Genomic DNA, 57671 nt, shown 5'->3' on the forward strand with positions numbered 1-57671 from the left:
AGACTACCCCGCCCGCTACCCGGCGCTCGCACCGGCTGACCAGCGAGGATGCCGGGCGCCCAGACCGGGTGCGCCCGGGCTGCCCGGCGAGCCGGATGTCCGCCGCCGGACGCGGACGGGACACCCGGCAGCGCGCTCAGTAGCGGTAGTGGTCCGGCTTGTACGGGCCCTCGACGTCGACGCCGATGTACTCGGCCTGGTCCTTGGTGAGCTTGGTGAGCTCGCCGCCGAGCGCTTCGACGTGGATGCGGGCGACCTTCTCGTCCAGGTGCTTCGGCAGCCGGTAGACCTCGTTGTCGTACTGCTCGGGCTTGGTCCACAGCTCGATCTGGGCGATCACCTGGTTGGAGAAGCTGTTGGACATCACGAACGACGGATGGCCGGTCGCGTTGCCGAGGTTGAGCAGACGCCCCTCCGACAGCACCAGAATCGAGCGGCCGGTCTCCTTGAACGTCCACAGGTCGACCTGCGGCTTGATGGTCAACTTCGTTGCGCCGGAACGCTCCAGCGCCGCCATGTCGATCTCGTTGTCGAAGTGGCCGATGTTGCCCAGGATGGCCTGGTCCTTCATCGCCTTCATGTGCTCGAGGGTGATGATGTCCTTGTTGCCGGTCGCGGTGATGACGATGTCGGCCTGGCCGATCGCGTTCTCCACGGTCACCACGTCGTAGCCGTCCATCAGCGCCTGCAGCGCGTTGATCGGGTCGATCTCGGTGACCTGCACCCGGGCGCCCTGTCCGGCAAGCGATTCCGCGCAACCCTTGCCGACATCGCCGTAGCCGCAGATCAATATCTTCTTGCCGCCGATGAGCACGTCGGTGCCGCGGTTGATGCCGTCGATCAGCGAGTGGCGGGTGCCGTACTTGTTGTCGAACTTGCTCTTGGTGACCGAGTCGTTGACGTTGATCGCGGGGAACACCAGCTCACCCGCCGCCGCGAACTGGTAGAGCCGCAGCACGCCGGTGGTGGTCTCCTCGGTGACGCCGCGCACCGACTCGGCGATCTTGCTCCACTTGCCCCGGTCGGTCTCGAACCGCTCGCGCAGCAGGTTCAGGAAGACCCTGTACTCGGCCGAGTGGTCCTCGTCCTCGGGCGGCACCACGCCGGCCTTCTCGAACTGCGCGCCGCGCAGCACGAGCATGGTGGCGTCGCCGCCGTCGTCGAGGATCATGTTGGCCGGTTCCCCCGGCCAGGTAAGCATCTGCTCGGCGGCCCACCAGTACTCCTCCAGCGTCTCGCCCTTCCAGGCGAACACCGGGGTGCCCTTGGGCTCCTCGACGGTGCCGTTCGGGCCGACGACGACGGCGGCCGCCGCGTGGTCCTGGGTGGAGAAGATGTTGCAGGAGGCCCAGCGGACCTCGGCGCCGAGGCTGGTCAGGGTCTCGATCAGCACCGCGGTCTGCACGGTCATGTGCAGCGAGCCGGAGATGCGCGCGCCCTGCAGCGGCCGCACCTCGGCGTATTCACGGCGCAGCGCCATCAGACCGGGCATCTCGTGTTCGGCCAGGCGGATCTCTTTGCGGCCGAAATCGGCCAGCGACAGATCCGCCACCTTGTAGTCGATGCCGTTGCGGACATCGGCGGTCAACGACGTGCGTGCGGGAAGTTCTGAGGTGGTCATCAGCCTCTCCTGGTTCGGCAAGTACCGAGGCAAGGCTAGTCGCTCACGGCCGGACACGGACTACGCGGCCGTCCTCTTCGTCCGGCCCGGCGCGGAGCGGGGCACCGATGCGCCCGTTACGCGGTGGCCCCGCGAGCCGCCAGGATGCGGCGGCGCTTGCGCGGCTGGATGTTCGCCAGTGTGATGTCGCCGCCGTAGTGGGCGAGGACGCGGTCGTCCATCATCCAGCGCCACAGCGGCGGGATGGCGGCCAGCACGATCATGGCGGCATAACCCGCGGGCAGTTGCGGGGCCTGTTCGGAGGTGCGCAGCGTCTGGTAGCGACGGCCGGGATTGGCGTGGTGATCGCTGTGGCGCTGCAGGTGGAACAGGAAGATGTTGGTGACCAGGTGGTCGCTGTTCCAGCTGTCGCGCGGTGAGCAGCGGGCGTACCTGCCGTTCGGGCGGCGCGCCCGCAGCAGGCCGTAGTGCTCGACATAGTTCACCGTCTCCAGCAGGCCGAAGCCGATCACGGCCTGCAACAGCAGCCAGGGCAGCACGTGGTAGCCGAACGCCGCGATCAGGGAGCCGAACAGCACCAGCGTCATCGACCAGGCTTGCAGGATGTGGTTGTGCACGCTCCACCAGCCCTTGCCCCTGCGCGCGAGCCGTTCGCGCTCGAGGGCGATCGCGGAGCGGAAACTGCCGGATACGCTGCGGGGCAGGAACTCCCACAGCGACTCGCCCAGCCGGGCGCTGGCCGGATCCTCCGGGGTGGCCACGCGCACGTGGTGGCCGCGGTTGTGCTCGACGAAGAAGTGCCCGTAACCGGACTGCGCGAGCGCGATCTTGGCCAGCCAGCGCTCCATGTGCTCGACCCGGTGCCCGAGTTCGTGGGCGGCGTTGATGCCGATGCCACTGACGAATCCGAGGGTGGTGGCCAGACCGAACTTGTCGACCGTGCTCAGCTCGTCACCGGCCCACATATAGCTCGCGATGACCAAGCCGATCAGCTGGACCGGGAGCATCAGATAGGTGCACCACCGGTAGTACCGGTCGTTGGACAGCAGCTCGTAGTCCTCGTCCCTGGGGTTGCTCCCGTCCACGCCGACCGCCCAGTCCAGCACCGGGATGACGATCAGCACGATGATCGGGCCGATCCACCAGAAGACCGCGGAGCCGGTGTGCAGCACCAGTTGTGACGGCAGCAATGCCGACGAGGGCGCGAGCAAGCCGAGAACCCACAGATGGCGTTTGGGATCGACCGATCCCATAGGTTTGCCAACCGTTTGCACTTTTGCTCCACTCAGAGAAGACCCGAACACCGTCGCCTGAGAATACTTCTTGAGTTGTGGTCCGTTACAACGATGCCGTCGGTTGAAACGTGATCGCTATTACAAGCCGGGCAGTCTGTTTTCAATGTGCTGCATATGCGCCAGGTCGCGAGCCGGTTGCCCGTCAGGGCTCAGCTCTGCACCCGCGCGGCGAGGATCGCTTCGACATAAGGGCTCAGCAGCGCGCTCAGCTCCTCGGGCGCGTCACGCCCGGGACCAGGCGGAGTGGGGATGTAGCTGAGGGCGATTCGCACCAGCGCGTGCGCGATGACGTTCGATTCGGCCTCCGTCGACGCCACCCAGCTGTGCTGGAAGGCACCCGACAGCCGCTCCGTCGCGTGCTCCAGCAACGGCCCCGCGTCGAGCGTGATCAGGCGCAGCAGATCCAGCTTGACCTCGCCCGCCACCAGCGACTGCACCAATGGATCGGACGCCGCGTCGAACAGGAAATTCGTTATTCCGTCGCGGAATGCCGCGCGGACGTCACCGACGTTGCCGTTGATGGCGGCGTCGACGTGATCGACCAGGAAGTCGGCCAAGCGCAGCGCGTAGGCCTGGGAGAGTCCGCTGCGCGAGCCGAATTCGTTGTACAGCGTCTGCCTGCTCACGCCGGCCCTGGTCGCGACGTCACCGAGCGTGATCTTGGACCAATCCCGCTCGGTGAGCAGCTCGCGCATCGCGTCCAGGACCGACGTCCGCAGCAGATCCCGCGCGGCCTCCTGGTAAGGAATCCTGGTTCCGTTCCGCGGCATACCCGCGACACTGTCACGGGCGCCTGCCGCAGTCAAAATCTCACGACCGTTCGATTTCGACCATGAAGAAGTCCGCTTTGGCGGCGCCGCAGTCCGGACAGGTCCAGTCGTCGGGGATGTCGTCCCAGCGGGTCCCCGGGGCGATGCCGTCCTCCGGCCAGCCCTCGGCTTCGTCGTACTCGAAGCCGCACTGGATGCACTGATAGAGCTTGTACTCGGTCATTTCATACTCCCCATCGGCTCGAAGTCGATCTTCTCCCGCACGCCGCAGTCCGGACAGCACCAGTCGTCCGGCACCGTCTCCCACCGGGTACCCGGCGGAAAGCCCTCGTGCGGAGCGCCTTTCGCTTCATCGAAGACGTAGTCGCAGACGGGGCAGCGATACGCGCTCACGCCGTCTCCTTTCGGACACAGGCGCAGCCCTCCGCGGTGGTCACTCGCCGCCACCTCCGGCCTCGGGCGCTCATGCCGTGGCCTTTCCCGCTGGAGCGGCGCCGTAACGCGCCAGCACCTTCTCCCGCTTGCCCGGATCTATGTTGGCGCGGGTGATGTCGCCGTCATAGTGCGCGAGCACCCGCTTGTCCATGACGCGACGCCACAGCGGCGGGAAGTAGGCGAGCAGGATCATGCTGGCGTAGCCGCTCGGCAAGTTCGGCGCGCCGTCCCAGCTGCGCAACGTTTGGTAGCGCCGGGTGGGGTAGGCGTGATGGTCGCTGTGCCGCTGGAGGTGGTACAGGAAGATGTTGGTGACGATGTGGTCGCTGTTCCAGCTGTGCACCGGGGCGGGCCGCTCGTACCGGCCGCTCGCCGTGCGCTGCCGCACCAGGCCGTAGTGCTCCAAGTAGTTGACCGCCTCCAGCAGGCTGAAGCCCACCACCGCCTGCAGGATCAGGTAGGGCAGCAGCTCTACGCCGAACACCGCGACCAGGACCGCGAACAACGCCGCCGACATCAGCCAGGCGCTGAGTACTTCGTTGCGCGGGCTCCACGGCTTCTTGCCGAGCCGTTCCAGCCGGGCCTTCTCCAGATGCCAGGACGACTTCAGGCTGCCCCACACGGTGCGCGGCCAGAAGGCCCAGAACGTCTCGCCCACCCGGGAGCTCGCGGGATCCTCGGGGGTGGCGACGCGCACGTGGTGGCCGCGATTGTGCTCGATGTAGAAGTGCCCGTAGCAGGACTGGGCCAGCGCGATGCGCGACAGCCAGCGCTCCAGGTCGACCTTCTTGTGGCCGAGTTCGTGCGCGGTGTTGATGCCGATGCCGCCGATCATGCCGACGGTGATCGCCAGGCCGATTTTGTCCACCACGTGCAGCCCGCCGTCGATGCCGAGCCAGCTCACCTGGTCGGCGGTGATCAGATAGGCCGCCATCACCAGCGCGGCGTACTGGAACGGCAGGTACAGGTAGGTGAGGTAGCGGTAGTACTTGTCGTTCTCCAGGTACTCCATCACCTCGTCGGGCGGATTGTCGCCGTCCGGGCCGAAGAAGACGTCCGCGATCGGGATCAGCACGTAGATCAGAATCGGCCCGAGCCAGAACGGCACCTGCGCGAGGCGATGCCAGCCGAGCTCGTTCAATGCCCAGATCAGCGGCAGGCCGATGGTGAACAGGCCGGTCGGGGCGAACAACCCCCACAGCCACATATAACGCTTGCGGTCCCGCCAGGCCGGCACCTCGACCGGCTGCGCGGACATGTCGGCGTGCGTCGACATCGTCGTCTCCATTCCGAACGGCGCGTCGGCTGTGACGCGCATTACCTCACTTATGGACGATAGAGGCATATTTGTCGCATGTCTATACAAATTCGACAATTTGTAAACCCGCTTGAGTGCCGAAAGCCCCGGCCGGATGTCATCCGGCCGGGGCTCTCGTCTGGACGTAACGCGGCTAGGTCACCGCAGCAGGACGTCGGCGTCGGCGGGCAGGGCGTCTACCGGCCACCAGCGCAGGTCGGTGGATTCGTGGCTGCGCACCGGGATCGCGCCCGCGGGGGCGGTGATGCGGAACAGGAGGTCCAAGTGTCTGGTGGGCGTACCGAGCGAACAGGTGATGGGATGCGCCTGCGCGCCGTAGAGGCCCGGATGCAGGCGCAGGTCCGCGATGCCGGACTCCTCGGTCGCTTCGCGCAGCGCGGCACCGGCGACCGTCTCGTCCCGCTCCTCACAGTGGCCGCCGAGCTGGATCCAGCGCCCGACCCGCGGATGCAGGGTGAGCAGCACCTCGCGACCGTCGTGGGAGAACACCACCGCGGAGGCGGTGATGTGCCCGGGTGCGTGCTCGCGCAGGCAGCCACGCGGTGCGGAGCCGAGGAAGGCCAGCATCGCCTCGCGCAGCGAGCGCTCCGGATCTGTCGCGGGACCCCAGGTCGCGAGCAGTTCGGTCGCCGAGGCGTGCAGCGATTCCGCGCTCACCGGTGACCCGCCGTGGCGCGGGAGGCGACCCGTCCGATCACAGCTCGACCAGCCCGGAGCCCGCGCCGGGCGCCTGGCGCGGGGTCAGGTCCTCGAGTGGATGACCGATGGCGACGGCGCCCAGCGGACTCCAGTCCTCGGCCAGGCCCAGCACCTCACGGGTGACCTCGGGCGCGAAGATCGTGGACCCGATCCAGCAGCTGCCGATTCCCTCGGTGGCCAAGGCGACCAGCAGCCCCTGCACCGCGGCGCCCACCGCGACGGTGAACATGGTGCGCTCGTCGGCCCGCCTGCGCTCGTCCGGGTAATCGTGCGCACCGTCCGGCACGCAGAACGGAATGATCACCTCGGGTGCGTCGAACAGGATGCGCCCGCGCGCGACCCGGCGCTCGATCCGCTCCGGCGGCAGGCCGTCCGCGGTCAGGTCCGCGCGCCACTTCCGCGCCATCGCCTCGAGCAGTCGGGTGCGCAGCTCCGGCGTGCGCAGCCACACGAACCGCACGGGCCGCGTGTGGTGCGGAGCGGGCGCGGTCAGCGCGATCGACACCGCCGAGCGGATCCGCTCCGGATCGACGGGCGCGTCGGAGAACTGACGGATCGAGCGACGCAGCAGGATCGCCTCCCTGCGACCGCGTTCGATCGCCTCCGCGGTGCCCAGCCAGAACAGATCGTCGGTGCCGCCGCGGACCAGATCCGTGGCGGCGGAGCCGTCGTCGACGATCGGCAGCCCGCGCACCACGGCCACCGGGACACCGCCGAGCTTGCCCTTGACCAGGTCCGCTGCCGCGGCCAGCTCGTCGGCCACGGCCACTTGGGTGACGAACAGCTCGTTGCCCTGGCCGTCGACCGCGCCCGCGTAGTCGTGCAGCACCCGCAGTCCCGCGGCGCCGATGGCCGCGTCGGTCTGCCCGTTGCGCCAGGCGCGGCCCATCGTGTCGGTGACGACCACCGCGACCGTCACGCCCAGCCGTTCGGCGAGCGCGGCGCGCAGCGCCTTGGCGCTGGCGTCCGGGTCGGTGGGCAGCAGCACGAGCTCGCCCTGTTCGACGTTCGAGCCGTCGACACCGGAGGCCGCCTGCACGATCCCCAGCTTGTTCTCGGTGATCAGCGTGCGCCCCCGGCGCGCGAGCACCCGCACCGCCTCCTGGTCGACGAGCCCGCGCCGCACGGCGTCGCGCTCCTCGGGGTCCAACGGCGCTTCCACGATGCGGCCCTCGACCTTGGCGACGATCTTGCTGGTGACCACCAGCACGTCACCGTGGGCGAGCCAAGGCGCGCAGCGGGCGATCTGCTCGGCGAGGTCGTCGCCGGGGCGGAATTCGGGCAGGCCGGTGACGGGCAGGATGCGCAGTTCTCCGGCCGCGTGGTCGATCGATGTGCTCACAGGGCGACTCCAGCGAGATCCAGCGCCTGACGCACCATTTCGGCGGTGGTGGGCGGGTCGGTCATCAACAAGGGCACGCTGCGTACCTCCACTCCCGGCACCTCGGCGGTGTCGGTGCTGTGGATCAGCCAGCCGTCCAGGATTCCGGTGGCCGAGCGGGCGCCGTAGTACCGGCCGATCGCCTCGGCCGTGGTTTCCACGCCGATCACCGACAGGCACTCGTCGGCCATGCCGCGCAACGGCTTCCCGTCGATCACGCCGGACACGCCGATCACCTTGGCCGGGATGGTGCGCAGCGCGCCGCGAATACCCGGCACGGCGAGGATGGCGCCGATGCTCACGACGGGGTTCGACGGAGCGAGGAGAACCACGTCGGCGGATTCTATGATATCGATCACATTTGGGGCAGGTTTGGCTTCATCGGCACCAATTGTGGCGAATCCATGGGTGTCGATGTTCGCGCGGTAGCGAACCCACCACTCTTGAAAATGGATCGCGCGCCGTTCGCCAGGGTTGTCCGGATCGGTCACCACGACATGCGTTTCGCAGCGATCGTCGGTTGCCGGGATCAGTTTCACGCCGGGCTGCCACCTGTTGCACAGCGCCTCGGTCACCGTCGAGAGCCGGTATCCGGCGCGCAACATTTCGGTACGGATCAGATGCGTGGCGATATCGCGGTCCCCCAAGCCGAACCAGTCCGGCTGGGCCCGATACTTCGCGAGCTCCTCCTTGGCGTGCCACGTTTCGCCGACGCGACCCCAGCCGCGCTCGGTATCGATGCCTCCGCCGAGGGTATACATGCAGGTGTCGAGGTCGGGGCAGATCCGAAGGCCGTGCATCCAGACGTCGTCGCCGACGTTCACGATCGCGGAGACGTCCGCCTCGGGCAGCAGCTCCCGGACGCCCTGAAGGAAACGCGCGCCACCGACGCCGCCGACCAGCACGGCGACCCGGGGTCCGTTCGCGGGTGTGGCGTCCGCTTGTTGTCCAGTCACATCCGCACAGCCTATGCGCTGGCGTGGCGGCTCCCGTTCGCGGCAAATTTGCTGTTTATTTGCTATTGCAGATCACAAGATCGTCTCGGAATGCGGGTGCGGATAGTAACGGAATAGCGACGGCGGCTTGACCATCGACGCGTCCGGCGTGTCTAATCACAGTCATGTCATTCCGGGTTCGCGCGAGAGATCAACGCGCGAACGGTATTTCGAACACCTGTTCGCATCGGTGTGACAAGCTCGGGGACGTCCGCGGGACAACGTCGCGGGGTATGGCCGTCGGTGCATGTGTTGGTCCGACGGAAAGAATCATTCTGCGCTAACACACAGTGAGGAGGCGGAGCGATGGCCAACGAGATGGTCTCGCCGACCGATTCCACAGCAGGCGCAGCACGTGGCGTCTGCGCAGACAACGGCGGCTGGAAGGACCAAGAGGGGGGTGACGGAGTCACGACGCCCCGGCTCAGCCTGGTCGTGACCGGCTTCGACGAGATGTTCGAATCCATCGAGGAGCAGTGGCAGGAGCGCGCCCTGTGCGCGCAGACCGATCCGGAGGCGTTCTTCCCCGAGAAGGGCGGCTCCACCCGTGAGGCCAAACGGATCTGCATGGGCTGCGAGGTACGCGACGAGTGCCTGGAGTACGCGCTCGCGCACGATGAGCGCTTCGGCATCTGGGGCGGCCTCTCCGAGCGGGAGCGCCGCCGCCTCAAGCGCGGCATCGGCTGACAGACGTACGCGGCGCCCGGAGCCGCCCGCCCACCTGGGCGCTCCGGGCGCGCGCGACACGACCGAAGTTCTCCCACCGCCTCGGTGCGGACGGCCGCGGCCCGCTGGCCTAGATTTTGTCTCATGGCACGTTCCCGTAAGCGTCGACCGCCCACCGCGCGGTCGGTGATCCGCCGTGGCCGCGGAGTACGCGGGCCGATGCTGCCACCCACCGTTCCCGCTTGGCGGACCCGCGGCCAGAAGTTCGACCGGCTGGTGCTGGAGGCGTTCGCCCCCTTGGACTCCCGCTGGCACGACCGGCTCACCAAACTCGACATCGCGGTCGACGACGTTCCGAAAATTCGTCCGCTGCACCCCGATTCGGTCACCTGGCCGGACGAGGTGGTCGCCGACGGCCCGGTCCCGCTCTCCCGGCTCATCCCGGCAGGCGTCGATCGGCACGGCGCGGCGACCAGGGCGCGGGTGGTGCTGTTCCGCAAGCCGCTCGAACTACGCGCCAGCGACCCCGACGATCTGGTGGATCTGCTGCGCGAAGTGCTGGTCCAGCAGGTCGCGACCTACCTGGGCGTCGACCCGGACGTGATCGATCCGGAAGCCGAGTGAGTCGCACCCATCCACGCGGCGGCGGTCCTCGAATGCCGTTGCGGGGCAAGCGCGGGCACATGTAGGCCGGCCGGTCGCTGGGTACCCCGGCACTTCCACTCCGCGACCGACCACTCGCGCGCGTCCGGGGGACGTCGTCCACAACGCCGCAGAGCGCGTCACGCGCACTGCGGAACGCCGTGCTGCCCTCGTTTCGTGGCATGCGGACCGAGATTCCTCGAGCGTGTCTGTCCCCATCGACGCGCCAGGGGGGTTACTCTCATCGGCGTGATTCCCATGCGTCGTTGCTGCCGTCCAGGCTGCAAGAATCCGGCCGTCGCGACGCTCACCTATGTGTACTCGGACTCGACGGCAGTGGTCGGACCACTCGCGACGGTCGCCGAACCGCACTCCTGGGATCTCTGCGAAACGCACGGCTCACGCATCACCGCTCCGAAAGGCTGGGAACTGGTTCGCCACGAAGGCGGATTCTCCTCCAGCACACCGGACGACGACGATCTGACCGCGCTCGCCGAGGCGGTGCGGGAGGCCGGGCTGCGCCGCCGCCCGCCGGAGCGCGAGCAGCGCGGCTACCACGACTACTCTCCCCCGCCGCCGCGTACCACGCGAACGGGTCGCCGCGGCCATCTGCGCGTCCTGCCCGACCCGCCGTCCTGATCGACGAGGACGGTGTCGGACCGGTCCGGTGCAACCACTAGGGTGTTGGGCATGACAGTCGCCCGCTCTGCCGAATTCGTGAACGCGGTGATCAAGGCCTACGACGTTCGCGGTGTGGTCGGTGAACAGATCGACGCGGAATTCGTCAGGGACGTCGGCGCGTCCTTCGCCCGGCTGATGCGCGCCGAGGGCGCGCACCGGATCGTCATCGGTCACGACATGCGCGACTCCTCACCCGAGCTGTCTGCCGCCTTCGCCGATGGCGCGCTCGGCCAGGGCCTGGATGTGGTGCACATCGGCCTCGCGTCCACCGACCAGCTGTACTTCGCTTCCGGCCGCCTGGACTGCCCGGGCGCCATGTTCACCGCCAGTCACAACCCGGCCCGGTACAACGGCATCAAGCTGTGTCGCGCCAAAGCCCTTCCGGTCGGGCAGGACACCGGTCTGGCCACCATCAAGAACGAGCTGATCGAGGGCGTGCCCGCGTACGCGGGCGAGCGCGGCGCCGCGACGGAACTGGACCTGCTGGCCGAATACGCGGAGTTCCTGCGCGGTCTGGTCGAGCTCGGCGGCATCCGGCCCCTCACCATCGCGGTGGACGCGGGCAACGGCATGGGCGGGCACACGGTGCCCGCGGTGCTGGGCGCGCTGCCCCAGGTGAAGATCGTGCCGCTGTACTTCGAGCTGGACGGCAACTTCCCGAACCACGAGGCCAACCCGCTCGACCCGGCCAACCTGGTGGACCTGCAGAAGCTGGTCCGCGAATCCGGCGCGGACATCGGCTTGGCCTTCGACGGCGACGCCGACCGCTGCTTCGTGGTCGACGAGAACGGCGAGCCGGTGTCACCGTCGGCGATCACCGCCCTGGTCGCCGAGCGCGAGCTGGGCAAGGAGCCCGGCGCGGTGATCATCCACAATCTGATCACCTCCCGCGCGGTGCCGGAGCTGGTGCACGAGCTGGGCGGGACGCCGGTGCGCACCCGGGTCGGCCACTCGTTCATCAAGCAGGAGATGGCCGCCACCGGAGCGGTGTTCGGCGGCGAGCACTCCGCGCACTACTACTTCCGCGACTTCTGGGGCGCCGACTCCGGGATGCTCGCCGCGCTGCACGTGCTGACCGCGCTCGGCGAGAAGGACCGGCCGGTGTCGGATCTGATGGCGTCCTACGCGACCTACGCGGCCTCCGGCGAGATCAACTCCACGGTGGCCGACGCCGCGGCGCGGACATCGGCCGTGGTGGACGCCTTCGCGGACCGGGCGCACTCGGTGGACCGCCTCGACGGGGTGACCGTGCAGCTGGCCGACAACGCCTGGTTCAACCTGCGCGCGTCGAACACCGAGCCGTTGCTCCGGCTGAATGTCGAGGCCCGATCGGCGGAGGAAGTAGACGCACTCGTGACCGAGATCCTGAGCATCGTGCGCTCCTGACTGGAATAGTGGAATCACAGGCCTTGGATTCGCCCGGCTCGGTCTCGGTGTGGCAGCTGGACCGGGTGGGCGCGGGGGCGGAAAAGATACAGCGCGATGAGGGGAGGTGGGACGCCCGATGATCGCTGGAACACCGGTGCTCGACCTCGACGATGCCGCTTCACTCGAGGCCGCCGACGCAGGCGGCGCCCTTCGCTCGGCCGCCTCGGGCGGCGCCCAGGTGCGCGCTACCGCGGCCGCCGTGGGTGAGCACGCACTCGCCCGATTGGCCGATCTGCGGCCGCGCAGCGTGGTGCTGGTCTCCGGTTCCGGACGTGCCGCGCGTGCCGCCGGACTGCTCGTGGCCGCACTCGGGGACCGCGCGGGCCTGCCCGTCGTGCCCGCCACCGCCCTCCCGCCGTGGGTGGGGCCGCTCGACGTGGTCCTGGTCTCCGGCGACGACGCGGGTGATCCCCGCCTGATCGATGCCGTCGACCGGGCGCTGCGTCGCGGCGCCGAGGTGGTCGTCGCCGCGCCGCACGAGGGGCCGCTGCGCGCCGCCGCGGCCGGTCGCGCCGCCGTTCTGGAACCCAGGGTGCAGGTCCTCGGGCACAACCGCCTGCTGCGCTTCCTGGCCGCCGGAATCGCGGTCCTGCGCGCGGTCGACCCCCAGCGCACCGGAGCCGCCGTGCCCGAACTCGCCGAACTGGCCGACGTGCTGGACGCGGAGGCGCTGCGCGACGGCCCGCACAACGAGGTCTTCCACAACCCCGCCAAGACGCTGGCGGCCCGCATGCAGCAGCGGGGCATCGTGCTCGCGGGCGATTCGCCCGCCGCCGCCGAACTGGCCGAGCACGGCGCCGAGGTGCTGCTGCAGACGGCGGGCAAGGTGGCCACCGCGGTGGATCTGGCCGAGGCCGTGTCGGCGCGGACCCGGATCGCCGAGGCGGCGGGCGAACCCGCGCCCGGCTTCGACCCGATGTTCCACGACGAGGAGCTGGACGGCCCCGCGCCCGTGGAGCGCATCAGGGTGTTCGTGCTCAGCGCCGATCGCGATCGCGCGGCCGCGCGCCGCCGAGTCGCGATCTTCGGCGGTGGTGGACCGAATCTGGTGGACGCCGACCTGGTGAACGCCGATGTCGATCTGCTGCACACCGAGATGACCGACCCCGCCGCTCCCGCGCAGGCCCACGCCGAAGAGCCCGCGCAGGCGAACGGCACCGAACTCGAACAGCTCGCGGTGCTCGCGCTGCGACTGGAGATGGCCGCCGCCTACCTGCGGCTGATCGGCGCGCGCACCGCCGCGACCGACGGCCAGGGGCAGTACGGGGGCAGCTACTAGTGCACGAACTCGTTGGTGCGCTGCGCTCGTATGCCTGGGGCTCGCGCACCGCGCTCGCTCAGCTGTGCGGCAGGCCGGTGCCATCGGCGCATCCGGAAGCGGAATTGTGGTTCGGCGCCCACCCGGCCGACCCGGCGTACGTCAAGATCGGGGACAGCCCCACCTCGCTGCTGGAACTGATCGCCGCCGACCCGGACCGGGAGCTGGGCTCGGCCGCAACCAGGTTCGGCGAGAAGCTGCCGTTCCTGCTCAAGGTCCTGGCCGCGGAGGAGCCGCTGTCGCTGCAGGCGCACCCGAGCACCGAGCAGGCGCGGGCCGGTTTCGACCGGGAGAATCGGGCGAAGGTGCCGTTGGATTCACCCCTGCGCAACTACCGCGACGACAATCACAAGCCGGAGCTGGTCGTCGCGCTGGAGCGGTTCGAGGCGCTGGCCGGTTTCCGCGAACCGCACCGCACCGTCGCATTGCTGCGCGCGCTGGCGGTGGACGGGTTGCGCTCCTACTGCGAACTCCTCGCCGCGCAGCCGGATTCCGCGGGCCTGCGCACGCTGTTCACCACCTGGATCACGCTGCCGCAGCACGTGCACGCCACGCTGCTGCCCGAAGTGCTGGACGGCTGCGTGCGATATCTGTCCGGCAAGGGCACGCGCGAGTTCACGGCCGAGGCGCGCACGACGCTAGAACTGGCCGAGGCCTACCCCGGCGACGCCGGTGTGCTGGCGGCGCTGCTGCTGAACCGGGTGACGCTGGAGCCGGGCCAGGGCTTGTTCCTCGCGGCCGGGAATCTGCACGCCTACCTGCGCGGGGTGGGGGTGGAGATCATGGCCAATTCCGACAACGTGCTGCGCGGCGGCCTCACCCCCAAGCACGTCGACGTGCCGGAACTGTTGCGGGTGCTGGATTTCGAGCCGATCGGCCTGCCGGTGGTGCTGCCCGAGCCGGCCGGTGACGGATCGGTGCGCTACCGGACGCCCGCCCCCGAGTTCGCGCTGCGCCGCTTCGACCTGGTCGCCGGGTCCGCGCGGGTGCCGCTGACCGCGGCGGGGCCTGGCATCGTGCTGTGCACGGCGGGAACCGTGCGCCTGTTCCGGGACGGCTCGTCGCTGGAACTCACCCGCGGCGGCGCGGCGTGGATCTCCGCCGCCGACACCGATATCCGCGCGCAGGCGGTGGACGGTCGCGTCCAGCTGTTCTGCGCGTGCGTCGGTGCGGCCGGCTGACCGATCCGGAACGCCCATCCCCAGGTGCCCTAGTCTGTTCGCGGGTATCTCGAAAACAGAGAGGACATGCTTCCATGTCGGCTGGCGGTGGCAAGAAGGCGATCATCGCGGCGTTGACCGCGAACGCGGGGATCGCCGCGGCGAAATTCGTCGGTGCGGCGATCACGGGTTCGGGGTCGATGCTCGCCGAGGCCGTGCACTCCGTGGCCGACACGGGCAACCAGGGACTGCTGCTGCTGGGGCAGCAGCGTGCCGCGAAGGAAGCCGACGAGCTGCATCCGTTCGGGTACGCGCGCAATCGCTACTTCTATTCGTTCATCGTGGCGCTCGTGCTGTTCACCCTCGGCTCCGGTTACGCCGTCTACGAGGGCATCCACAAGATCCAGCATCCCGAGGAGCTGAGTTCGCCGATCGTGGCGGTCGTCATCCTGGTGCTCGCGATCGCGTTGGAGTCCTACAGCTTCACCACGGCGGTGCGCGAGTCCGCGCCGCTCAAAGGCAACGCGAGCTGGTGGCGGTTCATCCGCAATTCGCGCAGTCCGGAGCTTCCGGTGGTGCTGCTGGAGGACACCGGCGCGCTGATCGGTCTGGTCTTCGCGTTCGCGGGCGTCGGCCTGACCATGCTCACCGACGACCCGGTCTGGGACGGCGTCGGCACCCTGGCCATCGGCGGCCTGCTCGGCGTTATCGCGGTGGTGCTCATCGTGGAGATGCAGAGCTTGCTGATCGGTGAGGGCGCAACGCCGGAGGAGAACCGGCGGATCCGGACGAGCCTGGTCGACGAGACCCGCATCGATCGGGTGATCCACCTCAAGACGCAGTATCTCGGCCCGGACGAATTGCTCGTGGCCGCGAAGATCGGCGTGGTGCCCGGTCTCGACGTCGCCGCGATCGCCGACGCCATCGATGACGCCGAGTCCCGCGTCCGTGCGGCGGTCCCCGCGGCGCGCGTCATCTACCTCGAACCCGATCTCTACCGCACCGAACTCGCCAAGGGATAGGTCCGCCTGGAGCGGAGACGGTGCCTCGCACGGCGCGCGAGTCCGTGCGGGGACCGGCGCGAACGGGCGGTTTCAGCGGTGCTGGAAAGCGGGAGTGCGTAAGAGGTCGAGCGGATCGGTGCGGATGGTGAAGCGTTCGCGCAGGGCGTGGCGGGCGGCGTGCAGCCCGCTCATGCCGTGCACCCCGGGGCCGGGTGGCGTCGCGGACGAGCACAGATAGACACCGGGGATCGGTGTGGCATAGGGATTCCAGCGCGGGGCGGGGCGGAACGCGAACTGACGCAACGTCATCGCGCCCGCGGAGATGTCGCCGCCGATGTAGTTGGCGTTGTGCGAGGGCATTTCCGCGGCGGTGATCACGTTCCTGGCGACGATCAGGTCGCGGAAGCCCGGCGCGAACCGCTCGACCTGAGCGATCACGTCCTCGCTGACATCGCGGGTGGAGCCGTTGGGCACATGGGCGTAGGTGTAGAAGGTGTGGCCGCCGGCGGGCGCGCGCGTGGAATCGACCACACCGGGCTGGATGGACAGCACATAGGGGCGTTCGGCGTGCCGTCCCATGGCCACGGCGTGCTCGGCGGCCATAGCCTCGGCGCGGGTGCCGATGACGTGTACCGTTCCGGCCAGCGCACAGCCCTCGGCCTGCCACGGCACCGGCCCGGAGAGCGCGAAGTCGATCTTGCACGCGGCGCCGCCGTACCGGAAACGCCGCAACCGCTTCGCATACCGCGCGGGCAACCGGTGCTCGGCGATCCGCAGTAGTTCGGCAGGGGCGAGATCGAGCAGAACCGCGCGGGCATCGGCGAACTCGTCGATCGAGTCGACCCGGTGCCCGGTGTGCACCCGGCCGCCGAGGCGTTCGAGTTCGGCGATGAGCGCGTCGGGAATGGCCTGACTGCCGCCGCGCGGTATCACCCAGCCTCCGGCATGCGCCAGCGTGCCGAGCAGCAGTGCGGCGCCTGCGGCCGTGATCGCGCGCGGCGGGATGATCGCGTGGGTGGCGATACCGGTCAGCAGGGCGGGTGCGACCTGCTCGCGGAACCTGATGTCCCACAGCGGCGAGCCCTGCTCCACGGTGCGCAGGCCGAAACGGATCGCGGTGGCGAGCCCGGAGGGGACGCGGCGCAGATCCGACATCGCGATGTCGACCACGTCGGGCCAGTGCCGCACCAGCGGCGCGAACAGTTTGCGCCAGGTCGGGCCGTCGGGACCGAGAGCCTCGACCGTCCGTTCCAGGTCCCGCCAGGCCAGCCCGGCCACGCCCCCGTCGAGCGGATGGGCGTAGGAGACCTCCGGCGCGAGCAGCTCGACGCCGTGCGCGGGCAGATCGAACGCCCGGAAGAACGGGGAGGCCGCCGCCATCGGATGCGCGCCGGCACAGACGTCGTGCCGGTAGCCGGGCAGGGTCAGTTCCGCTGTGCGGGAACCACCCCCGGCCGTATCCTCGGCCTCGTAAACCTCCACGGCGAGCCCCGCCCGGGCCAGGATCACCGCGGCGGCGAGGCCGTTCGGTCCGGAACCGACCACCACCACATCAGCCATACCCCCACGCTACCGGCCGACCGGCCTTCGACGTGCTCGCCGACACCACCCCCTGCGCGACCGGCACGCCGACCGGGTCCGGGCATGGGGCTCCCGACTCCGGGCACGGGTCCCCGTACGTGTGTGGCCGGTCACCGTGCACGCTCCACGGTTATCGCGGCGAGCCACTCCGCCACCAAGAGTTCACATCGCTGGCTTCGCAGCCCCGGTCGGAGACGACCGCCGCGTTCCAGGGTGGCCAGGCCGTGCAGGGCGCTCCAGGCGACCTCGATGCGGGCGCCGAGGTCGGGGTCGCCGACCACGGGGCGGAACAAGGCTTCCAGGTCATCGAACGCCTCACGCAGCGGCAGGGGCGCTTCCGGTCCGAAGGTGAGATCGGTGTTCATCAGCAACATCGCGTCGTAGAGCGCCGGGTTGACCGCGGCGAATTCCAGGTACGCCCGCGACACCGCGCGCAGTCGGCCTGCATCGTCGGAATCCTCGGGTCGCGCCCGTCGCAAGACCTCGGTGAGTTCGGCGAAACCTTGCTCCGCGACCGCGGAGACGATCGCCGACTTCCCCGCGAAGTGGCTGTACAGCACGGGTTGGCTGCGTTCGATCCGTTCGGCGAGGCGTCGCACGGTGACCGCCTCCCACCCTTGTGCTTCGGCGAGTTCGCGTGCGGTGTCGATGATGCGCTGCCTGCGTTCGGCCCGCTCGCGTTCCTTACGCGTGTGAGTGGTCATCCTTCGATTCTAGCGACGCTAGACAAACTATCGAAGCTCTGTTAGTTTCACTATTAGTTCTAGCGACGCTAGGTTTCACAGTAAGACTTTCAGCCAGGAGCACCGCCATGACCCTCTCCCGCATCGCCACCGCCCTGTCCGTGATCGGCGCCGCGTTCATCCTCTACATCGGCATCAGCTACCTGTTCGCGCCGGACACCATCGCTCCCGGCTTCGGCCTGCCCGCCTGGCCGGACGGTGACGCGGCGGCGTTCATGAACCTCAAAGGCGTGCGGGACACCGTCTTCGGCGTGTTGATCCTGGTCCTGCTCGGCCTGCGACAGCGGTACGCGCTCGGCATCGTGACCTCGGTGGTCGCACTCGTGCCGGTCGGCGACATGCTCACCGTGCTCAGCTGGAACGGTTCGGCCGCCGCGGCATTCGGCATCCACGGCCTGACCGCCGCCCTGGTGGCGCTGACCGGTGGGCTGCTGATCCGGGAGCACAGTCTGGACAAGCGCCGCGCCGCCGATCCGGTCGCCGTGGCCGCCTGAGGCGACGTAGCGGGAGCGCGTGATCCAGAACACTTTCGCGCGACCGCCGATGACTTTCCGAAGCCCGCTCCGTCCACACGATCGAACGCACGACGAGCAAGGAGATCGACATGGCGACCAAGCCGCACGGGCCCGCGTCCTACTTTCCCTCCATCGAGGCCAAATACGGCCGCGCCATCGAGGAGTGGAAGGCCGCCATGCGCGACACCGGACTGACCTCGCACAAAGAACTCGTCGAATGGCTGAAGACCGAGCACGGATTCGGGCACGGCCACGCCACCGCGCTCACCCAGCACCACCTGAATCCGGAGAAATGGGCGGCCTGACCCCGGACGCGACGAAGGGCCCGCGGATCAGCGAATCCGCGGGCCCTTCGTCATTCACCCAGCGGCCGGGCGGCTGCCACACCTCAGCCCGGTGCTACGGATGACCTCTCCCCCACCGCCGTCAAGCCTTGACCAGATCTACGGCCTCGGCCTCTTGCGTGCGGGTCGCCTCCGGCGTCCCGTGGCCGTCGTCGACCATGGTCCGCTCGTCGAAGGGCACCTTGCGGTCGAGCACCTCGCGCACCCGGTCGACGTCGACGGTCTTGGTCCAGGTGCCGATCAGCACCGTGGCCACCGCGTTGCCGGAGAAGTTGGTCAGCGCCCGTGCCTCGGACATGAAGCGGTCGATGCCGACGATCAAGCCGACGCCGTCGAGGAGTTCGGGCCGATGGCTCTGCAATCCGCCCGCCAGCGTGGCCAGGCCCGCGCCGGTGACACCCGCCGCGCCCTTGGACGCGACGATCATGAACAGCAGCAGCCCGACTTGCTCGCCGATGGACAGCGGCTTACCCATCGCCTCGGCGATGAACAGCGACGCCATGGTCAGGTAGATGGCGGTGCCGTCCAGATTGAACGAATAGCCGGTCGGCACCACGACGCCCACGGTGGTGCGCTCCACGCCCATGTGGTCCATCTTCGCGATCAGCCGCGGCAGCGCCGATTCCGACGACGAGGTCGCGAGGATCAGCAGGTACTCCCGCGCGAGGTAGCGGACCAGCTTGAAGATCGACACCCGCGAGACGCTCCACAGCAGCACACCGAGCACGCCGAAGACGAAAACCAGGCAGGTGAGATAGAAGGCGACCATCAGCGTGCCCAGCTTCACCACGGCGTCCAGGCCGGTCTTGCCGACCACGTTGGCGATCGCGCCGAACGCACCGATCGGCGCCAGCCACAGGATCATCACCAGGATCCGGAACACGAGTTTCTGCAGCAGCGCCACGCCGCGCAGGATCGGCTCGCCCGCCGTGCCCATCGCCTGCACCGCGAAACCGACCAGCAGCGCGACGAACAGCGCCTGCAGGACATTGCCCGTGGTGAGCGACGACAACAGGGTGGAGGGGACGATGTTCTGGATGAACTCCCAGGTGCCGCCCGCGCTGTGCGCGGTGTTGGCCAGGTCGTGACCGGCCTTGGTCGACTTGGCGATATTCAGTCCCGCGCCGGGTTGCAGCAGATTGCCGACGACGAGCCCGATCCCGAGTGCGATGGTCGACATGACCAGGAAGTAGCCGATGGCCAGGCCGCCGACCTTGCCGACGGTGGCCGCCGCGCGCACCGAGCCGATTCCGAGCACGATGGTGCAGAAGATGACGGGAGCGATCATCATCTTGATGAGGTTGACGAAGATGGTCCCCAGCGGGGCGAACGACTGCGCGGTGCCGGGCGCCTGCCAGCCGACGAGGACGCCCGCCACCACCGCCACGATGACGGCCAGATACAGCCAATGGGTGCGGTCGCGCCGCGTTCGAGTCGAGTCGCTCATAGCGAGGATTTCCCTTCGAAAGGTACCGACGCGAACTGACTCACGCCTTCCAGGCAGAATGATGGTCGGCCGGGTGATCCCGGTCACTGTTTGGTGCATTACGTTCAGCGGAGGCAGAGCTTGTGAGACGCGGTCGGCTCTCCCTCGCCGGGCAGGCGTTCGTCTTCCAGTTGGTCGTACTCGCGGTGATGATCGCGATCGGTGTGGTGCTCGCGGTTCTGGACGCCAGGCACGACAGCGACGTCACCACCACCAGGGAGGTCACCGACGTCGCGGTGAGCGTGGCCGACGCGCCCTCCACCATCGAGGCGCTGCGCGGCGCGGATCCGACGGCGCGGTTGCAGCCGGTGACCGAGGAGATCCGGCGCGAGACCGGCATGGACTTCATCGTGGTCATGGCGCCGGACCGCACGCGCTATACGCACACCAATCCCGCCATGATCGGGCTGCCGTTCAGTGGCACCATCGATCGCGCGCTGGCCGGGGAGACCTTCACCGAGACCTTCACCGGCACACTGGGCCCCTCCATCCGGGCGGTGACTCCGGTGCACGACAACGGGCGGATCGTCGCCTTGGTCTCCGCCGGCGTGACGCGGGCGAAGATCGGCGACCAGGTCGCCACCCAGCTCCCGGTGATCCTCGGCGTCGCCGGCGCGGGTCTGCTGCTGGCCGCGGGCGGATCGTTCCTGCTCAGCCGCAGGCTACGGCGCCAGACCCACGGCTTGGCGCCCGACGAACTGCGCGCGATGTACGAGCACCACGACGCGGTCCTGCACTCGGTGCACGAGGGCCTGGTGGTGTTCGGGCCCTCCGGCGAGGACGCCGAGGTGGTCAACGACGAGGCGCGCCGCCTGCTCGACCTGCCCCCGGGCGACGTCCGGCGCAGCGATCTCCCGCTGTCGTTGCAGCGCATGAGCTGGGGCACCGTCCGTGACGAGATGCACGTGACCACCGACCGGATCCTGCTGGTCAACCAGGACACCGTGGAGTGGGAAGGCCGGGCGATCGGCACCGTGATGACCATCCGCGACCACACCGAATTGCAGTCGGTGATGGGCGAACTCGATTCCGTGCGCGGCTTCGCGGCATCGTTGCAGGCGCAGGCGCACGAATCCGCCAACCGTTTGCACACCGTGGTCACCATGGTCGAGCTCGGCCATCACCGGGAGGCGGTCGAGTTCGCCACCGCGGAATTCGAACTGTCCCAGTCGCTGATCGACCGGCTGTTCGCCGCGGTGGGCGCGCCCGCCCTGGCCGCCTTGCTGCTCGGCAAGGTGAATCAGGCCGCCGAACGGGGCATCGAGCTGACGATCACCGACGACACCGCGCTCGACTCGGTGGACCCGCTGTCGCCGCACGAGACCGTCACGCTCGTGGGCAATCTCGTCGACAACGCCATCGATGCCGCGGCGGACAGTACGTCCGGCTGGGTGGAGGTCACCTTGCGACACCAGCGCGCGGACGCCACGGACGAGTCCCTGCTCTACATCCGGGTGGCCGACAGCGGCCCCGGCATGTCGGCGGAGATGTTCGCGCGCGCGTCCCAGCGGGGCTATTCGACCAAGACCGACCACCACGGGCTCGGACTCGCGCTGGTCCACCGGCTGGTGGCCCGCCACGGGGGAAGCATCCGCACGCAACGGGACCCCGAAAGCGCGGTGACCGTGACGATTCCACGGAAGGAAGCACGATGATTCGTGTGCTGATCGTCGAGGACGAGCCGCTGATCGCCGAGGCGCACCGCGCCTATGTGGAGCGCATCGCCGGATTCACGCCCGTCGGCGTCGTCCATACCGGGCGCGAGGCGATGCGCGCGGCGGCCGACGCCGCGGCCGAGGGCACGCCGATCGACCTGGTGCTGATGGACATCGGCCTGCCGGACGCGAGCGGCCTCGACGTGGCCGCCGCGCTGACCGGCCTGGCGCCGCGCCCGGACGTCATCGCCATCACCTCCGCCCGCGACCTGGCCATGGTGCGCACCGCCGTATCGCACGGGGTCGTGCTGTATCTGCTGAAGCCGTTCACCTTCGCCGCGTTCCGCGACAAGCTGGAGCGGTATCGGGAGTTCCGCACCGCACTTCCGGCCGGTGAGAGCGCCATCTCCCAGCACGACATCGATCGGGCGCTGAGCGCGCTGCGCACCCCCGACCAGCGCGCGGCCACCCCCAAGGGCGTCGCGCCGCAGACCCTCGACGAGATCTCCCGCACCGTGCGCGCGGCCGAAGCCGAGGGCGTGACGGCCGCGGACACCGCGACCTCGATCGGCGTCTCGCGCATCACCGCCTGGCGTTACCTGGAGAAATTGGCCGACGACGGGCTGGTCGTGCGCCGCTCGGACTACGGAAGGGCCGGACGCCCGAAGACCCGCTACGTCTGGAAGACCACGACCGGCTGATCAGACCGGCTCCGGCGCCTGCGCGCGCTGACCGAGGCGCACCGGCATCCGCTCGTAGCCGTGCAGGGTGAACAGCGCCCGGCGCTCGGGCGGACCGTCCAGGCGCAGGTCCGGAAAACGCTCGAACAGGGCTTGCAGCGCGTAGACGCCTTCCATCCTGGCCAGACTGGCCCCGAGACAGACGTGCACGCCGCTGCTGAAGGACAGGTGCTCCTTGGCGTTGGCCCGTCCGACATCGAACCGGCCGGGCTCGGCGAACATCGCCGGGTCGCGGTTGGCGCCGGCCAGCGACAGCACCACCGTGTTGCCCTCGCGCACCGTCATCCCGTCGATCTCCACGTCGGTCAGCGCGGTCCGCGCGGTGGTCTGCACCGGCGAGTCGAAGCGCAGGATCTCCTCGACGGCGTTGGGCCACAGCTCCGGCTCCTCGCGCAGCCGCTCCAGCTGATCCGGATGGGCCAGCAGTTGTGCGACACCGTTGCCGATCAGGTTGACCGTCGTCTCGAAACCGGCGCCCATGAGCAGGCTGGCGGTGGCCTTGAGCGCGTCGGAGTCCAGCTCACCGGCGGTGACCAGGCTGGAGAGGATGTCCTCGCCCGGCTCGCGGCGCAACCGTTCGATGTGCCCGTCGAGGTAGGCGTTCATCACCTCCATGGCAAGCAGTGCTCTGCGGTGCGCGCGCCACGGGATGCCGACGTCCAGCAAGGGCGTCATCCGGTCGCCCCAGTCGAGGAATTTCGCCTTGTCCTCGTCGGGGAAGCCGAGCATCTCGGAGATGATCGCGATCGGCACCTGGGCGGCGAACGACCGGATCAGGTCCGCCGAACCGTGCGCGGGCAGCGCGTCCAGCAGTTCCTCGGTGACCGTCTCGACGCGGTCGCGCAGCCTGCGGATCGCGCGCGGGGTGAAGGCGGAGGCCACCGGCTTGCGCATCGCCGTGTGCGCCGGCGGATCGATCACCAGCATGGACGGCGGCTCGACCGGATTCGGCGGCAGCGGGAAGCGCTCGGCCAGCTTCTGTAGCGGCTTGGGAATGTTGAAGCTCTCCGTGGTGCGCACGCCGAAACGGCTGTCGCGCAGGATGGACCGGCACAGCTCGTGGTCGAAGGTCGCCCACGCGATCGAGGTGCGCAGCAGCCTGTGCGGCCCGCGCAACCGCTCGATCAGCGGGTACGGGTCGTCGAAGCCCGCGGGCCCGCCCATCAATTCGGCGAACGGGTCACCGCGGCGCGCCTGCACGCGCAGGACGAGCCGAGGCGCGCCCTGCACGGACAACCAGCGGAACCAATACTGTGGCTTCATTGTCCAACCCCGTCGTCGTGCGATGACTCCACCGTACGGAACGCCACCGGGTTGTGGAACGTCCTCAGGTCGGATTCGGCCCTTATACCGTGGTAGGAGCCGCTCAGCCGCGCTGCGCGGTGACCCGCTCCGAGGTGATGCGCCGGTCGCGCAACGCCGGATCGGGGTTGACCACCTGCACCAGCGAGGCGCCCGCGGCGAGCACCGCGAGGTATCCGTCGATCAGTTCGGCCGGTGTGTCCCACGGCGTGCTGGACAGCACCCGGTCCCCCTCGGCGAAGCCCTGGCGCATTGCCGATTTCCGCGCTTCGGCGAGCACCTCGGAGACCGGCATGCCGTCCAGCGCGACACCGGCGCCGCGGGGCAGGAACTGGTCACCGTGCACGCGTACCGAGGTGGCGAAGTCGGTGACTCCGATCGGCAGGTCGCGCACCGGGGAGCCCATGGCGTCCAGCGACAGCGCCGCGGCCTCGCCCGCGCCGTCGGCGTCGTCCAGGCGATCCGGGGTGACCAGGGCCAGATCGGCGTCCTCGTCGGGGCGCAGCACCACCTCGGTACCCGCCCACCAGCAGCCCAGCAGCACCGCCGCGGTCTGCCAGTGCGCCGGGAGCAGGACGGCGACCCTGGCCCCCGGGCTCAGGCCGAACTCGTCGCGAATCAGGTTGGCGGTCTTGGCCGCCCAGTTCGCCAGCGTCGCGCCGGACAGCTCGATGCGCGCTCCGGTGGCGTCGTCGTAGTAGGTGACCCGCGGGCCCGCGGGTTCGCGGGCGAGGATCGGATCGAGCACCGCTTCGGTGAGAGTGTGTGCCTGGTCGATATCACGCATGGTTCAGTTCACGCATTTCGGTCCGTTCTGGCCTGCGTCGATCGGTGGAGCGGGTGGGACTGGCGTGGCCGCGGTCGACGTTCCGGACAGATCGAACACCCGGCTCGCCGATGAGCCCGGACCAGAATAGTCGCTCGCCAGCACGACGCTCACCGAATCCGGGGACAGCGCCGGATCCGCGAGCACCGCCAGGCCGCCGAGCGCCTTGGCCACCGCCTGAGCCTTCGGACTGGAAGTGTCCGCCGCGAGCACCCGGCTGCTGGTCACGCGGTTGCCGCTGTAGTTGGTCACCACGCCTTGACGGAATCCCTTGGTGTTCAGTGCCTGGGCCACCTCGGCCGCGAGTCCGCCGACGCCGCCCGCGTTGTAGACGCTGACGGTCACCGTCGCGGGGTCGAAGCCCGGCTCGGCGTTCCGCGGGGCCGGAGCGTCGCCCACCAGCGAGGCGATATAGGACCGGACCGCCTTCGGCTCGACCTTGACCACGGATTCGCCGTTGCCGGTCTCCCCGTTGAGGTCGGCGACCGGAATGGTCTCGAATTTCACCCGGCCGCCGGACAGATCCTTCAACCGCTGCAGGAACGCCAGCACGTCCCAGTCCTCGTCCAGCACGATGGTGCGCCCCACCGCGTCGCTGAGTTGCTGGAGCTTGAGCGGATTTGCCAGCGTCTTCGCGCTGAGCACCTGCTGCACCAGCTGGGCCATGAACACCTGCTGGCGCACGATGCGGTCGATGTCGCCGCGCGGCAGATCGTGGCGCTGGCGCACGAAACTCAGCGCTCGCGGCCCGTCCAGGCGCTGGCGTCCCGCGGGGAATCTGGCGCCGGACATCCATTCGTCCACCGGGTTCTTCAGGCACACCTCGACCCCGCCGACGGCGTCGGTGAGCAGCGCGAAGCCGAGCAGGCTGACCTCGGCGTAGTGGTCGACGGTGATGCCCGTGAGCCCGGCCACCGTCTTGATCAGCGCCTGCCTGCCCGCCTGCGTGGACTGCCGATCGGCGTCGGCGGCCGAGACCCCCTGATCGGTGAGCTTCTGGATCTGCATCGCCTTGGTCGCGCCGTAGGCCGAGTTGATCTTGCCCATACCCAGGCCCGGAATGTTGACGTAGGAGTCGCGCGGGATCGAGATGGCGGTCGCCGAGCGCCCGTCGTTCGGCACGCGCAGCAGGACGATGGTGTCGGTGTTGGTGCCGACCTCGTCGCCCGCGTGCAGCATCGCGCGCTCGGCGTCCGACAGGGGGTTGCCGTGTGCGTCGGTGCGGCTGTCCACACCGACCAGCAAGATGTCCACCGCGCCGTCGCGATTACCGCCGAGGCCGAGATCGCCCAGCCGCTCGATGTCGGCGACCAGCGCGTCCACGCTGCGCCAGGCGAAACCGGTGAGCGCCAGCACGATCACGGCGGCGGCCACCGCGATCGAGCGCAGCGGCCCGAAGGCCGGGCCGCGGGATCCCCGCGTCCGCGACAACGCCGATGTGCCCCTCCGCTGCGACAAGTCCCAATCCTCTCGCCGAAACTCGGTGTCATGGCGACGCGTGCGCAACCGATCCGCCACCATGGTTACCACTCGCCCCGCCCGATTTCGGGATCCCCGATAGCTCAAGGCTATCGAACGGTTATCGCGAACGGCCGTAACCGCGCAATCGGCGGCGTGCCAGACTTGCGCCCGTGACCGACCCCACCGCGCCCGAGTCCACCGTCTCCGTCCGCCTCGTCGTCACGGGGGCGCACGGACAGGTGGGCCGGGAACTGCTGCGTCTGGCTCCGGCCGCCAGCGGCTACGGGCGCGCCGAACTCGACATCACCGACCCCGTCGCCGTGCGCGCGGTACTCGCGCCCGGCGACGTGGTGCTGAACTGCGCCGCCTACACCGCCGTGGACCGGGCCGAAACCGAAGCCGAAGCGGCGTACGCGGGCAACGCCACCGGACCGGCCGTGCTCGCCGAGGTCTGCGCCGACCTCGGTGCCCGGCTGATCCATCTGTCCACCGATTACGTCTTTCCAGGTACCCAGGATCGGCCGTACGACACCGCGGATGTGACGGGGCCGACGTCGGTGTACGGAGCATCCAAGCTCGCGGGTGAACAAGCGGTGCTCGGCCGCTGCCCGGACGCGCACGTGGTGCGCACCGCGTGGGTATACACCGGGCGCGGTGGCGATTTCGTCGCCACCATGCTGCGGCTGGAGCGGGAACGCGACACCGTCGACGTGGTCGAGGACGAGGTCGGCTCGCCCACCTACGCCGCCGATCTGGCCGCCGCGCTGCTGGAACTGGCGGGCCGGCCGGACGCCCCCCGGGTGGTGCACGCCACCAATGCGGGGCGGGCCAGTCGATTCGAGCTCGCCCGTGCGGTATTCGCGGGTGTCGGCGCCGATCCGGGGCGCGTCCGGCCGTGCGACTCGTCCGCTTTTCCCAGACCCGCACGGCGCCCGGCGTATTCGGTGTTGTCGCCGCGGGCCTGGAACGATGCCGGGCTGCGCCCGCTGCGGGATTGGCGGACCGCGCTGGGGGACGCGCTGGCACGACGGTCCGGCTAGCGCATACCTTCGCCTTCGCCGCGGCCTCGGGCGGGCCATCGGCGAACGGAGTCCGGCTGCGCCCACTAGAGTTGCCTGTCGTGAGTGATTCCGATTCCGCGGCGCCCGCGGGCCTGGCCGTCGTCACGGTGACCTACTCGCCGGGTGAGCACCTCGAGCACTTCATCAGCACCCTTGCCGGGGCCACCGCGGAGAAACCGCAGGTGATCCTCGCCGACAACGGGTCGGTGGACGGTGTGCCGGAGCTGGCAGCCGAGGCGAATTCGCACGTGCGGCTCCTGCGTACCGGCGGCAACATCGGCTACGGCGGCGCGATCAACCGGGCGGTCGCGGAGATCGATCCGGACATCGAGTTCATCGTGATCGCCAACCCGGACATCCGCTGGGGCACCGATTCCATCGACAAGCTGCTCGCCGCCGCCAAGCGCTGGCCGCGCGCGGGCGCGCTCGGGCCGCTGGTGCTCGAGCCGGACGGCAGCGTGTACCCGTCGGCCCGCCGGGTGCCCGGCCTGCTCGACGGAGCCGGGCACGCGATCCTGGGCACGGTGTGGAAGTCCAACCCCTGGACCCGCCGGTACCGGCAGGAGAACGAGGAGATCTCCGAGCGGGCCGTCGGCTGGCTGTCGGGCTCGTGCCTGCTGGTACGGCGCGCGGCGTTCGACTCGATCGACGGCTTCGACTCGCGCTACTTCATGTACATGGAGGACGTCGACTTCGGCGACCGGATGGGCAAGGCGGGCTGGCACAACGTGTTCGTGCCGGACGCCGAGGTGACCCACGCCAAGGGCCACGCGGCGGGCCGCCATCCCGAGGTCATGCTGCCCGCCCATCACGCCAGCGCCTACCGGTTCCAGGCCGACCGGCATCCGCACTGGTGGCAGGCTCCGCTGCGGCTGGCGTTGCGGGCCGGACTTGCGATCCGCTCGCGGATTGCGGTTCGATCTGCCCTGCGCCAGCAGGCGCGCGACGCCGGGTAACCGGCGGCGCAGGCGAGAAACGACCTTGTGAACAGGGGAGCTTGATGGCAGGAAATACAGGCACCGACGCGGTGATCCTGGTCGGCGGGCAGGGAACGCGGCTGCGCCCGCTGACCCTTTCGGCGCCCAAGCCGATGCTGCCGACGGCCGGGCTGCCGTTCCTGACCCATCTGCTCGCCCGCATCGCGGAGGCCGGGATCACCCATGTGGTGCTCGGCACGTCGTTCAAGGCCGAGGTGTTCGAGGAGCACTTCGGCGACGGCTCCGAGCTCGGCTTGGAGATCGAGTACGTCACCGAGACCGAGCCGCTCGGCACCGGCGGCGCGATCCGCAACGTGCTGCCCAAGCTGCGCGCGGACAACGTGATGGTGTTCAACGGCGACGTGCTGGGCGGCACCGATCTCGGCGCGGTGCTCGACACCCACGAGTCGACCCGCGCCGACGTGACGCTGCACCTGGTCCGGGTCAGCGACCCGCGCGCGTTCGGCTGCGTGCCCACCGACGAGGACGGCCGGGTCACCGCGTTCCTGGAGAAGACCCAGGATCCGCCGACCGATCAGATCAACGCCGGATGCTACGTCTTCCGCCGCGAGTACATCGAGAAGATCCCGGCCGGGCGCCCGGTGTCGGTGGAGCGCGAGGTGTTCCCCGCGCTGCTGACCGAGGGCGCCCGCCTCCAGGGGTACGTCGACGCTTCCTACTGGCGCGACATGGGTACTCCCGAGGACTTCGTGCGCGGCTCCGCCGACCTGGTCCGCGGCATCGCGCCTTCCCCCGCGCTGCCCGGTCAGCGTGGCGAATCGCTGGTCCATCCCGGCGCGGGCGTCGCGCCGGGAGCGGTGCTCATCGGCGGGACGGTCGTCGGCCGCGGCGCGGAGATCGGCGCGGGCGCGCGCCTGGACGGCGCGGTGGTCTTCGACGGCGCGGTGATCGAGGCGGGCGCCACGGTCGAGCGCACCATCATCGGGTTCGGGGCGCGCATCGGCCCGCGGGCGCTCGTCCGCGACGGCGTCATCGGGGACGGCGCGCACATCGGCGCCCGCTGCGAACTGCTGCGCGGAGCCCGCGTGTGGCCCGGTGTGGTGATTCCCGACGGCGGCATCCGCTTCTCCACCGACGTCTGAGGCGCGTTCCGCTCGCCGCGCCCAGGGGTGACCATCGGGCGAGTTCGGGCCGCGGACGTGCGGTGCCGGGGAGGCGGCGGTCGACCGGACGCGCGGCTCGGGCAGGGGCCGCCAGGAACGACCCGCAGCGGACTTCGCTCGCCCAGGCCGCACACGCCGTCCTGACATCTACGCACGCGAGGGTGCGAGAAGCAGCCGGTCAGGCGAAGCCGACGGCCTGTTGCCCCCAGGCGGTGTGCAGGTCGCGGTCGGGATCCTCGACCACCCGATCGACGCTGTCGATGAGCAGGGTGGCGCGGTCCGCGAGGCGGTAGGGCGGCCAGTGTTTGGAGCCGTCGAGCGCCGCGGGGACGCCGTGGGTGGCGAAGGCCAGCCAGCGGCGCATCATGCGCCCGGAGACCTCCGTGGCCGCTTTGCGGCCGCCCAGCCAGAAGGTGGGGTCGCGGTTGATCGTGCCGAAATTGCCGAAGACATACGGCAATTCGGTGGCGTGACCCGCGCCGACCCGGGCCGCCCGCAACATCGGGGTGGCATAGTCGAAGCGGTACATCCAGGTGGGCGAGTGCTCGGCGTGACCGTCGGCCACCCAGTGCGCGGGCATCCGGAACGCCGCGTCGGTGGACATCGCGAGCGCGCCGCGCGCCTTGTTCAGGTCCGGGTAGGCCGAGGTGATCTCGGCGATCCGCTCCGCGGACATCTCCGGGTGGCCCGCGGCGACGTCACGCAGCATCGCGTTCACCGCGTCCGGCGTCACCGGCATGATCGGCGAGCGCAGCAGCCGGAACAGCGACGCCTCGTCCTTGTTGGTGCCGATGATCAACGGCACCCGGTGCGATCGTCCGCGCTGGAATCGGTCGATCGGGTAGGTCGGCAGCAGATCGCCGTCGACCACGGGGGCGGCCGCCAGCCTGCCCGGCTCCTTCAGCGGTATCTCGTCGAGCAGGACGCCCGCCGCCGCCACGATCCGGTCGATCGGGCATTCGAGCAGTTCCCCGGCCCTGCTCGCGGGCAGTTCGATCAGCTCCAGGAAGCGCTGCGCCACCGTCGCGGCGCGCTCGGGCCCGAACACCGTGGTCGCGGGCGGGCTCTGCGCGATCGCCCGGTGGAACAGGCCGGCCGCGCGCGGTGCGGTGAGCAGCGCGGTGACGCAACCCGCGCCGGAGGACTCGCCGAAGAGCGTGACATTGCCGGGATCGCCGCCGAACGCGGCGATGTTCTCGCGCACCCACTCCAGTGCGGCGATCTGGTCGTGCAGGCCGAGGTTCGGCGCGAAGTCGTCGCCGAGCGAGGACAGGTCGAGGAAGCCGAGCGCGCCGAGCCGGTAGTTGACGCTCACCACCACGACGTCGCCGGACGCGGCCAGCTTGCGCCCGTCGTAGATCTGCTGCGCTGCGGTGCCGAGGCAGTACGCTCCGCCGTGCAGCCAGACCATGACCGGGCGCGGTTCGGTTTCCGCGACCCGGACGGGATCGCCGGTCTCGGAGCGCGGTGACCAGACGTTGAGCCACAGGCAGTCCTCGCCCATGGTCAGGCCCGAATCGATGGGGACCATGGTGCCCATCGTCTGGGGCGCGATCTGCCCGAACGCGGTGCAGTCGCGCACTCCGTCCCACGGCTGCGGAGGCCGGGGGCGCGCGAACCGGGCCGGGCCGGCGGGGGCCGCGGCATACGGGATGCTGCGCCAGACGGACACCGCACCCTCGCGCACGCCGCGTACGTCGCCGTGCACCGTTCGCGCGATGGGCTCGGCGGAACCGTCGGGACCGGGCACCGCCTCGGAGAATTGAGCACGCATCGCCGACCTCCTCATACTTCTTTTTCGAGAGTACGTCGAAGATCAGGTAGTCCACGTTGTGTTGCCGAGACATGGCCGCGACGCCTGCGATTCATCCGCTGTTCAGGCACCTGTCCGGAGCCGCGATGTCTGATCGGTCACTGCGCCGTCCGCCACCTCGATAGCCGGCGGAATGCTCCGTTCTGCCGGTGAACGGCTCTCCACGATCAGTTCGCGGCCTCCGGTTCCCGGTCTCCGACCGGCGCCGGTCGTCGCCGACATAGGCCGCCCACAGTCGGCGATAGGGTCCGTCCTCGGTGAGCAGCTGCGCGTGCGTGCCGGTCTGCAACAACCGCCCCTCGCCCACCACCGCGATGAGGTCCGCGTCCGCCGCGGTGGCGAGTCGGTGGGCGACCACGATGGTCGTGCGCCCGGCGGTGAGCACGTCCACCGCGGCCCGCACCCTGGCCTCGGTCGCCAGATCCAGCGAGGCGGTGGCCTCGTCCAGAATGAGGATGTCCGGTTCGACGAGCTGTGCCCGCGCCAAGGCGAGCAGCTGGCGCTGGCCCGCCGACAGGCTGCGCCCGTGGTCGCCGATCGGCTGGTAGTACCCGTGCTCCAGCGCGGCGATCATCTCGTGCGCGCCGACCGCCCGCGCCGCCCACTCGATGTCGGCGGGCGTGGCCTCCGGCCTGCCGTAGGCGATGGCCGCGCGCACGGTCTCACCGAACAGGAACGGCTCCTGCGGGACGACGCCCAGCCGCTTGCGGTAGTCGCGCAAGCGGTAGCCGCGCACGTCGACGCCGTCCACCAGCACCGTGCCCTCGGTCGGGTCGTAGAACCTGGCCAGCAACTTCACCAGCGTCGACTTCCCCGCGCCGGTCTCACCGACCAGAGCAACCTTCTGCCCCGGCTCGATGCGCAGGTCGACGCCGGAAAGCACCGGAGTGCCGCGGGTTTCGTAGGTGAACCCGACGCCGCGCAACTCGATCGCACCGTCCAGGCGGATCACCGGACGCGCGTCGGCGGCGTCCGGGGTGGCGACGGGCGTCCGCAGCAGCTCACCGAGCCGATCGACGCCGACCACGGCCTGCTGGTAGCTGTCGAAGACCTGGGACAGCTGCTGGATCGGGGCGAACAGCAGGTCCACGTAGAGCAAGAACGCGATGAGGGTGCCCGCGGTGAGCACGTCCTCGCGCACTTGGTGCACGCCCACCGCGAGCACCGCCGCGGTGGCGACCACCGACATGAACTCGATGAACGGGAAGAACACGGCCATCAGCACCTGGCTGCGCAGCCGCGCGTCGCGATAGTCCGAGGACCGGCGCTCGAACTCGGCCCGGTTGCGCTCCTCGCGCCGATAGGCCTGGGTCACCTTGATGTTGTCGACATTCTCCTGCAGGTAGGCGTTGACGATGCTGACCCGTTCGCGCGCCAGGTTGTAGGCGGGCACCGACGCGCGCCGGAACGCCGCCGTCGAGATCACCAGCACCGGGAGCAATGCCAGCGCCACCAACGCCAGCCGGGCATCGATGACCAGCAGCGCGATCACCACGCCCGCGATGGTCACCGTGCTGGTGAGCGCCGTGGCCAGGCCGGTCTGCAGGAACGCCGAGAGCCCGTCGACGTCGGTGGTCATCCTGGTCATGATCCGGCCGCCGAGTTCGCGCTCGTAGTACTGCAACCCGAGCCGCTGCAACTGCGCGAAGGTCTTGACCCGAAGGCCGTACAGCAGCCGTTCGCCCGCACGCCCGGTGACCCGCACCTGCGCGACGCTGACCCCCCAGTCCACCCCGACCACGACCAGTGCCAGCGCCGCGGCGATCAGCAGCACGTCGCGGGCACCCGCCAGGACGCCGTGGTCGATGCCGTAGCGCACCAGAAAGGGAATCAGGACCTGCGCCAGCGCATCCAGACCGACCAGACCGAGCCCGGCCAGCAGCGGCATCGCGAACGGGCGCAGCAACCGGAGCAACGAGAACTGCGGATCGGGTGTGTAGGCGAAGGATTCCGGAACTTCGGGTTCGCCGGTGGGCGGCGGAAGGCGGTCGATCAGGTCCTGCACGTCACCGCTGGGCGGCGCGGCGGCGAGCATCCCCGGACCCGCCGCCCGGCCGACTCCGGTCGGCGCACCGGCGGCACTCCGGGAGAACGCCTTCGCCACCTGCTCCAGGGTCCGTGCGCCGTCGTCGTAGTCCTCGGCGGGCTCCACCCACAGCGGCGAGGTCGGCGCCGAGGGCTGGGCGAGGCCCGCGTCCACGCCGATTCCCATGACCTCCGGCGGAGTGAACAGTGCGCGGAAAAGCTCACCGGAACGTTGCAGATCACGCAGCGTGCCCAATTCCGCGACGCGGCCGCCGTCGAGCACCGCCACCCGGTCGGCGAGCGCCAGGGTGGACAGACGATGTGCGACGACGATGGTGGTGCGGCTGCGCATCTCGGCCGCGATCCTCGCGTAGATCTGTTCCTCGACCTGCGCGTCGATGGCCGATGTGGCGTCGTCGAGGACCAGGATGGGCGCGTCGGTGAGCAGTGCGCGGGCCAGTGCGATGCGCTGCCGCTGCCCGCCGGACAGGCGCTGCCCACGCTCGCCGATCCTGGTGTCGAGCCCCTCGGGCAGCCCGGCGACGAACTCGTCGGCCGCCGCGAGATGCAATGCGTGCCAGACCTGTTCGTCGGTGGCGGCGGGGCGTCCGTAGGCCACGTTGGCCCGGATGCTGTCGGCCATCAGGTGGGTGTCCTCGAACACCCATCGCCAGCTGGTCGCGGGCGTCGGCCAGGTAGCGGATGTCGACGCCGTCGAACAGGATCGCCCCGGCGTCCGGGTCGGCCAGGCGCGGCAGCAGCTGCACCAGCGTCGATTTGCCGCTGCCCGCGCCGCCGGTGATCGCCATGGTCTCACCCGCCTCGACGGTGAGTTCCAGTCCGTCGAGCACCCGTGTGCGGTCGAAACCGAACCCGACGCCGCGGAACTCGACGCGCGGCGAGGCACTACCGCGCACCGCGCCGGCCTGGGGTCGTTCGACCGGCGCGGGTGCCTCGATCACCTCGCGCACCCGGTCCAGCGACGCCTTGCCTTGCTGGCTGACCGTCAACAGCATGGCGAACTGACGGATCGGGCCGACGAACGAGCCGAGATAGGTCATGAACGCCAGGAAGGTACCCAGCGTGATGGACTGCGACAGCGCGAGCAATCCACCGGCGATCAGGATCAGTGCCTGCCCCGCCGCCGGCACGGCCTGCATCGCCGGGGTGAACCGGCTGGTGATCCGCGCGAGGCGCAGCCGGGACCGGTACAACTCCCGCGCCTCGGCGGCCAGCCCGTCCAATTCGTGCCGCTCCTGGCCGAACCCCTTCACCACCCGCACCCCGGCGACGGCCGCCTCCACCCGCATTGCCACCTCGGCGGCTCGAGCCTGCGCGTCCCAGTTGGCCGGGAAGAGTTTCCGCTGGCTGCGCCTGGTGATGATCCACAAGGCGGGGACCACCAGCAGCGCGATCAGCGTCAGGGCGGGCGACATCAGCGTCATCAGGGCCAGCGCACCGGCCAGCAGCACGACGTTGCCCGCCACCATGGGGATGAGCTGCAGGAACATCTGGATCAGCGTGACGTCGGTGATCGCCCGGCTGACCACCTGCCCGGTCCGCAGCTCGGCTTGCTCGCGTCCGTCCAGCCGCAGCAGCGCGGCGAACAGATCCCGGCGCAGATCGTGTTGCACACCCAGCGACAGCTGCGAGGAGGCCACCCGCCGGGTGAAGGACGACCCGAACCGCGCCGCACCGGCCACGAGCAGCAGCGCCGCCCACGGCGCCACCGACGCCGCGGTCGTGGTGAGCGTGTCCATCACGTGGCGCACGATGAGAGGCAGCACCGCCGTCAGCAGTGCGGCCGCGAGCGCACCGGCGCCCGCGGTCACCACCAGGCGGCGGTGCTCGAGACAGCGGCGCGCCAGGTACCGGATCCATCCCGGCTGGGAAAGACCCGGTGTGGGCGAGTTCATCGGGCGACCGCGAGCGTGTTCGCGCTTTCGTACTGGTTGGCCGGCCGGTCCAGGCCGTAGTGGCCACGCAATGTGGTCTCGGTGTACTCGGTGCGGAACAGCCCGCGCTGCTGCAGGATCGGCACCACCTGGTCGACGAAGCGCTCCAGTCCGGAGGGCAGCACAGCGGGCATGATGTTGAACCCGTCGGCGGCGCCTTCCCGGAACCAGTGCTCGATGGTGTCGGCCACCTGTTCGGCCGTGCCCGCGAACGTGCGGTGTCCGCGCCCGCCGCCCAGCCGTCCGATCAGCTGGCGCAGGGTGAGCCGCTCCCGCCGCGCGAGGTTCACGATAAGCGTGAACCGGCTCTTGGCGCCCTGGATCTCGTCCTCGGTGGGCAGGTCCTCGGGCAGCTCGCTGTCCAGGTCGAGCTGTTCGATAGGCAGTTTGAAGTGCGCGGCCAGCTGGCGGCGCGCGTACTCCGGCGAGATCAGTCGCTCCAGCTCGGCGTCCAGCTCGCGCGCCTGCTCCTCGGTGTCGCCGATGACGGGCACGATGCCGGGCAGGATCTTGATCGTCTCCGGATCGCGGCCCGCCGCGACGGCACGCTGCTTGAGATCGGTGTAGAACGCCTTGCCGTCCTCGAGCGTCTGCTGCGCGGTGAACACCGCCTCCGCGTACTGGGCAGCGAAGTTCTTGCCGTCCTCCGACGAGCCCGCTTGCACCAGCACCGGGTATCCCTGCGGCGAGCGCGGTACGTTCAGCGGCCCGTCGACTTTGAAGAACTCGCCGTGATGGCCGATCTTGCGAACCTTGCTCGCGTCGGTGTGGATACCGAGGGTCTTGTCCGCGACGATGGCGTCGTCGTCCCAGCTGTCCCACAGCTTGGTGGCCACCTCCACGAACTCGGCGGCCTTCTCGTAGCGCAGCCGGTGGTCCGGGGTGTCGTCCAGGCCGAAATTGCGCGCGGCATCGGCGCCCGCGGTGGTGACGATGTTCCAGCCGACCCGGCCGTTGCTCACCCAGTCCACCGAGGAGAACCGGCGCGCCAGGTTGTAAGGGTCGTTGTAGCTGGTGGACGCGGTGGCGATCAAGCCGATCCGGCTGGTCTGCACAGCCACGGCGGTGAGGATCACGGTCGGCTCCAGCTTGACGCTCGGCCTGCGGCCCGGGTCACCCATCAGCACCGGGCTGTCGGCGAAGAAGATCGAGTCCAGCTTGCCGCGCTCGGCGGTGCGGGCCAGCTCGACGTAGTAGTTGATATCGGTGTGCGCGTACGGATCGCTCTCCGGCAGCCGCCAGGCCGCCTCGTGGTGTCCCACCGACATCAGGAAGGCGTTGAGATGCAATTGTTTACCGGACATGGTCGGGTCCTTTCAGACAGCGGCCGGGGCGACGCCCAGCGAAGAGAGCAATGCGCGGCGCACGCGCTGGAATTCGGGCAGGCTCGGATCACGCTCGGGGGGCAGGTCCACCGGCAGGTCGACCGTGATGCGCCCCTCGTCGAGCACGAGCACCCGGTCGGCGAGCGCGATCGCCTCGTCCACATCGTGGGTGACCAGTAGCACGGTCGGGCGGCGGCGCCGGATCAGCTCCCGCAGCAGCTCGTGCATCTTGATCCTGGTCAGCGCATCCAGTGCGCCGAAGGGTTCGTCGGCGAGCAACAGGTCCGGTTCACCGACCAGCGAGCGGGCCAGCGAAACCCGTTGCTGCTCACCGCCGGAAAGCTGGTTGGGCCACGCCCGTTCGCGCCCGGCGAGACCGACCTCGGTGAGCACCCGCACGGCCGCGGCCTTGCGGGAACGCGGCTGGCCGTAGAGCACGTTCGCCAGCACCCGCTGCCAGGGCAGCAAGCGGGAATCCTGGAACACCACCGAGGTCTTGGCAGGAACCTGCAAGGTTCCCGACCCGGCCACGTCGTGGTCGAGCCCGGCCAGCGCACGCAGCAGCGTGCTCTTGCCCGACCCGCTGCGGCCGAGCAGCGCGACGAACTGCCCCGCCGGGATGGTCAGCGTGAGACCGTCCAGCACCGTGCGCGCACCGAAACCACGAGTGAGCCCGCGGATCTGCACGCCTATCCCGCGATAGTCCGTCGCCACGACAGCACCTTCCGCTCGATCAGCCGGATGCCGGCGTCGGACAGCAGTCCGAACGTGCCGTAGACCGCGAGGCCGACCAGGATCACGTCGGCCTGGCCGTAGTTCTGGGCGTTCTGCATCATCTTGCCCAGCCCGTCGATGGCATTGACGGACTCGACCACGATCAGCGCCAGCCACGCGCCGGTCACCGAGAGCCGCAGGCCGAGAAAGAATCCCGGCAGCGAGCCCGGCACGACGACCTTCCTGACGAAGGTGGCGCGCGAAACACCCTGTACCTCGGACAGTTCCACCAGCCGCTGGTCGATGGTGGTGAGCGAGGCATGCGTCTGGATGTACATGGTGATCACCACACCGAGGGTGATCAGCACGATCTTGAACGATTCGCCGATGCCGAGCCAGAGGATCATCAGGGGAATCAGTCCGAGGCTGGGAATCGCCCGCTTCACCTGGATCGGGCCGTCCACCAGCGACTCGCCGAGCCGGGACAGGCCCGCGACCAGGGCGAGCGTCGTCCCGACCAGCACACCGATGCCGAGGCCGATGCCCGCACGTCGCAGCGAGGCCGCCACGTTCTCCGCCAGCGAGCCGTTCACCAGCAGATCCCAGGCCGTCTCCAGCACGGTCCACGGCGCCGACAGTTTGCGTTCGTCCAGCCAGCCGAAATGCGCACCGGCGGCCCAGAGGCCGAGAACCACCAGCACGCCCAGCATCCGGGCGAACGGCACGGACTTGCGGAGGCCGAGCCTGCGCAGCTGTCTGCGTTCGACGAAGCCGTCGGTCCGCGACGGCGGCACCGCGACGGTGCGAGTCAGTGCGATGGTCATGGCGACTCCTGGGTTGGGCGGGCGCTTCGGCGATTCACCGGATGTCCTGGGTGCGGTAGGTGGCGGTCACCGCATCGGCGGCCACGCGTTCGAAGCGGCGATCGAAAAGCTCGTTCGCGTCGAACGGCTTGCCGAAATATCCGGAGCCGGTGAGCAGGTCGACGGTTTCCTGCTCCCACGCGATCGCTTTCCCCCAATTTTCCGGGAAATAGGGTTTCGGTGTCGTATCCAGAATTCGGCGGCCGTCTGCGGCGGAGACCTCCTGATCCTTCACGTAATAGGAGGTGATCCATTCCTCCGGATGCTCCCAGGCCCACACTTCGCCACGCGCCCAGAATTCTACGAATTGCCGGACGGCCGCGAGTTTCGCGGAGTCGCGCAGCACGGCGGTCGGCGCCCACAACACGGTCAGCGCATCCACCGCGGGTGTGGCCACCGCCGTAGCGCCCTGCCCGCGTTGGTCGCGACGTCCACCGAGCCGCCGCGGAAGGCTTGGATGACATCGGGCCCGGCGGAGACGGCGGGCCACGCCGAGACGGTGAAGGGCAGCTTACCGAGTTCGCCGGAGGCTTCCAGCGCGACGCGGGCGGTGCGGACCGACACCGACAGCGAGGTGCCCGCCGGAACGCTCGTCGGCAGAGCGGATTTCAGGTCGGTGTCGCCACCCTCATCGGTGGCACACGAAACGGCGAGCAGGGCGGCGGCGGAGGTGACGAGTGCTAATCGCCGGAGAGAATTGCGCACGATGATTTCCTGGGTCTGATCCGGTGCTTTCGAGGACATTTCGTTCCCGGACAACACCGCTGCTGCGACCCGATTCCGGCGATGATGCGATGCTTTTCTTCCATAAAAGAACTCTGCCGAATACCCACGCCGGGCGTCAATATTCGTTCCAATTAAAATAAGTCGGAGTCAAACGGCCGCGTCCAGCGCGCGCAGCGGGGTGTGGAAGAGCCCGTGCAGCACCACGGCACCCGCGGACATCTCCAGGACCTGTCCCTGGAACGACGAGCCGACCACTAGTTCGGCCGGGTCGGCGCACAGCAGCGAATGTCGCGCTACCGCGGCGAGATACGCCTCGTGCACACCGGCGACGCGGCGGCCACGGTCCACTATCACCACGGATTCGGGGTCGAGCAGATCGATCAGTGCCGCGACGATCCGGCCGAGCTCGCGAGCGCGTTCCAGGAACAGGGCGCGCACGGGCGCCTTCTCGGCCGCGGCGGTGACGAGGCCCGGCATGGTCGACGCGACGCCGCAGCGCTCCAGCAGCGCGTGATCGGAGTAGTAGTCGTTGAGCGACGAGACCTGCTGCGGCCCGGAGCTCTTCCGTGTACCGAGGCCGAGCAGCGTCTCGATGGAACCAGCACCCGACCTCGGGCCGTAGTGCACCTGCCCGTGTACCGCGATAGCCACATCGATCACGTTTCCGACGAACAGCACCACCGAGCTCGCCGTCGCGCCCATACGGCCGAACAGCTGCTCGGCGTGCATCAGCGCGCGGGTGTGACTGTCGAGCTGGGTCGGCAATCCGGTACCGGCGGTGAGATATTCGCGCACGGGCACATCGCGCCAGCGCAGGAACGAGTGGTCCACGACCGACCCCGCCGTCCGGTCGACCCGTCCGCCGACCGCGACGCCGAGTCCGACGATCCGCAGACCCGCCGCCTCGTCGCGGACCCGGCACACCTCGGCGGCAGCCGTGGCCAGGATGTCGTAAGGGGCGTGGGTGGGGTGTGGCACCTTTGTCGTGGACCGGAGCGTGCCGCCGATGTCCACCACGGCGATGGTGGTGTGGGTGGCCGCGATGTGCACCGCTATCGCCACGTTGCCGGCGGTGTCGAGCGCCAGCGGGCTGTGTGGCCGTCCGATTCCGGAGGCCCCCGCGGTCTCGGGCAGCTCGACGATCAGGCCGGCCTCCAGCAGCGCGCGGGTCTGCCAGGTCACCGTGGCGGGTGAGATTCCCGCGTGTCTGGCGATCGAGCTGCGCGGAGCCGGACCCAGCTCGAGCAATGCCCGAAGTACCGCTCCCGCGCTGCCGTCCGCCATCGCCGTCACCTCTTCATCGCCGCGCTGCCCAGCCACGGTACGGACGCGGTGGGCGGCTGCGAAGAATTCGGCGCAGTCCGATCCGAATGCGGCGCGGCGCGGCGCTTAAACTGAGCGGATGCCGAGTTACAGCTACCGGTGCCGCAGCTGCGGCGACACGTTCGAGGTTTCCCGCCCGATGGCCGAGGCGTCGGCGCCCGCGACCTGCCCGATCGGCCACGACGACACGGTCAAACTGCTGACCACCTTCGCCACCGTCTCCCGGGGCGGCGGGAGCGCGCCCGCGCCGAGTCCGGCGGCGCCGCCTACGGGTGGCGGCTGCTGCGGTGGCGGCTGCTGCGGCTGACTTTCCCGGCGCGGTTTCAGTCGCGCCGGTCGGCGTGACCGAGGTCGCGCTCGGGTGCCACCCGGTCGCGCACCCGCTGCTTCAGCACCGCGATGTCGGGAAAGCCGCCGTCGGTCTTGCGCTCCCAGATCTGCTCGCCGTCGACGGTAATCCGGAAGATCCCGCCCGAACCCGGCCGGAGCGCGACTTCGTCCAGGTCGGTGGCGAACGTGCTGAGCAATTCCTGCGCCATCCAGCTCGCCCGCAGCAGCCAGCGGCATTGGGTGCAGTACTCGATCGCGACGCGTGCCATGCCCGCCGACGCTACCGGTCAGTCGGCGTGCGTGCCGTCCAGGTACACCCAGGCGCCATCGGATCGGGCGAATCGGCTGGTCTCGTGCAGCGCGCCGCGACCGCCCGCGTCCCGGTAGTGCGCGACGAACTCCACCGTTCCGGTGTCGTCGAACAGGCCACCGCGGTCGGTCCGAGTGACTTCGAGGAACAGCCAGCGCTGGGCGGGGTCGAGGGTCAGATCGGCCGGTCGCGTCCGCGGATGCCAGGAACGCAGCAGGTAGGCCGCATCTCCCACCGCGAACGCGGAGTAGCGTGAGCGCATCAACGCTTCGGCGGTGGGAGCCGGACGCTCGCCGCGAAGCACCGGACCACAACAGTCGTCGAAGGCCTCGCCACGCCCACAGGGGCAGCGCCGTGCTCCGCTCACGCCACGTCCTTTCCGGTCCGAGCAGCGTCGTCCATGGTCACGTTCGCCACCGCTTGTCCTGATCCGCTCCATCGTGCCGGTTCCGGCCCATCTTGCCGACAGACATGATCGCCGGGTCAATCCCGGCGCGCCTGCACCGCCGCCAGATCCGCCGCCAAGGCGACGGTCTGCTCCCGCCAGCGCCGTAGATCGGTGACACTCGGCGCGAGTTCGTAATCGTGGTGGTGCGCGGCGCGCGACAGCGCCGCCCAGAGCACGGCCACGCGCGCCGCCTCGTCCGGGCCCGCGAAGGCGCGCAGCGCGATCAGCTGCGCCCGCATCGGACAGCGGACCAGCGGTGGCGCCAGCCGCAGCCACAATTCGTCCACGGCTTGCTCCAAGGCGATCCGCAGAATCCAGGCCGTCGCCCGAGACCACAGCCCGCCCGCGTCGGTCACCGATCCGGCGAGCAGCAGATCGACCGTCTCCAGCCGCTCGGCGACCGACGGCCGATTCCCGCGCGGCCGGTGCGCTCCGTCGTTGCGCCCACGCTGCCCGGGCCGGGACGCGCTGCCACCGCCCGCGGAGCCGCGACGTGCGCCGACCGGCCGACGCCGCCCGCTCATCGGCTCCTCATCGGGCCAGCCACGCCACGAATCTCTCGGTCTCGCCGATCAACTCGCGCATGTCGCGCCCGATCGGCACGTGCGCGCCCGCCGTGGCGTCGCGCAGTGCGTCCACCACCCACCGTCCTTCCGCCGCGATGAGGTTCTTGTTCAGATCGTCGACCTTGCTGCCGACCCCGAAGACCGCCAGCGCCACCTTCGCCCTGGTGGACTGCGCGGCGTCGATGTGGCGCTCCACCTCGCGGTGATTCATGCCCGCGGCGAGCAGCGTGCGCCGCGCCCTCGCCAGGCTGGCCGCCTCCACCGCGGAACGGCAGCACGTGGCCACCAGTTCGTCGGCGATCGCCGCGGGCAGCTGCGGGGTGCGCACCAAGGCGCGGGCGTCGTCCAGATAGCGGCGGATCGGATCGCTGGACACCCGCACCTCGACCACCGAGCGGTCGCGCCGCTGCACCTCGAGCACGGTCGCGTCCAGCTGCATCCGCCGCACCGCCTCGGCGAGGCGCTCGTCATGGGTGAACACCACCACCTGACGGGTCCAGGCCACCGTGGCGAGCACCTGGGCCAAGCCGTCCACCTTGGCCGGGTCCATCGCCTGCACCGGGTCGTCGATCATGACGAAGCGGAACGGGCTGTGCTCCACCGTGGCTCGCGGCAGGAACAGCGAGAGACCGAGCGCGTGCAACTCGCCCTGGCTCATCACGCCGAGAGCTGCGCCGTCCACCTCGTCCACGGTGACGTCGAGCAGCACGCGGCGCGCGGTGCCCGCGTTGCCCTGCAACCGGATCGCGCCCAGTTCCACGTTGCTCTGCTGCCGCAGCGTGCGCCACACCCATCGGGCCGTCGTCTCCAGCGGCGTCATGCGCTCGCCGCGCAGGCCCGCGGTGGCCGACTTCAGCCAGTCCTCGGCCTTCTTCACCGTGCGCAGTTCCGCCGCGTGCGCGGCCACCTCGCGCGCGCCCTCCAGCCAGGCCACGATCCGCGGCACCAGCGGCGTCCACACCTCGTCCAGGCGGTCGAGTTCCTTGCGGGTGCCCTTCTGCAGCAGGTCGAGCTCGTCGACCAGCCGCGCGTGCGCGCTGCGCAGCCTGGCGGGCAGGTCCGGGGTGTATTCGGTGGCGGTCAGCGCGGCCCACTCCGCCCAGGCCTCGCGCACCGCCGTGGTGTCGACCGACGGAGGGTTGCGCGGGTCGAATTCCAATTCGGCGGGCACCAGGTCGGGAAGCGCCCGCGCGGCGCGCACGGCGTCGCCGAGTTCGATGCGGGCGGTGGTGAGCGCGTCCACCCGGGCGGCGAGTCGCTCGATGGCGGCATCGGTCTCGTGTCCCCAGGTCTCGTCCAATGCGCCGCGGCCGCACACCGGGCACGGACAAGCTCCGCTCGCCGCCTGATGCTCGCGTGCTTTGCGCAGCAGTTCGAGCAGGCGCAGATCGGATTCGGCGTCTGCGGTCGTGCCCTCGGCGAGGGCCGCGCCACACGCTTCCAGCCGGGTGGCCACCGCGTCGACTTCGGCGTCGTCGGGCAGCGCGAGCCGCACGATCGCACGTAAGCCGTCGGGGCCCGCCGGATCGTCCACCACGCCGAGCACTTCGCGGCCCACCGCGGCGAGATCGGGCTGGGCGGGCCGCAGCAACCCGGCCACCCGGATCGCGCGGTCGTCGGCCACCGACGCGAGCAGTTCCAGCAGTTCCAGTCGTTCCTGACGCGAATCCCGCACGGCGCGTTCCAGTTCCAGGCGGCGCATCCGGATCCGTTCCTGCGCCAGGGTGAGTTCGTCCAGGCCCAGCAGCTGGTGCAGCGCGTCGAACAGATCACTCGGTTTGCCGTCCACCAGCGCGCCGAGTTCGCTGTAGGACAGGAAGGGGCGGTAGAGCTCGAGCTGGGCCGTCCACCGGTCCATGTCGAAATCCGTGGGCGCCGCGGGCGGATACCGCTGGGTCCAGTGTGCGTCCGGCAGGTCGGCGTCGGCCGCCCATTCCTTGGTGATGGTGAGCCGGGGCGCGTCACCGGCGGTCAGCATCTCCAGCTCGATCCGGGCGGCCGTGCCGTCGTGCAGGTTGCGCCAGCCTTCCCGCCAGGCCGCCGATCGCCCGTCCCACCGGCGGTTCCCGCCGGTCAGCGCCAATTCGGCGGCTTCGGCGAAACTGGATTTGCCGCTGCCGTTGCGGCCGACCACGAGGGTGAGACCCGGACCCGGCGGCAGCTGTAGCGTCGTCTCGGGACCTATGCCGCGGAATCCGCACACCCGGATGGCGCTCAGGAAGATCCCGGAGTGATCGAACGCCGTTGCCGCGTCGTCCGATTCGGCGGCGCCGAGGGCGCGCAGCACGGTCCGCGTGACCGAGGGCGTGACCGCCGGATCCTCGGCGAGGCGGCGGGTGACCACCTCCGAGAGCCGGGGCGGCGCGTCCGCGGAACCGGCGGCCTGGACAGCGTCGGGATCCAGGCGCATGCGAAAAATCCCCTCCACCATCGAGCCGCCACACGTCCTCCGACCCCGTGCGCGGCGCCTGTCGAAGCTGTGCGAAACGCTACCCGATGGCATCGGGATCGCCCACCGCACCCAGGCGAATCTGCCCGCGGGGATGGATATGGTCATCGAAACGCCTGCGCCGTGTCTCGATGTCCACCCCTCGCCAACCCCGGCGGGCAGCTCGATGGTGTCAACACCCGTTCCGGGTGGCTCGGTCGAGCCGAACAGGACAGAATGCCAGAGCGCCACGATCGGCGCAAGATTCGTTCGGGTGGCGAATACGGCGCCGGGACAAGCCGTTCCGCGCGCGGCCGGGCACCGGTGGCGGCACTTGTCGGTGCGCTGCGGTAGAAATCCGGTCAACCGAGCAACGAAGGAAGGCGATGAGCCACCACCGAGCTGGAGCCTCCCGATGACGACGCCGTGGACCGAAGACCAGGTCGCGGCGCTGGCGCCGGACGCGAATTCGCTGTCGGCGGCCCGCAAGCTGGTGAGCCGCTGGCGCGAGTGCGGGCAGCACGGCACGGCGCTGTGGGGGCAGTGCCAGGGCAGCGGCGCCACGCCGTATCAGACGATCGTCGACCTGTCCGGCTCGGCATATCGGTGCTCCTGCCCGAGCCGCAAGTTCCCCTGCAAACACGCGCTGTCGCTGTTGCTGCGCTGGGTCGCGGGCGAGGTCGCCGTCGTTCCCGAGACCGCCGACTACGCGGCGTCGTGGATCGGCGGCCGTGCGGGGCGGGCCACCGCGACCGCGGACCGGTCGCGCACCGCGAACCCGGCCACCGCCGAACAGCGGCGGGTGCGGGTGACGGCAGGCTTGGAGGAACTCGACGTCTGGCTCGGTGATCAGGTACGCACCGGGCTCGCGCAGGCCGATCGCTCGTATCGCGCCTTCGAGGCCGTGGCCGCCAGAATGGTCGACGCGCAGGCCCCCGGCCTCGCCTCCGCCCTGCGCAGGCTCCCGGTCGCCATCGCCACCAGAACCGACTGGCCCGATGTGGTGCTGCGCGAGTACGCGCGGATGCACCTGCTGATCGCCGCGCACCGGCAGCTCGACTCGGTGGCTCCCGCGCTGCGCGCCAGCATCCGAACCCACGTCGGCTATCCCAACCCGGCCGAGGCGGTGCGCGCCGAACCTCCGGTCCGCGACCGATGGATGGTGTTCGGATCGCGGATCACCGAGGACGAGCGCCTCTACACCCGGCGGACCTGGCTGTACGGGAGGGAAAGCAGACGCTGGGCGCTGGTGGTCGACCATTCCTTCGGGTCCCCCGGCTTCCCCGCCGACGTTCCCCCGCTCGGGCAGATGGCCGACGCGCAGCTGCATTTCTATCCGGGCGCCGCGCCGCTGCGCGCACTGTGGGGGGAACGGCACAGCGCCGCCGAACCTTTCACCACACTGCCCGCCGCCGACAGTCCCGCTACGATCGCCGCCGCGCTGGCCGCGCACGCGTCGGCGCTGGGCGCCGATCCGTGGTTGCGTTCCTGGCCGATGCTGCTGGCCGACGTGATGCCCACCCGCACCGAACAAGGCTGGTACGTCACCGAATCCGACGGCACGGCGCTGCCGATCCGGCCGGGCGAGCAACCGTGGACACTGCTGGCCGTCTCCGGTGGTCATCCGGTGACCGTGGTCGGCGAGTGGAGCGCCGACGGGCTGGAGCCGGTTTCGGTGTTCACCGCCGGTGTGGTCGTCGATCTGGTGCGCACCGAGGGTTTCGGATCCGAAGCGTCCCACCCGCCCGCAGGGTCGACCGCCGGCGCGGACCTCACGTCCGTCGCCCTGCTCGGTACCGCACGCCGAACGCCGGATCTCGCCGCGCTCGTGCCGTCGATCGCGCGCGCGGCGAATCGATTGCCGAGCGATCCCGCGGTGCGGCTCCTCGAAACAGCCGCGCTGCAAGACCTTTTCCTCCGTGGCGGCCTCGAACCTGCCACCGCGGCCGCACCCGAGCCCGCCGCGGACGATCCGCGCCCGTCGTTGCCGCGCGCCGCGGCGGCACGCCTGTCCCGCATGCTGCGGGAGCGCTCGGCATTTCTTCCCGAATGGTTCGACGCGGCGCGGCCGCACGATTACCGGGCGCCGGACGCGCTCTGCGAGCAACTGCTCGAGCACGCGAAGATCAACGCCACCCTGCGCGAGCCGCTGCTCCGGCTCGCGGGCGCCCGCGGCAGCTGGCTGGCGGCCCGGCATCCGGACTGGCGCGACCTGGTCCGGCAGCCGTCCACCGCGTCCGAGCGCTCCGCCGACACCTGGCTGTTCGGCCGGCCGCCCGAGCGCCGCGACTGGCTCGCCGAACTCCGGCGCGACGACGCGGGCGCGGCCAGGGCGGCACTGACCGCGGCATGGCCCAAGGAAACCGGGCCGTTGAAGGCCGAACTGCTGGCCGTGCTCGCCGACCGGCTCGGCCCGGACGACGAGCCCCTGCTGGAAGCGGCGCTGGACGACCGGCGCGCGGACGTGCGCCGCACCGCCGCCGGACTGCTCGCCCTGCTGCCGGAATCGGCGTTCACCCAGCGGATGCGCGAGCGGGCGAACGCGTGGATCCGCGCCGAGCACCGGATGCTGCACACGAATGTGCTGCTCACACTGCCGGATACGCTCGACGCCGCCGCACAGCGCGATGGGATCACCGACCGCACGACCGAGTTCGCCTACCGCTGGAACGGCGCGCCCGACGTATCCGCGGCCCGGCTCCGGCAGGTGGTCGCCGCCACCCCGCTCGCGCACTGGGCCGGTGTGCTCGGCACGCCGCAGCAGGCGGTGCGCGCCACGATCGACGACCGTTTCCGGCAGCCGGTCTTCGACGGCTGGGTGGATGCCGCACTGGCGCAACGTGATTCGGCGTGGGCCCGAGCGCTGTTCGACGCGGGCGTGCCCACGGACCTGGCGATGCTGCGCAGGCGAGAGCTGTTCGCGCTGTTGCCGCTGCCGGATCGGACCGCGCACCTGACGCGGCTGGACGGCTCCTGGCTCTCCGAGATCGAGGCGCTGCTGCCCGCGATGGGCCATCCGTGGCCGGAAGCGCTGGCCCAGCACGTGGTCCTGCTGCTGTTCGAGCGGGCGCGGGCGGCGGCGCGACGTCCCGAGACGCACGGCGCCGCACCGAACGCGCACCGGTCGCTGCTCACCGCGGCCGCAGTGCACCTTCCCGTCGCCGCCGCGGGCACAGTGACCGCGGTGGCCCGCCGATGCGACGATCCCGCCTGGGAGCGGGCCTTCGACCAGCTCGCCCATGACCTCAACCACCGCTCGATGATGCTCGAGGAGCTGCAGTGACCACCACCGACCCGGCGCCGGATCTGCTGCGCCCCCACGCCGAACAGGCATACGCCGACGAGCTGCGCGCCCTCGCCGCCGCCGACGACCGGCCCCGCCCGCCGTCCTGGCGACTGTCGCCCTGGGCGGTGGTCACCTACCTGCTCGGCGGCTCCCTCCCCGACGGCACCGTGATCACCCCCAAGTACGTCGGCCCGCGCAGGCTCATGGAAGTGGCGGTGGCGACGCTGGCCACCGACCGGGCGCTGTTGCTGCTCGGTGTGCCGGGCACCGCCAAGACCTGGGTGTCGGAACATCTCTCCGCCGCCATCAGCGGTGCGTCGACGCTGCTGGTGCAGGGCACCTCGGGCACGGCCGAGGAGGCCATTCGCTACGGCTGGAACTACGCGCGGCTGCTCGCGGAGGGGCCGAGCGAGGCGGCGCTGGTGCCGTCCCCGGTGCTCACGGCCATGCGGGCGGGCTCCATCGCCCGGCTCGAGGAGCTCACCCGCATCCCGTCGGACGTGCAGGACGCGCTGATCACCATCCTGTCCGAGAAGACCTTACCGGTGCCCGAACTCGGCATTGAGGTGCAGGCCGCCAAGGGTTTCAACGTCATCGCCACCGCCAACGACCGCGACCGCGGGGTGAACGAGTTGTCCTCCGCGCTGCGCCGCCGGTTCAACACGGTGGTGTTGCCGCTGCCCGCGAGCGAGGACGAGGAGGTCGCCATCGTCAGCAGGCGGGTCGAGCAGCTCGGCGCCGCACTGGAACTGCCCACCGTGCCCGCGGCGGCCGAAGAGGTGCGGCGGGTGGTGCGGGTCTTCCGCGAGTTGCGCTCCGGCAGCACCGCCGACGGCCGGACCAAGCTCAAGTCGCCGTCCGGAACGCTGTCCACGGCCGAGGCGATCTCGGTGATCACCAACGGGATCGCGCTCTCGGCACACTTCGGCGACGGCGTGCTGCGCGCCTCCGATATCGCGGGCGCGGTGCTCGGTTCGGTGATCAAGGATCCGGTGGCCGATGCGGTGGTGTGGACCGAGTACCTGGAGGCCGTGATCCGCGAACGCCCCGACTGGGCGGATTTCTACCGCGCCTGCCGTGAGGTCAGCGGGTGACCTCCGGCACCGAAACCGCCGCGACGACCAGGGTTTTCGGCATCCGCCACCATGGTCCCGGGTCGGCGCGCTCGTTGCGGCTGGCCTTGACGGCCTTCCGGCCCGACATGATTCTCATCGAGGGGCCCGCGGACGCCGATCCGCTGGTGGGCCTCGTCGCCGCCGAAGGGATGTCCCCGCCGGTCGCGCTGCTGGCCTACGTCCCCGACGCACCCGCCAAGGCCGCGTTCTGGCCCTACGCGGTGTTCTCCCCCGAATGGCAGGCGCTGCGCTACGCCGTGGACAACGACGTACCCGTGCGGTTCTGCGATCTGCCCGCCACCGTCACGCTCGCGACGGAGGACGAGCCCGGCGACCGGTTCGATCCGCTGGCCGCGCTCGCCGAGGCGGGCGGCTACGACGACGCCGAACGCTGGTGGGACGCCGTCGTCGAGACCGTCCCGGACGCCGACGCGTTCGAGGCGATCACCGAGGCGATGGGCGCGCTGCGCGAATCCGTCGAGCACACGGGTGGCCGGGGCGACATGATGCCGGAAACCGGCCCACCGGACGCGAACGAGAACCCGTCGAACGGCGAGGACGTCGAGACCGTCCACAACCCGCCTGCGGTCGACCTCACCGGGCAGCTCGCGGACGATTCGGGGCCGGAACCCGATTCGGTCGCGGAAGCGGTTGCCGATTCGCCGTCGCGCGAATCACCATCCGAGCCACTGGTGGTCGACGCCCACACGCTGCGGCGCGAGGCCTATATGCGCCAGACGATGCGCAAGGCGCTCGAGGACGGAGCGAGGCGGCTCGCGGTGGTGTGCGGTGCGTGGCACGCGCCCGCGCTCACCGGCGCACTCGGTCCCGCCGCGCCGGACGCCCGGTTGCTCAAAGGCCTGCCGAAGACCAAAGCCCGGCTCACCTGGGTGCCGTGGACGCATTCGCGGTTGTCCACGTCCTCCGGCTACGGCGCGGGGGTCACCTCCCCCGGCTGGTACCACCATCTGTTCACCGCGACCGAGCGGCCGATCGCCCGATGGCTGACCAAGGTGGCCGGCGTGCTGCGCGCCCACGATCTGCCCGTCTCCAGCGCGCATGTCATCGAAGCCGTCCGGCTCGCCGACGCCCTCGCCGCGTTGCGCGCCCGCCCGCTCGCCGGTCTGTCGGAGGTCACCGAGGCCACGCGGTCGGTGCTGTGCGGCGGAGACGAGACGATGCTGCGGTTGGTGATCGGTGAACTCGTCGTCGGCGAGGCGCTCGGCGCCGTTCCGGAGCAGACGCCGACCGTGCCGCTGGACGCCGACCTGCGCGCCACCATCCGGTCGCTGCGGATGAAGCAGGAGCCCTCGATCCGCACCGTCGACCTGGATCTGCGCAAAGAACGCGAGGTCGAGCGGTCGCGTCTGTTGCACCGGCTGCGGGTCCTGGACATCGAGTGGGGCACGCTCACCACCAGCGAGGTCCGCAGCACCGGCACCTTCCGGGAGACCTGGACGCTGCGATGGCATCCCGAGTACGCGATCTCGATCATCGAGGCCTCGCGCTGGGGCACCACCATCCGCAGTGCGGCGGAGTCGAAGATCCTCGACACCGCGAGCCGCGCCGACCGCTCGGTCGGCGAACTGACCGCCGCGCTGGAAGTCGCGCTGCTGGCCGACCTGGGCGGCGCCACGGACGGATTGATCGCCCGGCTGGAATCCACCGCGGCGCTCGACCACGACGTCACCCATCTGCTGGCCGCGCTGCCCGGCCTGATCCGGACACTGCGTTACGGCGACGTGCGCGGCACCGACACCAAGGCGCTGGCCCATGTCGCCGACGGGCTGCTGGTACGCATCTGCGCGGGCCTGTCGGCGGCGGTGACCGGATTGGACACCGACGCCGCCACCGAATTGCGCGGTCTCCTGGACGCGGCGCACACCGCCATCCACACCAGGGACGACGACTGGGCCACCGGCGAGTGGCTGGCCGCGCTGCGCCGCGTCGCCGACCGCGACGACGTGCACGGCGCGCTGGTGGGGCGTGCCGTCCGTTTGCTCGCCGACGCCGGCCGCATCGACGACGCCGAGGCCGCGCGGAGACTCTCCGCGGCGCTGTCGGTGGGCGCCACCGCCGCGGCCAAGGCGGCGTGGATCGACGGGTTTCTCGGCGGTCGCGGTCTGTTGCTGGTGCACGACCGGGAACTGTTGCGGCTCATCGACGGCTGGTTGCGCGGCCTCGGCGACGACACCTTCGTCGAAACCCTGCCGCTGCTGCGCCGCACCTTCGGCGCGTTCGAATCGGGCGAACGCCGCGCGATCGGGCAGGCGGTCCGCGACGGCGGATCCGTCGCCGCCACGTCGGCCGTCGCGGGCGTCGACGTCGACCGGGCCACAGCCGCGGTGCGCACCGCGGCGGAGATCTTGGGGGTGACGGTATGAGAGGTCAGGACAGGGCATGAGTGGCGAAGCACAGTCCCGGCGATGGCGATTGGTGCTCGGCGCGGCCGCGGAGGAAGGACTGGGCGGGCTGGGCTCCGGCACGGACGCGGCCATGGATCGGGCGCTGTCGGCGCTGTACAACACCGATGACGAGACCTCGCCCGGCAAGCGCACCGGCGGTTTGCAGGGCTCGGCCCCGCGGGTGGCCCGCTGGCTCGGCGACATTCGCGGCTACTTCCCCGCCTCCGTCGTCGAGGTCATGCAGCGCGACGCCGTGGAACGGCTCGACCTCACCCAGTTGCTGCTGGAGCCGGAACTGCTCGAGGCGGTGGAGCCCGACGTGCACCTGGTCGGCACCCTGCTGAGCCTGAACCGGGTGATGCCCGAGACCACCAAGGCGACCGCGCGCATGGTGGTGGAGAAAGTGGTGCGGGAGATCGAGCAGCGCGTCGCGGCGCGGACCGTCGCCGCGGTCTCCGGTGCGCTGAACCGCGCTGCCCGCGTCACCCGGCCGCGATTGCGGGACATCGACTGGGATCGCACGATTCGTAAGAACCTCGCCACCTACCTGCCCGAGCATCGCACCGTGGTCCCCGAACGCCTGGTCGGCTACGGCCGCAAGGCCCAAGCGGTGCGGCGCGATGTGGTGCTGGCCATCGATCAGTCCGGTTCGATGGCCGCCAGCGTCGTCTACGCGTCGGTGTTCGGCGCGGTGCTCGCCTCGATGCGGTCGCTACGCACCTCGATGGTGGTCTTCGACACCGAGATCGTCGATCTGACCGACAAACTCGACGACCCGGTGGAGGTGCTGTTCGGCACGCAACTGGGCGGCGGCACCGACATCAACCGGGCTCTGGCCTACTGCCGGTCCCTGGTAACCCGCCCGGCCGAGACGTTGTTCGTCCTGATCTCCGACCTCTACGAGGGAGGCATCCGCGACGAGATGCTGCGCCGCGTCCGCTCGATGCAGGAGTCCGGCGTGCAGGTCGTCGTGCTGCTCGCGCTGTCCGACGACGGCGCGCCCGCCTTCGATCACGACAACGCCGCGGCACTCGCCGCGCTGGGCATCCCGGCGTTCGCGTGCACGCCCGACAAATTCCCGGAGCTACTGGCGCTGGCTCTCGATCGCGGCGACGTCCGGTCCTGGGCGAACGCCAACGCCGCCCACCACTGAATCGGCCTGCACAGCGCCATGACGGTCAGCGAAACGGAGGGCGCGCAAGCCGCGCCCGGAACGCGTCAGCCCGGGTAGCCCCCGGGGAATCCCCCCAGCAGGGAGAACACTTGGATCGCAAGCGAAGACAGCAGATCCACGATCGTCATCGGTTCCACGGCAACTCCTTGTCCGGGCGGGCGAACAGGACGGCTCTGCGATCGTACGCGCCGCGGCGGGCTTTTCCGGGCATCGCCGCCGGGCGTGTGCGCAACCGCTACGAGCTGGTCGCGACGGGTTTCTTCGAGACGGGACCCATCACGCCCCAGGCGGTGGCCGCCGCGGGGACCACGAAGGGATGCAGGGCGGCGGACACCGCCAGCAACGCGACAGCGACCACCGTGTCCAGCCAGTAGTGGTTGGCGGTGCCCACCACCACGACCGTGGTCAGCACCGGATGGGCCAGCGCGAGCCAGCGCCACGACGTGCGAGTCGCGGCGACTACCGCCACCCCGAGCAGCAGCGCCCAGCCGACGTGCAGCGAAGGCATGGCCGCGAACTGATTGGACAGCCCGCCGGAATCGGCGTCGCCGTAGACGGATTGGCCGTACCGGGCGGCCAGATCGATGAACCCCTGATCGGGCAGCATGCGCGGCGGCGCGAGCGGGACCAGTATGTGCACCACGAGCGCGGCGCCGGTCAGCGCCACCATGAGGTTCCTGGTCCAGCGGTAGTGACCCGGGCGAAACACCCACAGCCACAGCAGGACCCCGACGGCTACGGTGAAATGCGCACTGGCGTAGTAGAAGTTGGCCGGAACGGCGAGGAACTCGCGGTCCAGGAACAACGACTGAATCGTGCGCTCGTCCGGCAGGCCGAGCCGTCTTTCGAAGCCGAGCAGACCGTGCGCGTTGGCCATAGCGCGCCCGGTGTCGTCGGCGGTGACCAGCCGTCCCGCGCGATAGCCGAGGTAGAGGACCGTGATGAGGACGAGCTGCCCGACCGCCTCGCCGCCGCGTCCGCGAACAGCCGCCCGCACCCGTTCGACGACTCCGCCCGGCGCGAACTCCAGTCCGGCGCCGTAGTCCACAGCGACCATCGCGCGGCCTCCTTCCCCGTTGAGTCAGGCCGTTTACCGAGAATTAAGTGGAGTGGTAACCTCCGTTTAACCTAACACTACGAAACCGACAACTTCAGCAAGATGTGACGGGACAGACAGCGGCACGCCGAGGAACGAGTTCGCTTGCGACACAAGTGAACTCGCGATTCGTGCCGCCCGCTCGGAGGGCATCGGTACTGGTGTCACCGGGTACGCGGAGGCTGTGCTGAAGCGATGTATTGCCGTCCGGTGCCCGCTCGAAGCGGACTGATCCCTGATGCCGTTACCGATGATCGCGGCTGAGTCCAGATCGGCGGCGGTTCCGGCCGACCCACGATGTGATCGCCGGGAGGACGCAGTCGTCTTCGGGAACACGGTCACCGTGGCACACCCCGGGCGAGTACCGGGGCCTGTCACCGACCGGCCGATCCGTCACCGACAACGCGATGTTCATCGTCCGCTTCGCCGACGACCGAGTCACCGAGCGATCCGGGAGGGCGTGGACGGCTTCGCACAGATGCGACAACTCGGCGGTGAACCGCCCCCCGGGTCGGCGACCCGCCGCGCGAACGCCACCGCCTTGTTCCCCGTTTCGGCGCAACGCCGGCGAACGCACCCGAGTCGCCGTTGTTCACCCGAATGCGTCGCGAGGTGCGAACCCGCCTGTTCCGGGCCGCCAAACCGCCGCGTGCGGCGCACGCTGGACGTGCGCCGCACGGGCGGCTCTCAGAGGTCGGCGATGGCCGCCAGCGGCGGCGTGCGCGCGGCCCGCACCCCCGGCCAGAGCGCGGCCAGCACCCCGACGACCGCCGAACTGATCAGAACCAGCACCAGCTGACTCCACGGGATGGCGATCTGGTCGAGGCCGAACTCACGCAGCGTGCGCAGGAAACCGACGCCGAGCCCGAGGCCGAGCAGCATGCCGACGATCGCGCCGAACACCGCGATCAGCATCGACTCCAGGTAAATCGTCCGGCGCACCTGGGCGCGCTGCATACCGACCGCGCGCAGCATGCCGATCTCCCTGCGTCGCTCCACCACCGACAGCGCGAGCGTGTTGACGATGCCGAGGATCGCGATCACCACCGCCAAGGCGAGCAGGCCGTACAGGATGGCCAGCAGGGTGTTGATCTGCTTGCCCTGCGCGCCTTTGAACTCCTCGCGGTCCTGCACCTGCACCACCACGAACTGCTCGGTGGCCTTCTCCAGGTCGGCACGCATCTGGGTGAGGTTCGCGCCCGGCTGCGCCTTGATCAGCACCAGGAAGTTGGTCCGGAAGTTCAGCGGGACGACCTCGTCGTAGACCGTCTGCGACACCACCATCGGACCGAGCAGCGGGTTCTTCTTGTACACCCCGGTCACGGTGAGCGGCACCTTCTTGCCGTCCACACTGGTCGGGGTCACCTGGTCGCCGACCTTCCATCCCCGGTCGCCGGCCTCGTCCTCCGACACCAGGACGTCCCTGGCGCCCAGCGTGTCACTGCCGCGCACGATCTCGTAGTTCAGCACGCCGGCCAGCGGACCGTCCGGCGACGTGGCGAACACCTGCTCGCCGCCGAGCTTGAAGCCCGCGCCCCGCATCCCCACCACTTGCTCCACGCCCGGCACCTCGGTGCGCGCGGCGTCGGCCGCGCCGAACGGCACGCCGAGCAATTGCGGTCCCGCCAGCACGTAGTCGGCTCGCACACCCTTGTCGACCAGCACACCGACGCTGGCCTTCGCCGAGGCGCCCAGCATGCCGATCGCCGAGACGAGCATCAGTCCCAGGGTGAGCGCGAACGCCGTGGCGGCGGTGCGGCGAGGATTGCGCGCCGCGTTGTTGCGCGCCATGCGGCCGATCGGCCCGAACGGACGCACCAGCGCGCCGAGCCCGCCGACCAGCGGACGCGACAGCGCGGGCGCGGCGAGCAGCACGGCGAAGATCAGCCCGAGTGCGCCGACACCGACCGTGGCGGCCGCCGTGCCACCGGTGCGCTGCGCACCGAGCATGACGAACCCCGCGCCGAGCACGGCGAGCACCGCGCCGCAGATCGTGCGCAGGCGCAGCGACTCCCCCGCCGACGCGAACTCTTCGCGCATGGCCTGCACCGGCGGAATCCGCGAGGCGCGGCGGGCGGGCGCGTAGGCGCTCACCATCGTCACCGCGAGACCGACCAGCAGCCCCACCGCGATGGTGCGCGGCCGCACCGCCATCGATCCGGTCGGCAACCCGAGGTCGAAAGCGTTGAGCACCGCCGACAATCCGAACGCCAGCCCGACGCCGCCGGCCAGGCCGATCGCACTGCCGATCAATCCGATGACGAACGCCTCCGCCACCACCGACGTGCCGACCTGCTGCCTGCTCGCGCCGACCGCGCGCAGCAGCGCCAGCTCCCGCAGTCGTTGCGCGACGATCATGGAGAACGTGTTGTAGATGATGAACGTGCCCACGATCAGCGCGATCGCGCCGAAGGCGAGCAGGAAGTAGTTGATGAAGTTCAGCGCGTTGGAGATCTCCTTCTTCAGATCCGCGCGCACCTGCTCGCCGTTCTGCACCTTGTAGCCGGTCAGCTCTTTCGCGAGATTGTCGCGCAGTTCGTCCCCGGGGATGCCGGTGGCCGCGAGGTCCACGTAGGCGACGTGCAGTCCGTCGGTGAACAGCTTGCGCGCCTGCGTGTCGTCGAACAGCACCCCGATGAAACCGCCGGTATCCGACGGGACTTCGTAGATACCGGTGAGCGTCACGTCGATGGGATCGGGCTGGGATGGGATGAGGATCTTGGTCCGATCACCGATCTTCAGCCCGGCCCGTTCGGCGCCACCGGTGTTGAGCGCGACCTCGCCGGGGCGGGCGGGCGGTACGCCCTGCAAAAATTTCTCCGGCTCCGCGACGGCCTTCTCCGGCGGAAGGTACGACTTGCCGAACGTAGGCGCACCGCCGGTCTGCACCGCTTTCTTGCCCGTCGGGTCGAGCAGCACCACCGGTCCGTTCACGCTGGGCGCGACCGTGCGGACGCCGGGGTACTTCACCAGCTCGTCCACCACGTTGTTCGGAACGCCCTGCGCTTGACGCTCCTTCGGGCTCACCCGGACGTCGACGCCCTTCGCCTCGTTGGCGAAGATCCCGTCGAAGGTGCTCTGCAACGTATCGGTGAACACGAACGAACCCGCGATGAACGCGGTGCCGAGCACCACCGACAACAGGGTCAGCGCGAGACGCACCTTGTGCGCGGCGAGGTTGCGCAGCGCGACTTTGCGCATCGGACTTCCGGCCATCACGCCCGCCCCCGATTCTCCCGTGAACGCCCGCTCACGCCTGCTCCAGCGCTTTCATCCGATCGAGCACGGTGTCGGCGGTCGGATCGCGCATCTCGTCGACGATGCGTCCGTCGGCCAGGAACACCACCCGGTCGGCGAACCCGGCCGCATGCGGTTCGTGGGTGACGATGACCACCGTCTGCCCGAACTCGTCCACCGCGGCGCGCAGGATCGACAGCACCTCCCCCGAGGCGCGGGAGTCCAGGTTGCCGGTCGGCTCGTCGCCGAAGATGATCTCCGGCTTGCCCGCGAGCGCACGGGCGCAGGCCACCCGTTGCTGCTGTCCGCCGGACAGCTCGCTGGGACGGTGGGTGAGCCGATCGATCAGCCCCAGCCGCCGCAGCACGGTGTCCAGCCACTCCCGGTCGGGCTTGCGCCCCGCGATGTCCAGCGGCAACGTGATGTTCTCCAGCGCCGTCAGCGTCGGCACCAGGTTGAACGCCTGGAAGACGAAGCCGATCCGGTCCCGGCGCAGGCGCGTCATCTGCTTGTCGGACAGACTGGTCAGGTCGGTGTCGCCGATGCGGACGGTGCCCGAACTGGCGCTGTCCAGCCCCGCAAGGCAGTGCATGAGGGTCGACTTGCCCGATCCGGACGGGCCCATGATCGCGGTGAACTCTCCCTTCGCGAACTCGGCCGATACTCCGTCCAATGCCCTGACCTGGGTGTCACCCGATCCGTAGACCTTGGTCAGTTCGATAGCGTGGGCCGCGACATCGGTCGATGCCGCCAGGTCGGCGATGTCGGCGCCCAAGGCTGGGAAAGTCATGCCGTCCAGTCTTACCGGCTTCGCGGCCCCACGCCATCAGGGAAGACCCTGTGTTGGTCTTCCTACTCCGACTTTCCGACGACCACCCACTCGAAAGCCGAGGCTTTCGAGCGGGCGCCTTCGAGGGCGCGCGAGCGGTTGGGTTCGCCGAGTTCGGCCAGTAGCTCCTCCGACATGTGCACCAACGCGGCCAGCGTGGCGGGGGTGAACCAGTCCGGCCTGGTGGCGAAGAGGATGTCCTCGGATGCGGTGTTGCCGCTCGCGCCGGGGGCGAAGGGGCAGCCGCCGAGCCCACCGAGCGCCCCGTCGACCATGTCCGCGCCGGCCGCGACGGCGGCGAGCGTATTGGCCACGCCCATTCCCCAGGTGTCGTGACCGTGGAAGACCACGCGGCGCGGTGGCGTCCGGTCCCGCACCGCGGCGACCAGCGCGGCGACCTCGCCGGGATGGGCTTGACCGAGCGTGTCGGCCAGGACGATGTCGTCCGCGCCCCCGGTGCGCGGGTCGCGGGCGA

50 protein-coding genes and 1 pseudogene (1 of these 51 running past the window's edge) are annotated in these 57671 nt (G+C 70.0%); 19 read left to right on the top strand and 32 right to left on the bottom strand.

Annotation, left to right across the window (positions count from 1 at the left end; translation table 11 throughout):
• Positions 1 to 136: 136 nt before the first annotated feature.
• From ahcY to cofD, 9 genes are all read right to left on the bottom strand, one after another.
• Positions 137 to 1621 carry an adenosylhomocysteinase gene (ahcY, locus tag ON29_RS22520; RefSeq protein ID WP_040869238.1) on the bottom strand — a complete coding sequence of 495 codons (1485 nt, stop codon included), beginning with the start codon at positions 1619 to 1621 and terminating at the stop codon, positions 137 to 139.
• Positions 1622 to 1737: 116 nt separating this feature from the next.
• Positions 1738 to 2874: an alkane 1-monooxygenase gene (locus ON29_RS22525; RefSeq protein WP_040869240.1), complete on the bottom strand. Its 1137-nt coding sequence runs from the start codon at positions 2872 to 2874 to the stop codon at positions 1738 to 1740.
• 191 nt (positions 2875 to 3065) lie between these two features.
• Positions 3066 to 3686 carry a TetR/AcrR family transcriptional regulator gene (locus ON29_RS22530; protein WP_051175494.1) on the bottom strand — a complete coding sequence of 207 codons (621 nt, stop codon included), beginning with the start codon at positions 3684 to 3686 and terminating at the stop codon, positions 3066 to 3068.
• A 40-nt stretch (positions 3687 to 3726) separates the two neighbouring features.
• Entirely contained in the window at positions 3727 to 3909 is a 183-nt protein-coding gene (locus ON29_RS22535) for a rubredoxin (RefSeq protein ID WP_040869242.1), read from the bottom strand.
• Positions 3906 to 4079, bottom strand: coding sequence for a rubredoxin (locus tag ON29_RS22540; protein ID WP_040869243.1), 174 nt, complete (start codon positions 4077 to 4079; stop codon positions 3906 to 3908). The genes ON29_RS22535 and ON29_RS22540 overlap by 4 nt, the downstream gene beginning before the upstream one ends.
• 70 nt (positions 4080 to 4149) lie before the next feature.
• A complete protein-coding gene (locus ON29_RS22545) occupies positions 4150 to 5397 on the bottom strand; it encodes an alkane 1-monooxygenase (RefSeq protein WP_040869366.1) in 1248 nt (415 codons plus the stop codon).
• A gap of 180 nt (positions 5398 to 5577) precedes the next feature.
• Positions 5578 to 6096, bottom strand: a complete 519-nt coding sequence (locus ON29_RS22550; RefSeq protein WP_040869245.1) for an NUDIX hydrolase — start codon at positions 6094 to 6096, stop codon at positions 5578 to 5580.
• A 37-nt stretch (positions 6097 to 6133) separates the two neighbouring features.
• Positions 6134 to 7480: a coenzyme F420-0:L-glutamate ligase gene (locus tag ON29_RS22555; protein ID WP_040869247.1), complete on the bottom strand. Its 1347-nt coding sequence runs from the start codon at positions 7478 to 7480 to the stop codon at positions 6134 to 6136.
• Entirely contained in the window at positions 7477 to 8424 is a 948-nt protein-coding gene (gene cofD / locus ON29_RS22560; RefSeq protein ID WP_040869249.1) for a 2-phospho-L-lactate transferase, read from the bottom strand. Before cofD ends, ON29_RS22555 begins: the two co-directional genes overlap by 4 nt.
• A 543-nt stretch (positions 8425 to 8967) precedes the next feature.
• On the opposite strand from cofD, the gene ON29_RS22565 reads away from it, so the two are divergent.
• From ON29_RS22565 to ON29_RS22595, 7 genes are all read left to right on the top strand, one after another.
• Positions 8968 to 9201 carry a WhiB family transcriptional regulator gene (locus ON29_RS22565; protein ID WP_029901515.1) on the top strand — a complete coding sequence of 78 codons (234 nt, stop codon included), beginning with the start codon at positions 8968 to 8970 and terminating at the stop codon, positions 9199 to 9201.
• A 123-nt stretch (positions 9202 to 9324) separates the two neighbouring features.
• Positions 9325 to 9804 carry a metallopeptidase family protein gene (locus tag ON29_RS22570; protein ID WP_168434228.1) on the top strand — a complete coding sequence of 160 codons (480 nt, stop codon included), beginning with the start codon at positions 9325 to 9327 and terminating at the stop codon, positions 9802 to 9804.
• Positions 9805 to 10080: 276 nt separating this feature from the next.
• Entirely contained in the window at positions 10081 to 10461 is a 381-nt protein-coding gene (locus tag ON29_RS22575; protein WP_040869368.1) for a DUF3499 domain-containing protein, read from the top strand.
• Between the two features lie 51 nt (positions 10462 to 10512).
• Positions 10513 to 11889, top strand: a complete 1377-nt coding sequence (locus ON29_RS22580) for a phosphomannomutase/phosphoglucomutase (RefSeq protein WP_040869251.1) — start codon at positions 10513 to 10515, stop codon at positions 11887 to 11889.
• Positions 11890 to 12007: 118 nt separating this feature from the next.
• Positions 12008 to 13210 (top strand): serine/threonine-protein kinase, encoded by a 1203-nt coding sequence (locus ON29_RS22585; RefSeq protein ID WP_040869252.1) that lies wholly within the window; start codon positions 12008 to 12010, stop codon positions 13208 to 13210.
• Complete coding sequence (gene manA / locus ON29_RS22590; protein ID WP_040869254.1) at positions 13210 to 14430, top strand: mannose-6-phosphate isomerase, class I; 1221 nt, start codon at positions 13210 to 13212, stop codon at positions 14428 to 14430. Before ON29_RS22585 ends, manA begins: the two co-directional genes overlap by 1 nt.
• A 74-nt stretch (positions 14431 to 14504) precedes the next feature.
• On the top strand, positions 14505 to 15431 hold the full coding sequence (locus ON29_RS22595; protein WP_040869256.1) for a cation diffusion facilitator family transporter: 927 nt from the start codon (positions 14505 to 14507) through the stop codon (positions 15429 to 15431).
• Between the two features lie 72 nt (positions 15432 to 15503).
• On the opposite strand, the gene ON29_RS22600 is transcribed toward ON29_RS22595, so the two are convergent.
• Both ON29_RS22600 and ON29_RS22605 read right to left on the bottom strand, forming a co-directional pair.
• On the bottom strand, positions 15504 to 16973 hold the full coding sequence (locus tag ON29_RS22600) for a phytoene desaturase family protein (RefSeq protein WP_040869258.1): 1470 nt from the start codon (positions 16971 to 16973) through the stop codon (positions 15504 to 15506).
• A 131-nt stretch (positions 16974 to 17104) separates the two neighbouring features.
• Positions 17105 to 17698 (bottom strand): TetR/AcrR family transcriptional regulator, encoded by a 594-nt coding sequence (locus ON29_RS22605; RefSeq protein WP_040869259.1) that lies wholly within the window; start codon positions 17696 to 17698, stop codon positions 17105 to 17107.
• Between the two features lie 107 nt (positions 17699 to 17805).
• Between ON29_RS22605 and ON29_RS22610 the strand changes: the two genes are divergently transcribed.
• Together ON29_RS22610 and ON29_RS22615 are read left to right on the top strand one after the other, a co-directional pair.
• On the top strand, positions 17806 to 18231 hold the full coding sequence (locus ON29_RS22610; protein WP_040869260.1) for a DUF4267 domain-containing protein: 426 nt from the start codon (positions 17806 to 17808) through the stop codon (positions 18229 to 18231).
• 110 nt (positions 18232 to 18341) lie between these two features.
• Positions 18342 to 18557: a DUF4287 domain-containing protein gene (locus ON29_RS22615; RefSeq protein ID WP_040869261.1), complete on the top strand. Its 216-nt coding sequence runs from the start codon at positions 18342 to 18344 to the stop codon at positions 18555 to 18557.
• 121 nt (positions 18558 to 18678) lie between these two features.
• Here the strand turns inward: ON29_RS22615 and ON29_RS22620 are convergent, their stop codons facing one another.
• On the bottom strand, positions 18679 to 20043 hold the full coding sequence (locus ON29_RS22620; RefSeq protein WP_051175483.1) for a cation:dicarboxylate symporter family transporter: 1365 nt from the start codon (positions 20041 to 20043) through the stop codon (positions 18679 to 18681).
• Between the two features lie 188 nt (positions 20044 to 20231).
• On the opposite strand from ON29_RS22620, the gene ON29_RS22625 reads away from it, so the two are divergent.
• Both ON29_RS22625 and ON29_RS22630 read left to right on the top strand, forming a co-directional pair.
• On the top strand, positions 20232 to 21737 hold the full coding sequence (locus ON29_RS22625) for a sensor histidine kinase (protein WP_051175495.1): 1506 nt from the start codon (positions 20232 to 20234) through the stop codon (positions 21735 to 21737).
• Positions 21734 to 22438 (top strand): response regulator, encoded by a 705-nt coding sequence (locus ON29_RS22630; protein WP_040869265.1) that lies wholly within the window; start codon positions 21734 to 21736, stop codon positions 22436 to 22438. The genes ON29_RS22625 and ON29_RS22630 overlap by 4 nt, the downstream gene beginning before the upstream one ends.
• Here the strand turns inward: ON29_RS22630 and ON29_RS22635 are convergent, their stop codons facing one another.
• From ON29_RS22635 to ON29_RS22645, 3 genes are all read right to left on the bottom strand, one after another.
• Positions 22439 to 23740: a cytochrome P450 gene (locus tag ON29_RS22635; protein WP_040869266.1), complete on the bottom strand. Its 1302-nt coding sequence runs from the start codon at positions 23738 to 23740 to the stop codon at positions 22439 to 22441.
• A gap of 103 nt (positions 23741 to 23843) precedes the next feature.
• Complete coding sequence (locus ON29_RS22640) at positions 23844 to 24566, bottom strand: TIGR03089 family protein (protein WP_040869268.1); 723 nt, start codon at positions 24564 to 24566, stop codon at positions 23844 to 23846.
• A gap of 3 nt (positions 24567 to 24569) precedes the next feature.
• Positions 24570 to 25994 (bottom strand): LCP family protein, encoded by a 1425-nt coding sequence (locus tag ON29_RS22645; RefSeq protein WP_040869370.1) that lies wholly within the window; start codon positions 25992 to 25994, stop codon positions 24570 to 24572.
• A gap of 242 nt (positions 25995 to 26236) precedes the next feature.
• Between ON29_RS22645 and rfbD the strand changes: the two genes are divergently transcribed.
• The 3 genes from rfbD to manB all read left to right on the top strand — a co-directional run bounded on the left by rfbD (position 26237) and on the right by manB (position 29207).
• Entirely contained in the window at positions 26237 to 27106 is an 870-nt protein-coding gene (rfbD, locus tag ON29_RS22650; protein ID WP_040869270.1) for a dTDP-4-dehydrorhamnose reductase, read from the top strand.
• Positions 27107 to 27186: 80 nt separating this feature from the next.
• Positions 27187 to 28083, top strand: a complete 897-nt coding sequence (locus tag ON29_RS22655; protein WP_040869272.1) for a glycosyltransferase family 2 protein — start codon at positions 27187 to 27189, stop codon at positions 28081 to 28083.
• A 44-nt stretch (positions 28084 to 28127) separates the two neighbouring features.
• The gene (gene manB, locus ON29_RS22660) at positions 28128 to 29207 is read left to right on the top strand and encodes a mannose-1-phosphate guanylyltransferase (protein ID WP_040869274.1); all 1080 of its coding nucleotides are present in this window, start codon (positions 28128 to 28130) and stop codon (positions 29205 to 29207) included.
• A 199-nt stretch (positions 29208 to 29406) separates the two neighbouring features.
• Here manB and ON29_RS22665 read toward each other — a convergent pair whose 3' ends face one another.
• The 9 genes and pseudogenes from ON29_RS22665 to ON29_RS22700 all read right to left on the bottom strand — a co-directional run bounded on the left by ON29_RS22665 (position 29407) and on the right by ON29_RS22700 (position 39933).
• Positions 29407 to 31002 (bottom strand): carboxylesterase/lipase family protein, encoded by a 1596-nt coding sequence (locus ON29_RS22665; protein ID WP_083864005.1) that lies wholly within the window; start codon positions 31000 to 31002, stop codon positions 29407 to 29409.
• 91 nt (positions 31003 to 31093) lie between these two features.
• Positions 31094 to 33709, bottom strand: a complete 2616-nt coding sequence (locus ON29_RS34975; protein WP_245549070.1) for an ATP-binding cassette domain-containing protein — start codon at positions 33707 to 33709, stop codon at positions 31094 to 31096.
• A 91-nt stretch (positions 33710 to 33800) separates the two neighbouring features.
• Positions 33801 to 34982 (bottom strand): annotated as a pseudogene (locus tag ON29_RS37235) (ABC transporter ATP-binding protein); the annotation flags it as partial.
• A complete protein-coding gene (locus ON29_RS22675) occupies positions 34979 to 36325 on the bottom strand; it encodes an LLM class flavin-dependent oxidoreductase (protein ID WP_040869276.1) in 1347 nt (448 codons plus the stop codon). The gene ON29_RS22675 and the pseudogene ON29_RS37235, both read right to left, overlap by 4 nt.
• A 12-nt stretch (positions 36326 to 36337) precedes the next feature.
• Positions 36338 to 37060 carry an ABC transporter ATP-binding protein gene (locus ON29_RS22680; protein WP_040869277.1) on the bottom strand — a complete coding sequence of 241 codons (723 nt, stop codon included), beginning with the start codon at positions 37058 to 37060 and terminating at the stop codon, positions 36338 to 36340.
• Complete coding sequence (locus ON29_RS22685) at positions 37036 to 37884, bottom strand: ABC transporter permease (RefSeq protein ID WP_085994934.1); 849 nt, start codon at positions 37882 to 37884, stop codon at positions 37036 to 37038. Before ON29_RS22685 ends, ON29_RS22680 begins: the two co-directional genes overlap by 25 nt.
• Before the next feature lie 34 nt (positions 37885 to 37918).
• On the bottom strand, positions 37919 to 38320 hold the full coding sequence (locus tag ON29_RS37240; RefSeq protein ID WP_040869279.1) for a type 2 periplasmic-binding domain-containing protein: 402 nt from the start codon (positions 38318 to 38320) through the stop codon (positions 37919 to 37921).
• Positions 38293 to 38628: a hypothetical protein gene (locus tag ON29_RS37245; RefSeq protein ID WP_245549071.1), complete on the bottom strand. Its 336-nt coding sequence runs from the start codon at positions 38626 to 38628 to the stop codon at positions 38293 to 38295. The genes ON29_RS37240 and ON29_RS37245 overlap by 28 nt, the downstream gene beginning before the upstream one ends.
• A gap of 168 nt (positions 38629 to 38796) precedes the next feature.
• Positions 38797 to 39933: an ROK family transcriptional regulator gene (locus ON29_RS22700; RefSeq protein ID WP_040869375.1), complete on the bottom strand. Its 1137-nt coding sequence runs from the start codon at positions 39931 to 39933 to the stop codon at positions 38797 to 38799.
• Between the two features lie 118 nt (positions 39934 to 40051).
• Between ON29_RS22700 and ON29_RS34985 the strand changes: the two genes are divergently transcribed.
• A complete protein-coding gene (locus ON29_RS34985) occupies positions 40052 to 40279 on the top strand; it encodes an FmdB family zinc ribbon protein (RefSeq protein WP_040869281.1) in 228 nt (75 codons plus the stop codon).
• 16 nt (positions 40280 to 40295) lie between these two features.
• Here ON29_RS34985 and ON29_RS22710 read toward each other — a convergent pair whose 3' ends face one another.
• The 4 genes from ON29_RS22710 to ON29_RS22725 all read right to left on the bottom strand — a co-directional run bounded on the left by ON29_RS22710 (position 40296) and on the right by ON29_RS22725 (position 44036).
• The gene (locus tag ON29_RS22710; RefSeq protein WP_040869283.1) at positions 40296 to 40571 is read right to left on the bottom strand and encodes an Rdx family protein; all 276 of its coding nucleotides are present in this window, start codon (positions 40569 to 40571) and stop codon (positions 40296 to 40298) included.
• An 18-nt stretch (positions 40572 to 40589) separates the two neighbouring features.
• Positions 40590 to 40979 carry a YchJ family protein gene (locus ON29_RS22715; protein WP_040869285.1) on the bottom strand — a complete coding sequence of 130 codons (390 nt, stop codon included), beginning with the start codon at positions 40977 to 40979 and terminating at the stop codon, positions 40590 to 40592.
• Positions 40980 to 41095: 116 nt separating this feature from the next.
• A complete protein-coding gene (locus ON29_RS22720; protein ID WP_040869287.1) occupies positions 41096 to 41584 on the bottom strand; it encodes a hypothetical protein in 489 nt (162 codons plus the stop codon).
• Between the two features lie 7 nt (positions 41585 to 41591).
• Complete coding sequence (locus ON29_RS22725) at positions 41592 to 44036, bottom strand: AAA family ATPase (protein WP_040869289.1); 2445 nt, start codon at positions 44034 to 44036, stop codon at positions 41592 to 41594.
• Between the two features lie 433 nt (positions 44037 to 44469).
• Here ON29_RS22725 and ON29_RS22730 point away from each other — a divergent pair, with 433 nt between their 5' ends.
• Genes ON29_RS22730 through ON29_RS22745 form a run of 4 tightly spaced genes read left to right on the top strand, consistent with a single transcriptional unit; the run spans position 44470 to position 52013 of the window.
• Positions 44470 to 47337 carry an SWIM zinc finger family protein gene (locus ON29_RS22730; protein WP_040869290.1) on the top strand — a complete coding sequence of 956 codons (2868 nt, stop codon included), beginning with the start codon at positions 44470 to 44472 and terminating at the stop codon, positions 47335 to 47337.
• The gene (locus tag ON29_RS22735; protein ID WP_040869291.1) at positions 47334 to 48434 is read left to right on the top strand and encodes an ATP-binding protein; all 1101 of its coding nucleotides are present in this window, start codon (positions 47334 to 47336) and stop codon (positions 48432 to 48434) included. The genes ON29_RS22730 and ON29_RS22735 overlap by 4 nt, the downstream gene beginning before the upstream one ends.
• On the top strand, positions 48431 to 50839 hold the full coding sequence (locus ON29_RS22740) for a DUF5682 family protein (protein ID WP_040869293.1): 2409 nt from the start codon (positions 48431 to 48433) through the stop codon (positions 50837 to 50839). The genes ON29_RS22735 and ON29_RS22740 overlap by 4 nt, the downstream gene beginning before the upstream one ends.
• A gap of 16 nt (positions 50840 to 50855) precedes the next feature.
• The gene (locus tag ON29_RS22745; protein WP_040869295.1) at positions 50856 to 52013 is read left to right on the top strand and encodes a VWA domain-containing protein; all 1158 of its coding nucleotides are present in this window, start codon (positions 50856 to 50858) and stop codon (positions 52011 to 52013) included.
• 256 nt (positions 52014 to 52269) lie between these two features.
• Here the strand turns inward: ON29_RS22745 and ON29_RS22750 are convergent, their stop codons facing one another.
• The 4 genes from ON29_RS22750 to ON29_RS22765 form a co-directional block, all read right to left on the bottom strand.
• Positions 52270 to 53091 (bottom strand): phosphatase PAP2 family protein, encoded by an 822-nt coding sequence (locus ON29_RS22750; protein WP_083864007.1) that lies wholly within the window; start codon positions 53089 to 53091, stop codon positions 52270 to 52272.
• A gap of 726 nt (positions 53092 to 53817) precedes the next feature.
• Positions 53818 to 56346, bottom strand: coding sequence for an ABC transporter permease (locus ON29_RS22755; RefSeq protein WP_040869297.1), 2529 nt, complete (start codon positions 56344 to 56346; stop codon positions 53818 to 53820).
• A gap of 34 nt (positions 56347 to 56380) precedes the next feature.
• On the bottom strand, positions 56381 to 57157 hold the full coding sequence (locus tag ON29_RS22760; RefSeq protein ID WP_051175485.1) for an ABC transporter ATP-binding protein: 777 nt from the start codon (positions 57155 to 57157) through the stop codon (positions 56381 to 56383).
• A gap of 62 nt (positions 57158 to 57219) precedes the next feature.
• On the bottom strand, positions 57220 to 57671 hold the 3' end of the coding sequence (locus ON29_RS22765; RefSeq protein ID WP_040869298.1) for a hydroxymethylglutaryl-CoA lyase-like TIM-barrel protein. It continues 475 nt past the right edge of the window; only the last 452 of its 927 coding nucleotides appear in the window; the start codon falls outside the window, past its right edge; its stop codon occupies positions 57220 to 57222.

This window comes from Nocardia exalbida NBRC 100660 (assembly GCF_000308575.1).
Lineage (GTDB): Bacteria > Actinomycetota > Actinomycetes > Mycobacteriales > Mycobacteriaceae > Nocardia > Nocardia exalbida.

Coding starts and splice junctions, on each gene's coding strand:
- ON29_RS22750 (WP_083864007.1), bottom strand. CDS start 53,091: ATGGTCGCTGTGGACTACGGCGCCGGACTGGAGTTCGCGCCGGGCGGA.
- ON29_RS22635 (WP_040869266.1), bottom strand. CDS start 23,740: ATGAAGCCACAGTATTGGTTCCGCTGGTTGTCCGTGCAGGGCGCGCCT.
- ON29_RS22665 (WP_083864005.1), bottom strand. CDS start 31,002: ATGCGTGCTCAATTCTCCGAGGCGGTGCCCGGTCCCGACGGTTCCGCC.
- ON29_RS22630 (WP_040869265.1), top strand. CDS start 21,734: ATGATTCGTGTGCTGATCGTCGAGGACGAGCCGCTGATCGCCGAGGCG.
- ON29_RS22720 (WP_040869287.1), bottom strand. CDS start 41,584: ATGAGCGGGCGGCGTCGGCCGGTCGGCGCACGTCGCGGCTCCGCGGGC.
- ON29_RS22585 (WP_040869252.1), top strand. CDS start 12,008: ATGATCGCTGGAACACCGGTGCTCGACCTCGACGATGCCGCTTCACTC.
- ON29_RS22625 (WP_051175495.1), top strand. CDS start 20,232: ATGATCGCGATCGGTGTGGTGCTCGCGGTTCTGGACGCCAGGCACGAC.
- ON29_RS22525 (WP_040869240.1), bottom strand. CDS start 2,874: ATGGGATCGGTCGATCCCAAACGCCATCTGTGGGTTCTCGGCTTGCTC.
- ON29_RS22600 (WP_040869258.1), bottom strand. CDS start 16,973: ATGGCTGATGTGGTGGTGGTCGGTTCCGGACCGAACGGCCTCGCCGCC.
- ON29_RS22595 (WP_040869256.1), top strand. CDS start 14,505: ATGTCGGCTGGCGGTGGCAAGAAGGCGATCATCGCGGCGTTGACCGCG.
- ON29_RS22640 (WP_040869268.1), bottom strand. CDS start 24,566: ATGCGTGATATCGACCAGGCACACACTCTCACCGAAGCGGTGCTCGAT.
- ON29_RS34975 (WP_245549070.1), bottom strand. CDS start 33,709: ATGGCCGACAGCATCCGGGCCAACGTGGCCTACGGACGCCCCGCCGCC.
- ON29_RS22545 (WP_040869366.1), bottom strand. CDS start 5,397: ATGTCGACGCACGCCGACATGTCCGCGCAGCCGGTCGAGGTGCCGGCC.
- ON29_RS22535 (WP_040869242.1), bottom strand. CDS start 3,909: ATGACCGAGTACAAGCTCTATCAGTGCATCCAGTGCGGCTTCGAGTAC.
- ahcY (WP_040869238.1), bottom strand. CDS start 1,621: ATGACCACCTCAGAACTTCCCGCACGCACGTCGTTGACCGCCGATGTC.
- ON29_RS22685 (WP_085994934.1), bottom strand. CDS start 37,884: ATGACCATCGCACTGACTCGCACCGTCGCGGTGCCGCCGTCGCGGACC.
- ON29_RS22620 (WP_051175483.1), bottom strand. CDS start 20,043: ATGAGCGACTCGACTCGAACGCGGCGCGACCGCACCCATTGGCTGTAT.
- ON29_RS22710 (WP_040869283.1), bottom strand. CDS start 40,571: ATGGCACGCGTCGCGATCGAGTACTGCACCCAATGCCGCTGGCTGCTG.
- ON29_RS22565 (WP_029901515.1), top strand. CDS start 8,968: ATGTTCGAATCCATCGAGGAGCAGTGGCAGGAGCGCGCCCTGTGCGCG.
- ON29_RS22580 (WP_040869251.1), top strand. CDS start 10,513: ATGACAGTCGCCCGCTCTGCCGAATTCGTGAACGCGGTGATCAAGGCC.
- ON29_RS22575 (WP_040869368.1), top strand. CDS start 10,081: ATGCGTCGTTGCTGCCGTCCAGGCTGCAAGAATCCGGCCGTCGCGACG.
- ON29_RS22610 (WP_040869260.1), top strand. CDS start 17,806: ATGACCCTCTCCCGCATCGCCACCGCCCTGTCCGTGATCGGCGCCGCG.
- ON29_RS22730 (WP_040869290.1), top strand. CDS start 44,470: ATGACGACGCCGTGGACCGAAGACCAGGTCGCGGCGCTGGCGCCGGAC.
- ON29_RS22530 (WP_051175494.1), bottom strand. CDS start 3,686: ATGCCGCGGAACGGAACCAGGATTCCTTACCAGGAGGCCGCGCGGGAT.
- ON29_RS22760 (WP_051175485.1), bottom strand. CDS start 57,157: ATGACTTTCCCAGCCTTGGGCGCCGACATCGCCGACCTGGCGGCATCG.
- ON29_RS22570 (WP_168434228.1), top strand. CDS start 9,325: ATGGCACGTTCCCGTAAGCGTCGACCGCCCACCGCGCGGTCGGTGATC.
- manB (WP_040869274.1), top strand. CDS start 28,128: ATGGCAGGAAATACAGGCACCGACGCGGTGATCCTGGTCGGCGGGCAG.
- ON29_RS22700 (WP_040869375.1), bottom strand. CDS start 39,933: ATGGCGGACGGCAGCGCGGGAGCGGTACTTCGGGCATTGCTCGAGCTG.
- ON29_RS22615 (WP_040869261.1), top strand. CDS start 18,342: ATGGCGACCAAGCCGCACGGGCCCGCGTCCTACTTTCCCTCCATCGAG.
- ON29_RS34985 (WP_040869281.1), top strand. CDS start 40,052: ATGCCGAGTTACAGCTACCGGTGCCGCAGCTGCGGCGACACGTTCGAG.
- ON29_RS22725 (WP_040869289.1), bottom strand. CDS start 44,036: ATGCGCCTGGATCCCGACGCTGTCCAGGCCGCCGGTTCCGCGGACGCG.
- ON29_RS22675 (WP_040869276.1), bottom strand. CDS start 36,325: ATGTCCGGTAAACAATTGCATCTCAACGCCTTCCTGATGTCGGTGGGA.
- ON29_RS22755 (WP_040869297.1), bottom strand. CDS start 56,346: ATGGCCGGAAGTCCGATGCGCAAAGTCGCGCTGCGCAACCTCGCCGCG.
- ON29_RS22605 (WP_040869259.1), bottom strand. CDS start 17,698: ATGACCACTCACACGCGTAAGGAACGCGAGCGGGCCGAACGCAGGCAG.
- ON29_RS22745 (WP_040869295.1), top strand. CDS start 50,856: ATGAGTGGCGAAGCACAGTCCCGGCGATGGCGATTGGTGCTCGGCGCG.